The sequence below is a fragment of the Kutzneria buriramensis genome (assembly GCF_003387475.1).
GTDB lineage: Bacteria > Actinomycetota > Actinomycetes > Mycobacteriales > Pseudonocardiaceae > Kutzneria > Kutzneria buriramensis.
Map to the genome: position 1 here is coordinate 169,861 of NZ_QUNO01000021.1, position 57,671 is coordinate 227,531.

At 70.5% G+C, this 57,671-nt stretch carries 48 protein-coding genes; 20 read left to right on the forward strand and 28 right to left on the reverse strand.

Annotated features, from left to right (window positions below; all coding sequences use genetic code 11):
• Positions 1–145: 145 nt before the first annotated feature.
• The 3 genes from BCF44_RS45345 to BCF44_RS45355 all read left to right on the forward strand — a co-directional run bounded on the left by BCF44_RS45345 (position 146) and on the right by BCF44_RS45355 (position 4,405).
• Positions 146–1,108 carry a VWA domain-containing protein gene (locus tag BCF44_RS45345; RefSeq protein WP_116180730.1) on the forward strand — a complete coding sequence of 321 codons (963 nt, stop codon included), beginning with the start codon at positions 146–148 and terminating at the stop codon, positions 1,106–1,108.
• 62 nt (positions 1,109–1,170) lie between these two features.
• Positions 1,171–2,112 carry an LCP family protein gene (locus BCF44_RS45350; RefSeq protein WP_246016192.1) on the forward strand — a complete coding sequence of 314 codons (942 nt, stop codon included), beginning with the start codon at positions 1,171–1,173 and terminating at the stop codon, positions 2,110–2,112.
• Positions 2,113–2,122: 10 nt separating this feature from the next.
• Positions 2,123–4,405, forward strand: a complete 2,283-nt coding sequence (locus BCF44_RS45355; protein WP_116180732.1) for a tetratricopeptide repeat protein — start codon at positions 2,123–2,125, stop codon at positions 4,403–4,405.
• Here the strand turns inward: BCF44_RS45355 and BCF44_RS45360 are convergent.
• Positions 4,402–5,262, reverse strand: coding sequence for an SDR family NAD(P)-dependent oxidoreductase (locus tag BCF44_RS45360; protein WP_116180733.1), 861 nt, complete (start codon positions 5,260–5,262; stop codon positions 4,402–4,404). The two genes, BCF44_RS45355 and BCF44_RS45360, sit on opposite strands and share 4 nt — an antisense overlap.
• A 71-nt stretch (positions 5,263–5,333) precedes the next feature.
• On the opposite strand from BCF44_RS45360, the gene BCF44_RS45365 reads away from it, so the two are divergent.
• A complete protein-coding gene (locus tag BCF44_RS45365; protein WP_116180734.1) occupies positions 5,334–6,236 on the forward strand; it encodes a LysR family transcriptional regulator in 903 nt (300 codons plus the stop codon).
• A 79-nt stretch (positions 6,237–6,315) separates the two neighbouring features.
• Complete coding sequence (locus BCF44_RS45370; RefSeq protein WP_116180735.1) at positions 6,316–7,986, forward strand: substrate-binding domain-containing protein; 1,671 nt, start codon at positions 6,316–6,318, stop codon at positions 7,984–7,986.
• Here the strand turns inward: BCF44_RS45370 and BCF44_RS45375 are convergent.
• Genes BCF44_RS45375 through BCF44_RS57045 form a run of 3 tightly spaced genes read right to left on the reverse strand, consistent with a single transcriptional unit; the run spans position 7,983 to position 9,987 of the window.
• Positions 7,983–9,050 (reverse strand): DJ-1/PfpI family protein, encoded by a 1,068-nt coding sequence (locus tag BCF44_RS45375; protein WP_116180736.1) that lies wholly within the window; start codon positions 9,048–9,050, stop codon positions 7,983–7,985. The genes BCF44_RS45370 and BCF44_RS45375 overlap by 4 nt on opposite strands.
• Before the next feature lie 14 nt (positions 9,051–9,064).
• Positions 9,065–9,811: a GlxA family transcriptional regulator gene (locus BCF44_RS45380; RefSeq protein ID WP_211353531.1), complete on the reverse strand. Its 747-nt coding sequence runs from the start codon at positions 9,809–9,811 to the stop codon at positions 9,065–9,067.
• Positions 9,808–9,987, reverse strand: coding sequence for a type 1 glutamine amidotransferase family protein (locus tag BCF44_RS57045; protein ID WP_211353532.1), 180 nt, complete (start codon positions 9,985–9,987; stop codon positions 9,808–9,810). Before BCF44_RS57045 ends, BCF44_RS45380 begins: the two co-directional genes overlap by 4 nt.
• Positions 9,988–10,162: 175 nt before the next feature.
• Between BCF44_RS57045 and BCF44_RS45385 the strand changes: the two genes are divergently transcribed.
• Together BCF44_RS45385 and BCF44_RS45390 are read left to right on the forward strand one after the other, a co-directional pair.
• A complete protein-coding gene (locus BCF44_RS45385) occupies positions 10,163–11,848 on the forward strand; it encodes a sulfatase-like hydrolase/transferase (RefSeq protein WP_246016193.1) in 1,686 nt (561 codons plus the stop codon).
• A 24-nt stretch (positions 11,849–11,872) separates the two neighbouring features.
• Positions 11,873–12,865 carry an alcohol dehydrogenase catalytic domain-containing protein gene (locus BCF44_RS45390; RefSeq protein ID WP_116180797.1) on the forward strand — a complete coding sequence of 331 codons (993 nt, stop codon included), beginning with the start codon at positions 11,873–11,875 and terminating at the stop codon, positions 12,863–12,865.
• Between the two features lie 2 nt (positions 12,866–12,867).
• On the opposite strand, the gene BCF44_RS45395 is transcribed toward BCF44_RS45390, so the two are convergent.
• The 5 genes from BCF44_RS45395 to BCF44_RS45415 form a co-directional block, all read right to left on the reverse strand.
• The gene (locus BCF44_RS45395; protein WP_116180737.1) at positions 12,868–14,403 is read right to left on the reverse strand and encodes a copper resistance CopC/CopD family protein; all 1,536 of its coding nucleotides are present in this window, start codon (positions 14,401–14,403) and stop codon (positions 12,868–12,870) included.
• Complete coding sequence (locus tag BCF44_RS45400) at positions 14,400–15,011, reverse strand: YcnI family protein (protein WP_116180738.1); 612 nt, start codon at positions 15,009–15,011, stop codon at positions 14,400–14,402. Before BCF44_RS45400 ends, BCF44_RS45395 begins: the two co-directional genes overlap by 4 nt.
• 2 nt (positions 15,012–15,013) lie before the next feature.
• Complete coding sequence (locus tag BCF44_RS57050) at positions 15,014–17,176, reverse strand: multicopper oxidase family protein (protein ID WP_211353533.1); 2,163 nt, start codon at positions 17,174–17,176, stop codon at positions 15,014–15,016.
• Positions 17,177–17,636: 460 nt separating this feature from the next.
• Positions 17,637–18,908, reverse strand: a complete 1,272-nt coding sequence (locus tag BCF44_RS45410; RefSeq protein WP_116180739.1) for a L,D-transpeptidase — start codon at positions 18,906–18,908, stop codon at positions 17,637–17,639.
• 134 nt (positions 18,909–19,042) lie between these two features.
• The gene (locus BCF44_RS45415) at positions 19,043–20,473 is read right to left on the reverse strand and encodes a glycoside hydrolase family 30 protein (protein ID WP_116180740.1); all 1,431 of its coding nucleotides are present in this window, start codon (positions 20,471–20,473) and stop codon (positions 19,043–19,045) included.
• 268 nt (positions 20,474–20,741) lie between these two features.
• Between BCF44_RS45415 and BCF44_RS45420 the strand changes: the two genes are divergently transcribed.
• Positions 20,742–21,782, forward strand: coding sequence for a LacI family DNA-binding transcriptional regulator (locus BCF44_RS45420; RefSeq protein ID WP_116180741.1), 1,041 nt, complete (start codon positions 20,742–20,744; stop codon positions 21,780–21,782).
• 99 nt (positions 21,783–21,881) lie between these two features.
• Here the strand turns inward: BCF44_RS45420 and BCF44_RS45425 are convergent, their stop codons facing one another.
• Positions 21,882–22,610, reverse strand: a complete 729-nt coding sequence (locus BCF44_RS45425) for a ThuA domain-containing protein (RefSeq protein ID WP_211353534.1) — start codon at positions 22,608–22,610, stop codon at positions 21,882–21,884.
• An 85-nt stretch (positions 22,611–22,695) separates the two neighbouring features.
• On the opposite strand from BCF44_RS45425, the gene BCF44_RS45430 reads away from it, so the two are divergent.
• Positions 22,696–24,384 carry a glycoside hydrolase family 9 protein gene (locus BCF44_RS45430; RefSeq protein ID WP_211353535.1) on the forward strand — a complete coding sequence of 563 codons (1,689 nt, stop codon included), beginning with the start codon at positions 22,696–22,698 and terminating at the stop codon, positions 24,382–24,384.
• A 24-nt stretch (positions 24,385–24,408) separates the two neighbouring features.
• Here BCF44_RS45430 and BCF44_RS45435 read toward each other — a convergent pair whose 3' ends face one another.
• From BCF44_RS45435 to BCF44_RS45475, 9 genes are read right to left on the reverse strand one after another with little or no spacing between them, the layout of a single operon-like run.
• The gene (locus BCF44_RS45435) at positions 24,409–25,305 is read right to left on the reverse strand and encodes a BadF/BadG/BcrA/BcrD ATPase family protein (RefSeq protein WP_116180743.1); all 897 of its coding nucleotides are present in this window, start codon (positions 25,303–25,305) and stop codon (positions 24,409–24,411) included.
• Entirely contained in the window at positions 25,302–26,312 is a 1,011-nt protein-coding gene (locus tag BCF44_RS45440; protein ID WP_211353536.1) for an SIS domain-containing protein, read from the reverse strand. The genes BCF44_RS45435 and BCF44_RS45440 overlap by 4 nt, the downstream gene beginning before the upstream one ends.
• Positions 26,309–27,070 carry a GntR family transcriptional regulator gene (locus tag BCF44_RS45445; protein WP_211353537.1) on the reverse strand — a complete coding sequence of 254 codons (762 nt, stop codon included), beginning with the start codon at positions 27,068–27,070 and terminating at the stop codon, positions 26,309–26,311. The genes BCF44_RS45440 and BCF44_RS45445 overlap by 4 nt, the downstream gene beginning before the upstream one ends.
• Positions 27,071–27,126: 56 nt before the next feature.
• Positions 27,127–28,116 carry an NAD-dependent epimerase/dehydratase family protein gene (locus BCF44_RS45450; protein WP_116180745.1) on the reverse strand — a complete coding sequence of 330 codons (990 nt, stop codon included), beginning with the start codon at positions 28,114–28,116 and terminating at the stop codon, positions 27,127–27,129.
• The gene (locus BCF44_RS45455) at positions 28,113–28,877 is read right to left on the reverse strand and encodes a sugar phosphate isomerase/epimerase family protein (RefSeq protein ID WP_211353538.1); all 765 of its coding nucleotides are present in this window, start codon (positions 28,875–28,877) and stop codon (positions 28,113–28,115) included. Before BCF44_RS45455 ends, BCF44_RS45450 begins: the two co-directional genes overlap by 4 nt.
• Positions 28,874–30,478, reverse strand: coding sequence for an ABC transporter substrate-binding protein (locus tag BCF44_RS45460; protein WP_211353539.1), 1,605 nt, complete (start codon positions 30,476–30,478; stop codon positions 28,874–28,876). Before BCF44_RS45460 ends, BCF44_RS45455 begins: the two co-directional genes overlap by 4 nt.
• 35 nt (positions 30,479–30,513) lie before the next feature.
• Positions 30,514–31,530, reverse strand: a complete 1,017-nt coding sequence (locus BCF44_RS45465; protein WP_116180746.1) for an ABC transporter ATP-binding protein — start codon at positions 31,528–31,530, stop codon at positions 30,514–30,516.
• Complete coding sequence (locus BCF44_RS45470; RefSeq protein WP_116180747.1) at positions 31,527–33,518, reverse strand: dipeptide/oligopeptide/nickel ABC transporter permease/ATP-binding protein; 1,992 nt, start codon at positions 33,516–33,518, stop codon at positions 31,527–31,529. Before BCF44_RS45470 ends, BCF44_RS45465 begins: the two co-directional genes overlap by 4 nt.
• Positions 33,518–34,492, reverse strand: a complete 975-nt coding sequence (locus tag BCF44_RS45475) for an ABC transporter permease (protein WP_116180748.1) — start codon at positions 34,490–34,492, stop codon at positions 33,518–33,520. Before BCF44_RS45475 ends, BCF44_RS45470 begins: the two co-directional genes overlap by 1 nt.
• A 204-nt stretch (positions 34,493–34,696) precedes the next feature.
• On the opposite strand from BCF44_RS45475, the gene BCF44_RS45480 reads away from it, so the two are divergent.
• Entirely contained in the window at positions 34,697–35,605 is a 909-nt protein-coding gene (locus tag BCF44_RS45480) for a zinc-dependent alcohol dehydrogenase (protein ID WP_116180749.1), read from the forward strand.
• 4 nt (positions 35,606–35,609) lie between these two features.
• Here BCF44_RS45480 and BCF44_RS45485 read toward each other — a convergent pair whose 3' ends face one another.
• Complete coding sequence (locus tag BCF44_RS45485) at positions 35,610–36,362, reverse strand: GntR family transcriptional regulator (protein ID WP_116180750.1); 753 nt, start codon at positions 36,360–36,362, stop codon at positions 35,610–35,612.
• Positions 36,363–36,462: 100 nt separating this feature from the next.
• Between BCF44_RS45485 and BCF44_RS45490 the strand changes: the two genes are divergently transcribed.
• The 4 genes from BCF44_RS45490 to mgrA are packed head-to-tail and all read left to right on the forward strand — an operon-like array spanning position 36,463 to position 41,438.
• Positions 36,463–38,784, forward strand: coding sequence for an ATP-binding protein (locus BCF44_RS45490; RefSeq protein ID WP_116180751.1), 2,322 nt, complete (start codon positions 36,463–36,465; stop codon positions 38,782–38,784).
• The gene (locus tag BCF44_RS45495) at positions 38,781–39,710 is read left to right on the forward strand and encodes an aldo/keto reductase (protein ID WP_246016194.1); all 930 of its coding nucleotides are present in this window, start codon (positions 38,781–38,783) and stop codon (positions 39,708–39,710) included. Before BCF44_RS45490 ends, BCF44_RS45495 begins: the two co-directional genes overlap by 4 nt.
• 39 nt (positions 39,711–39,749) lie before the next feature.
• A complete protein-coding gene (locus tag BCF44_RS45500) occupies positions 39,750–40,409 on the forward strand; it encodes a Crp/Fnr family transcriptional regulator (RefSeq protein WP_116180752.1) in 660 nt (219 codons plus the stop codon).
• Positions 40,410–40,451: 42 nt separating this feature from the next.
• Positions 40,452–41,438 carry an L-glyceraldehyde 3-phosphate reductase gene (gene mgrA, locus BCF44_RS45505; protein WP_116180753.1) on the forward strand — a complete coding sequence of 329 codons (987 nt, stop codon included), beginning with the start codon at positions 40,452–40,454 and terminating at the stop codon, positions 41,436–41,438.
• 1 nt (position 41,439) lies between these two features.
• On the opposite strand, the gene BCF44_RS45510 is transcribed toward mgrA, so the two are convergent.
• The 4 genes from BCF44_RS45510 to BCF44_RS45525 form a co-directional block, all read right to left on the reverse strand.
• The gene (locus BCF44_RS45510; RefSeq protein WP_246016195.1) at positions 41,440–41,829 is read right to left on the reverse strand and encodes a PaaI family thioesterase; all 390 of its coding nucleotides are present in this window, start codon (positions 41,827–41,829) and stop codon (positions 41,440–41,442) included.
• A 725-nt stretch (positions 41,830–42,554) separates the two neighbouring features.
• Positions 42,555–43,721, reverse strand: a complete 1,167-nt coding sequence (locus BCF44_RS45515; RefSeq protein ID WP_147328878.1) for an HNH endonuclease signature motif containing protein — start codon at positions 43,719–43,721, stop codon at positions 42,555–42,557.
• Between the two features lie 266 nt (positions 43,722–43,987).
• Positions 43,988–44,320: a VOC family protein gene (locus BCF44_RS45520; RefSeq protein ID WP_246016196.1), complete on the reverse strand. Its 333-nt coding sequence runs from the start codon at positions 44,318–44,320 to the stop codon at positions 43,988–43,990.
• A gap of 9 nt (positions 44,321–44,329) precedes the next feature.
• Positions 44,330–47,773 (reverse strand): ATP-binding protein, encoded by a 3,444-nt coding sequence (locus BCF44_RS45525; RefSeq protein ID WP_116180755.1) that lies wholly within the window; start codon positions 47,771–47,773, stop codon positions 44,330–44,332.
• 158 nt (positions 47,774–47,931) lie between these two features.
• On the opposite strand from BCF44_RS45525, the gene BCF44_RS45530 reads away from it, so the two are divergent.
• Positions 47,932–48,627 (forward strand): hypothetical protein, encoded by a 696-nt coding sequence (locus tag BCF44_RS45530; RefSeq protein ID WP_147328879.1) that lies wholly within the window; start codon positions 47,932–47,934, stop codon positions 48,625–48,627.
• A gap of 29 nt (positions 48,628–48,656) precedes the next feature.
• Here the strand turns inward: BCF44_RS45530 and BCF44_RS45535 are convergent, their stop codons facing one another.
• Both BCF44_RS45535 and BCF44_RS45540 read right to left on the reverse strand, forming a co-directional pair.
• Positions 48,657–50,327 carry a methyltransferase gene (locus BCF44_RS45535; RefSeq protein ID WP_116180806.1) on the reverse strand — a complete coding sequence of 557 codons (1,671 nt, stop codon included), beginning with the start codon at positions 50,325–50,327 and terminating at the stop codon, positions 48,657–48,659.
• Positions 50,328–50,345: 18 nt separating this feature from the next.
• The gene (locus tag BCF44_RS45540; protein ID WP_116180757.1) at positions 50,346–51,506 is read right to left on the reverse strand and encodes a 4-hydroxybenzoate 3-monooxygenase; all 1,161 of its coding nucleotides are present in this window, start codon (positions 51,504–51,506) and stop codon (positions 50,346–50,348) included.
• A gap of 253 nt (positions 51,507–51,759) precedes the next feature.
• Between BCF44_RS45540 and BCF44_RS45545 the strand changes: the two genes are divergently transcribed.
• The 3 genes from BCF44_RS45545 (at position 51,760) to BCF44_RS45555 (ending at position 54,102) form a co-directional block, all read left to right on the forward strand.
• Positions 51,760–53,121, forward strand: a complete 1,362-nt coding sequence (locus tag BCF44_RS45545; protein ID WP_116180758.1) for an NAD-dependent succinate-semialdehyde dehydrogenase — start codon at positions 51,760–51,762, stop codon at positions 53,119–53,121.
• A gap of 95 nt (positions 53,122–53,216) precedes the next feature.
• Positions 53,217–53,762 carry a hemerythrin domain-containing protein gene (locus BCF44_RS45550; protein WP_116180759.1) on the forward strand — a complete coding sequence of 182 codons (546 nt, stop codon included), beginning with the start codon at positions 53,217–53,219 and terminating at the stop codon, positions 53,760–53,762.
• 106 nt (positions 53,763–53,868) lie between these two features.
• Positions 53,869–54,102 carry a hypothetical protein gene (locus BCF44_RS45555; protein WP_116180760.1) on the forward strand — a complete coding sequence of 78 codons (234 nt, stop codon included), beginning with the start codon at positions 53,869–53,871 and terminating at the stop codon, positions 54,100–54,102.
• On the opposite strand, the gene BCF44_RS45560 is transcribed toward BCF44_RS45555, so the two are convergent.
• Together BCF44_RS45560 and cei are read right to left on the reverse strand one after the other, a co-directional pair.
• A complete protein-coding gene (locus BCF44_RS45560; RefSeq protein WP_116180761.1) occupies positions 54,081–54,659 on the reverse strand; it encodes an HAD family acid phosphatase in 579 nt (192 codons plus the stop codon). The genes BCF44_RS45555 and BCF44_RS45560 overlap by 22 nt on opposite strands.
• A 66-nt stretch (positions 54,660–54,725) precedes the next feature.
• Positions 54,726–55,367 (reverse strand): envelope integrity protein Cei, encoded by a 642-nt coding sequence (gene cei, locus BCF44_RS45565; protein ID WP_147328880.1) that lies wholly within the window; start codon positions 55,365–55,367, stop codon positions 54,726–54,728.
• A 318-nt stretch (positions 55,368–55,685) separates the two neighbouring features.
• Between cei and BCF44_RS45570 the strand changes: the two genes are divergently transcribed.
• Entirely contained in the window at positions 55,686–56,423 is a 738-nt protein-coding gene (locus BCF44_RS45570) for a G1 family glutamic endopeptidase (protein ID WP_116180763.1), read from the forward strand.
• Between the two features lie 143 nt (positions 56,424–56,566).
• Complete coding sequence (locus tag BCF44_RS45575; protein WP_211353540.1) at positions 56,567–57,616, forward strand: glycoside hydrolase family 18 protein; 1,050 nt, start codon at positions 56,567–56,569, stop codon at positions 57,614–57,616.
• Positions 57,617–57,671 lie beyond the last annotated feature (55 nt).

The following is a 57,671-nucleotide window of genomic DNA, read 5'->3' on the forward strand; positions in this document are numbered from 1 at the left end:
CCCGCGAGTCCCGCTCACCGTCGTACCGCATGTCGGTTTCGTGCAGAATTGAGCCTTGGGTCTCTGATCTGCCGGAAACCGACATTCGGTGTGTCCGTGAGCGCGACTCGCGGGGGTTTTACCTGGGGTGCGGTTGACTGGGGGCGTGGGGATTGACGGGTTCGCGTCGCCGGTGTGGTTCGCGCTGCTGCTCGGCGTGGGGGCGGTGTTCGGCGCGTACTTCTGGGTGTCGCGACGCCGCCGCCGGCACGTGGTGCGGTTCGCCAACATGGCGGTGCTGGACAAGGTCGCGCCGCGCAAGCCCAGCCGCTGGAGGGCCGTCCCGCCGATCCTGTTCCTGATCGCCTTCGTCGCCCTGACGGCCGCGCTCGCCGGCCCGATGGCCGAGGCTAAGGTGCCCCGCAACCGGGCCACCGTGATGCTGGTGATCGACGTCTCGCCGTCGATGGACGCCACGGACATCCAGCCGTCCCGGATCAAGGCGGCGCAGATCGCGGCGAAGTCCTTCGTGGAGAAGATGACCGGCGGCGTCAACCTCGGCCTGGTCACGTACGGCGGCTCGGCGACGGTCGACGTCAGCCCCACCACCGCCCGCAAGCCGGTGACGGACGCGATCGACAACATCACGCTCCAGCCGGCCACCGCCACCGGCGAGGCGATCGCCGCCGCGCTCCAGTCGATCCAGCAGTTCGAACGCGGCCTCGGCGGCCCGGCCGGCGCGCCGCCGGCGCAGATCGTGCTGATGTCCGACGGCAAGCAGACCGCCGGCCGGGACGAGTTCGCGATGGCCAAGGAGGCCAAGGACGCGAAGATCCCGATCAACACGATCTCCTACGGCACCAGCGACGGCGTGGTGATGCTCCAGAACCAGGAGGTGCCGGTGCCGGTCGACGACGACTCGCTGCACCAGCTCGCCGACATCTCCGGCGGCCAGTTCTTCAAGGCCGACACCAGCGACAAGCTGAACCAGATCTACGCCTCGCTCGGCCAGCAGATCGGCTACGAGACGCAGGAGACCGACGTCAGCAAGCCGTTCGTGGCCCTGGGCGCGGTGCTCACCGTGCTCGGCGCGGCCGGCGCGCTCGTGCTGTCCCAGCGCGTTCCGTAGCAACCAGCGGGATGGGCCGAACGTCCCTATTGTGGAATGCTCGGTCGACCTGGAGGTGGTCTGTGCGCATCGGGCGCGTCATCGGGATCGTGTTCGTGGTCCTGATCCTGCTCGTGGTGGGTCTGTTCGTGTACGCGGATTTCTCGCTGAAGCGAACCGACGCCCTGCAGGACTACTCGGGCCGGCCCGCCGCCGGCTCGGGCACGAACTGGCTGATGGTGGGCTCGGACAGCCGCGACGGCCTCACCGACGAGCAGAAGCAGCAGCTGGCCACCGGCGACGACAGCGGTTCCCGCACCGACACCATCCTGTTGCTGCACGTGCCCGGCAGCGGCAAGCCGACCCTGGTCAGCCTGCTTCGTGACTCCTATGTGGACATTCCCGGGCACGGCAAGAACAAGCTCAACGCCGCCTTCGCCTTCGGCGGCGCGCCGCTGCTCCAGCAGACGGTGGAGGGCGCGACCGGCCTGCACATCGACCACTACATGGAGATCGGCTTCGCCGGCTTCGCGGGCGTGGTGGACGACATCGGCGGGGTCAACATGTGCATCGACACGCCGATGGTGGATCCCAAGGCCGGCCTGAACCTCCAGCCGGGCTGCCAGGACCTCACCGGCGCGCAGGCGCTCGGCTACGTCCGCACCCGCGCCACCCCGCGCGCCGACCTGGACCGCGTGGTGCACCAGCGGCAGTTCCTGTCCGCGGTGGTCAGCAAGGTGACCAGCCCCGGCGTGATGTTCAACCCGTTCAAGATCATCCCGCTGATGTCGAGCGTGCCCGCGGCGCTGACCGTCAACAACGGCGACCACGTCTGGCACCTCGCCAGCCTCGCGTTCACGCTGGCCAGCAAGGATCTCGTCACCACCACGGTGCCCATCGCCGGCACGCCGACCATCGCCGGCGCCGGCTCCGTCGTGCTGTGGGACAAGGACAAGGCCGGACGGCTGTTCAACGCCCTGCGCACCGACGCCGAAGTGCCCCCGGACGTGCTCACCGGCCACTAGGCTCGACCGGGTGTCGTCCGAGCGCCCGTTGTCCTTGCAGGACCTGATCCGCAGCCGCCAGGCCGGCGTCTTCGTCGGCCGGGAGCGGCAGCTGGCGCAGTTCTCGGAGAACCTGCGGCTGCCGGTGACGGATCCCCGCCGCCGGTTCCTGTTCAGCGTGCACGGCGCCGCCGGCATCGGGAAGTCCTTCCTGGTACGGCAGTTCCGGCGGATCGCCGCGGATCATGGCTTCGCCACCGGCCAGGTCGACGAGTCCGCCTACGACGTGCCCGGCGCCCTGGCCGCGCTCGCCGCGGATCTGGGCCCGTGCAAGGAGTTCGGCAAGCGGCTCGCCGCCTACCGCCAGCACCGCCAGGACCTCGACTCGGATCCGACCGCGCCCGAGGGCCTGTCGTCGCTGCTCACCCGCTCCACCGTCCGCGCCGGCCTGGCCGCCGCCGGCGAGGTCCCCGTGGTCGGCGCGTTCACCAAGGCCATCGACGCCAAGTCCACGGCCGAGGACGTCGACAAGCTGCGGGTCTTCCTGTCTCGCAAGCTCCGCAGCCGAGACGACGTCGAGCTGATGCTGTCCCCGGCCCGCGTCCTCACGCCGGCGCTGGTCAGCGACCTCAACGCCCTCAAGCAGCCGCCGGTCCTGTTCTTCGACACGTACGAACGCACCTCGCCCTTCCTGGACCAGTGGCTCCGCGACCTCCTGGCCGGCGAGTACGGCGCCCTGCGGCCCGACGTCGTGTTCGTGCTGGCCGGCCAGCGCCCCCTGGACCTGAACCTGTGGGGCGACTACCTCAGCATCCGCGCGGACCTCCCGCTGGACGTCTTCACCGAGCAGGAGGCGGGCAGCTTCCTCGCCGCCCGCGGCGTCACGGATCCCCGGGTCGCGGAGGTCGTTCTCGGCCTGTCCGGCCGGCTGCCGGTGCTGGTCGCGATGCTGGCGGAAGCCCAGCCGACCAGCGTCGACGAGGTCGGCGATCCCAGTGGCAGTGCCGTGGAACGGTTCCTCAAGTGGGAGCCCGATCCCCGACGCCGAAATGCCGCGCTGCTGGGCGCGCTGCCGCGCAGGTTCTCCGCCGAGGTGTTCGCGGTCGCCGCCGGCTCCGACGAACATCTGCCCTGGTTGCTCCAGCAGCCGTTCGTGACCGAACAGTCCGACGGCTTCCAGTACCACGACGTCGTGCGCTCCCAGATGCTCCGTGCCCTGCAACGCCGATCACCCGCCGAGTGGCGCGCACGCCACCACGCCCTGGCCGAACACCACGGCGCGGCCACCTTGGAGCGGGCATACCACCGCCTCTGCGCCGATCGGGCCGCCGCGCTGCCGGAAGCGTTGCAGGGCTTGGTCCTGGCCTTCTCGGTACGGCGATCCCTGGCGCCGTCGTGGGCCCGGATGATCGTCCAGGCCGGTCGCGAGACCGACACCGCTGAGGTCGTGCAACGCGGCAGCGAACTGGTCGACGCCGACTACACAGTCATGATCGGCCTGCTCGTCGACGACCGATCCCTGCCCGCTGCGACCCGCGCGCTCGCCCATGCCGAACGGGGCGTCCTGCTCCGCGCGGCACGCGTCTTCGACGCCGCCCTCGCCGACTTCGAGGCAGCGGTTTCATTGGCTCCCGACGAACTTCGCTACGTCGCCGAGCGCGGCGAGACGCTCCGGAGAATGGGCCACCCCGCCGACGCCATCCCTGACCTCGACCGCGTCCTTACCGAAGAACCGAACAACGATTGGGCGCTCGGCTGCCGCGGAGCCGCCCATCATGCACTCGGCGACCTCGACAGGTCCCTCGCCGATCTCGTCAAAGCGATCGAACTACGGCCCAAATACACCTGGGCCCTGGGTACCCGCGCTGAGACGCTGCGCCAGATGGAGCGGCTCCCCGAAGCCCTGGCCGATGCCGACCTCGCCATCGAACTGGAGCCCGACTACGCGTACGGCCTGCTGTGCCGGGGCAGCATCCTCGCGTCCATGGGCGAGCTGGATCGTGCCGCCGCCGATCTCGAGCGGGCTGCCGAGCTCGGGTATCGCCCTGGCCACGCACGCTACCTGCTGGCGTTGATCAGCTTCAGGCGCGGGCAAGACCACGTGGCGATGGTCGAGTCCGTTCTGGCCGATGTCTCGGGCCGCTCGGATCGCGGGCTGTGCCTGCTGGTGCTCGGTCGCGAGGACGACGCCATCGCCGAGATCCGGTTGGCCCTGACCGCAGGCTTTCCCCCCAAGCTGCTGGCCGCCGATCTCCGGCAACTTCGCGCGATCATCGGTCTGGACGTCGACCCCGCGCTCGCGCTGCTGGACTAGCTGGCCGCCGCTTCGGTCCTGGGGATCGGGGTGTGGCCGTGCCAGTCCAGAACCTCCCCGTCACGGACCAGTTCCCCGTACATCTCCGGCTTCATCGGCGACGCCAGGATGAAGTCGAGCAGGTCCCGGGCCGCCTGCTCCGGCGACTTGGCCCGGCTGAAGTCGGTGAACCAGGGGCGCGACGTGGCGGTGTCCACCAACCCCGGGCAGACTGCCGCGATCAGGCGGTCCGCGGCCAGGTCCTCGGCACGACGCTCCCGCGCGACGGCCCGCACCGCCGCGACCTGGGCGACCTTGGACGGGACGTTGAGCCACGCGGGCCAGCCGAGGGACTGGTCCATGCCGGCGTGGATGGCGGCGAGCCACTCCGCGACGACGGTCTCGACCTCGGCCAGGGAGGCGTCCTCGAACAGGTGGTGCAGCTGGGAACCCAGGTTCCCCAGCGCGCCGAGGGAGCTGGCGACGATGATCAGCCGGCCGCCGGGGCGCATGATCGGGGCGAAGGACCGCAGCACGGCGTGGGTGGCGCCGTTGGCGACGGCGAGGAACTCGTCGGCCTGGTCCGCCTGGGAGCGGTCGGGGGTGAGTCGCATGGTGGCGTTGGAGATCATGACGTCGACCGCGCCCAGGGACTCCGCGAGCGAGGCGATGGCGGCGGCGTCGCTGACGTCGAGGACCCGACCCTCGACCCGGGCCACGCCGCTGATCGACGACACGGCCGCCGACACCCGATCGGGGTCCCGGCCGGTGAGCAGCACAAGATCGCCAGCGGTCCAGCGGAGAGCGATTTCCGACACGAGAGCGCGACCGATGCCCTGATTGGCCCCGGTCACCAGCGCGATGCGTCCAGCAGTCATGACACCAACGCTAGGAACCGCCGGGCCATGAGTCCAACGAAAGTATGGCAACCATGGTATGCGTAAACGTCATGGAGTTCACGCTGACGGGCCTGCGGGTCGTACGGGCGGTGGCCGAGTGCGGCACGTTCAGTGCCGCGGCGGAGTCGTTGGGCTACACGCAATCGGCGGTGTCCCGGCAGATCGCGGCGGTGGAGAAGGCCGCGGGCGCGGCGGTGTTCGAGCGCAAGCGCGAAGGCGCGGCGCCGACGGCGCAGGGCAGGGTGATCCTCAGGCACGCGGCACGAGTCCTCGACGAGATGGACGCGGTGGAACGCGAACTCCGCGGCCTGCCAACGGAAACGGGCCACGTGCGGCTGGGGGTGATCCCCAGCGCAGGTGCCGTCACGGTTCCCCGGGCGCTGACGATCCTGCGCCGCACCTATCCGGGCATCACCGTCACCACCCGCGAGGGTTCGACGCCGGCGCTGACCCGATCGCTGCGGGCCGGCACGATCGACCTGGCGCTGCTCGCGGCGGTGCCGCCGTTCCGCGCGCCCGACACGGAGAAGCCCGCGCTGGTGGTGGAAACCCTGATCGAGCGGCCGCTCCGGGTGGCGGTTCCCGTCACCGATCCGTTGGCCGACAACGACTCCGTCGACATCAAGGAGCTCGCCGGCCGGCGCTGGATCGCCAGCCGCAGCTCGGGCGACGAGCCGCTGCTGGGCGTCTGGCCGGGCCTGCCGGAACGGCCGGAGATCGCCCACCTGACCCGGGACTGGCTGGCGAAGTTGCAGTTGGTGGCGGCGGGCTTCGGCTTCACGACGGTGCCGGCGTCGATGGCCGAGGCGGTGCCGGTCGGTGTCCGCCTTCTGACGGTCCGTGGCGGCCCGGCGGAACTGCGCCGCCTTACCGTCGCCCACCTGCCGAAACACCGCACGGAGCCGGTCACCCGAGTGCTGGAGGCGCTGCGCGCGGCCACTCGGCAGTCGTGAGACACGCCGTCCGGCGGTGTCGATCGGCCCCGAACCGTCGAAGAATCCTGGGGACGTCCTCCGGAGGTGGTTCGCAGCCATGCGCCCGCATCGGCACGCACGGGCACCACGGCGCAGGCTGCTTCACTTCCTGCTGCCGGTTGTCGTCGCGCTCCTCGCGGTCGGCGCGGTCGTCGCCGGCACTCTGACCAACGCCGCGCACACCTGTGGGGGAGAGCTGCCGCTGCGCGTCACGGTGACGCCGGCGATCGACCAGATCGTGCAGCAGACGGCGGACGCCTTCGAGCGGGACCGCGCCTCGGTGAACGGCGTGTGCATCAAGGTCACGGTCGTCTCGGAGCAGGCCGCGGACGTGGTGGCGGAGCTGCCGACCAAGCCGATCGACCCGCCGGCGCTGTGGATCCCGGACTCCTCGCTGTGGGCGTCGACGGCCGGCCAGAAGGACTCCGGGGTGCCGGGCGTGACGCCGAAGGTCGCCGTGCACGGCTCGCTGGCGTCCTCGCCGCTGGTGGTGGTCGGCGGTCGCGACGAGGTGGCGAAGCTGGACTGGCCGCAGTCGAGCGTCAGCTGGCAGCGGCTGGTCGATCCGGGCGTGCCCGTGGACATCGCGGATCCGTTGACCAACACCGAGGGCATCGCCACGCTCGGCCTCGCCGAGGGCATGGCGCCGGCGCAGGACGGCGCCCCGCCGCCGCAGCTGATCGCGGCCCTGCTCCGCCTGCGCGACTCGACGCAGCAGAGCATCGACGCCTGCTACCAGCTGATGGCGAAGAACCCGGCGACCGCGCCGCTGTTCACCGCCACCGAGCAGTCGGTGATCGCGCACAACAGCAGCTCGGCGGTGCCGGCCACGGCGCTGTACCCGAGCGAGGGTTCCGTGCTCTTCGACTACCCGGTGGTGCGGGTGACCTCCGGCACGGAGGTGTCCGGCACGGCCGCCGCGGCGGACGAGTTCGAGCGCCGGCTGCGGTCGGACGAGACGGCGAAGTGGCTGAGCGACGCCGGTTTCCGCGAGCCGGGCGGCCGCGCGGCGTGGCCGATGCAGCAAGGTGTCCGGATCGACACGCCGAACCGGCTGCCCTCGCCCACGACGGCGCAGGTGGCGACGGTGCTGCGCGCGTGGGACGTGATCCACCTGGACGGCCGGACGCTGGCCGTGATCGACACGTCCGGCTCGATGAACGACCCGATGCCGGACGGCCAGAAACGCGTCGAGGTGGCCCGGGACGGCGCGCTGGCCGGCATGGCGCTGATGCCCGACAGCACGTCTGTCGGCCTGTGGACGTTCTCCGACCAGTGGCACGAGCTCGTGCCACTGGGGCCGCTGGGCGGCAAGAGCGCCGGGGCGTCGCAGCGGCAGGCGTTGCAGCAGGCGGCGGCCTCGCTGCCGAGCCTGGTCGGCGGCAGCACCGCCTTGTACGACACGGTGTTGCAGGCGTACCAGGCGCTGCGCGACGGCTTCGACGCGTCCAAGGTCAACTCGCTGGTGCTGATCACCGACGGCCGCAACGAGATCAACGGCGGCACCGACCTGGACACCATGCTGGCCCGGCTGCACGCCGAGGTGGACGCGACCAAGCCGGTCCAGATCATCGGCATCGGACTCGGCCCGGACGCCGACATCGGCGTGCTCCAGCAGCTGGCCGGCGCCACCGGCGGCAAGGCGTACCAGGCGCTGAACGGGGCCGACTTCCGCAGCGTCCTGTTCGACGCGCTGAGCCGCCGCCCCTGCGTCACCTCCAACTGCTAGCACATCGGGTACTCCATGAACTTGGCTGCGACTCGCGCGATGGTCGTGCCCTGCAACGCCGCGAGCTGCGACAACGCCCCGTCGTAGCCGTGCGGCAGGTCCAGCGTTCTGTCCACAGTGGAGTTGGCGATGACGAGAACCAGGCCGTGTCTCGTTGTCACGGTGGGATGCGGGCCGAGTGGGATCAGGCGGGCGGCGAAGGACGCCCCGCCGTAGGTCTCGAACGCGGCGGCGACGTCGATCTCGTCCGCCCGGTCGGCGAGTCGGATGCCCCAGGTCGGTTGGAACCAGGGGAAAGCGACGTTCCAGGCGTAGGGCAGATCGTCGAACGACATCTGTCGCACCGGGATCGCCGTCGAACCGTGCAGCGACCAGCCCGGGTAGTTGATCATCGCGCCGACCCGGGAAGCCTCCTCGTCGCCGGCGAGCTGCGCCAGCACATGCAGCGCGCCGGCGATACCGGACGTCACGCCGGCGGTCGTCGTGATCAGGCCCCGGGCCACGTACCGCTGGCCGCTCACCCAGTGCACGGCCGGATAGGCGTCGGCGAATCCGCCGATGTCCGACCAGAAAGTCGTCGCCGACAGGCCGTCGAGCAGGCCGGTCTTGGCCAGCAGTTCGGCGCCCGCGCACACGCCGAGGATGTGCGCCCCGCGGGCCGCCTGCCGCTTGATCCAGTCCCGCAGCGGCTGCTCGTCGGTGTCCACAACCGCCGGCACCACAACGACATCCGGTGTCAACGCCTCGTCGAAGGTGTGGTCCGGGATCGCGTGCAGGCCGCCGGACAGTGCCACCGGATCACGGCGCGAGGATACCGTGTAGGCGAAGAACCTGGGAGAGGAGGCGAAGACGTCGAACGGTGCCAAGGCATCGCTCGTGACGGATCCCTGCGATCCCAGCGCGACCGCCACGGTCAACCGTCCACTGGGGATCGTCCTAAGTGGCGGAATGGGGGCGCTCGAGGAGGAGAAGCTGCGGCCCATCGACACGGCCACGCCGGCGAAGCCGAGCCCGACGAGCAGGCCGATTCCGAGCACGACGAAGAGAGCTCTGCGCAAGAGCATGGGGGAACTCCCGGTCAGCGGTGGGCGGAGGGCGGAGCGCCGTGCGTGGTGGCGAACAGCCGGCGCAGGTGGCGGGCATCGTGGAACCCGCAGCGGGCGGCGATCGCCTCGACCGTGAGATCCGTGCCGGACAACAACGTCCGGGCCAATTCCACCCGCAACTGCTGCCGGTACTTCAACGGCGTGATGCCGATGGTCGTCACGAAGGCTCGGCTCAGGCCGCGCGGCGACAGGTGCGCGACCCCGGCGAGGTCGGTCAGCGTCAACGGATCGGCGAGGTGCTGGGCGACGTGATCCTGGACGCGATGTACCGCCGAGTTCAGGTGATCGCGGTGCGCCAGGAACGCGCTGACCTGCTCGGACGTGCCGCTGCGCCGCAGGTACACCACCAGCTGCCGGGCGACCGCGGCGGTCAGCTCCGGCCCCTGGTCGCGTTCCACCAGCGACAACGCGAGGTCGATGCCGGCCGAGATGCCGGCGCTGGTGCTGATCGGCCCGTCGTGGACGTACAGCACCGCGTCCTGCACCCGCGCCGCCGGATACCGGGCCCGCATCGGCTCCAGCAGCTCCCAGTGCGTCGTGCAGCGGCGGCCGTCCAGCAGCCCGGCCTCACCAAGCGCAGCCGCGCCGCTACACACGGCGGCGATCCGTGTGCCGGCCGCGAGCGCCCGCCGGAGCCAGTCGATCACCGCCGCCGACACCTGCGGCGGCCCTGTCAACCGAGGTCCCGGCACCAGGATCAGGTCGTCGGGGCCGGTCACGGGCAGCGGCTCGAGCCCGCCAGCAGCAGCCCCTGCGCCGACGACCGCTCTGGCGCGTCGGCGACGTACCGGATGCGGTAGTCCGCGCCGAGGTGCGCGGCGGCGTCGAACACCTGCACGGGACCGCCGAGGTCCAGCAGGTTGACGTATCGAAGCACCAGGACGAGCACTCGCATGGCATGACGCTAACCGGCAGGTCAGGGCCCGCGACAGGGACGAACGCGCCGGCGGCCGGACGGATCCGGCACCGGCATTTCGGTCATGCGGGCATAAACAACCGACGTTTGAACCGAAGGTGAACGCGAGCCGTGTGGTGAAGTGGCAGCACCACCGCAAGGAAGGACGCTCGGCTTGTCGATCCTCACGCGCCTGCGCCGGACCCCGGAACCGGATACGGAAACCCGGACCGCGCCGTCGGGCACCCGCCGAGTCCTGGCCGTCGTGGCCTCCCTGCTGGCATTCCTGCTGGTCCTGTTCGCGCTGGTCGCGCCGGACGACCTGACCCAGCTGACGCCGCTGGCCTTCGTGCGCATCCCGGTGGAGGGCCTGGTCGGCGTGCTCGTGGTGCTGCTGCTGCCGAACGGCTGGCGCAAGCCCGTGGCGCTGATCGGCGGCGGCGCGCTGGGCGTGCTGACCATTCTCAAGCTCGCGAACATGGGCTTCTACGCCTCGCTGAACCGCCCGTTCGACCCGATCAACGACTGGAGCTTCCTCAGCCCGGGCCTGGAGTTCCTCCAGGGCGAGGTCGGCGACTTCCTCGGCTGGGTCGCGGTGGGCGTGGCGATCGTCGTCGCGACGGCCCTGATCGTGCTGATGGCGCTCGCGGCGGCACGGCTGAGCGGCCTGGCCGCACGGCACCGCACCGGCGCCTTCCGCGGCGTCGCGCTGCTCGCGGTGATCTGGATGGTGCTCGCCCCGACCGGCGCGCAACTCGCGGCCGGCCAGCCACTGGCCGCCAGCAACGCCGCCGCGCTCGCCGCCAGCGACGTGCGGCAGGTCAGCGCGGACCTCAAGGACCGGCAGGAATTCGCGCACGAGATCGACACCGACGCCTACGTCGACACCGCGCACGACAAGCTGCTCAGCGGCCTGCGCGGCAAGAACGTGCTGCTGGTGTTCGTGGAGAGCTACGGCCGCTCCGCGGTGATGAACTCCAGCTTCTCGCCCGCCGTCGACGGCGTCCTCGACGACGGCACGCAGAAGCTGAACCAGGCCGGTTTCGCCGCGAAGTCCGGCTTCCTGACCTCGCCCACGTTCGGCGGCGGCAGCTGGCTGGCCCACTCCACGCTGGAGTCCGGTGTGGACGTCAACAGCCAGTTCCGGTACACGAACCTGGTCAACGGCAACCGCTTCACGCTGGCGCGGGCGTTCAAGGACGCCGGCTGGCGCACCTTCGCCGACGACCCGGCCAACACCCGCGACTGGGTGCCGGAGACCCAGTTCTACGGCTACAACAGCGTCTACGACTCCCGCAACGTCGGCTACAAGGGCCCCAACTTCTCCTACGCCCCCGTGCCCGACCAGTACACGATGAACTTCATCCGCCAGCACGAGCTGTCCAGGCCCGGGCCGGCCTTCGGCGAGATCGACCTGGTCTCCAGCCACGTGCCGTGGGCGCCGTGGCCGCAGGTGGTGGACTGGAACACCATCGGCGACGGCACGGTGTTCGCGCCGCAGGCGGCGAACGGCACGCAGGTCAAGGACGTCTGGCCGGACCCGGCCAAGGTGCAGCACGCGTACAGCGAGTCCATCCAGTACTCGCTGAGCACGCTGATCTCGTACCTCCAGAACTACGGCGACGACAACACCGTGATGGTGTTCCTCGGCGACCACCAGGCGCAGACCGTGGCCAGCGGCGTCGACGCCGACCACGACGTGCCGATCACCATCGTGGCCAAGGACAAGTCGGTGCTGGACCGGGTCGCCGGCTGGGGCTGGACCGACGGCCTGCGGCCCAGCCCGCACGCCCCGGTGTGGCCGATGAGCTCGTTCCGGGACAAGTTCCTGGCGGCGTTCGGCGACCAGGTGACCAAGTAGGCGCCCGCCGCTACGGTGATCGTCATGCGCGCATTTCGGATCACCGAGTGGGGACGGCCGCCGCAGGTGGCGGAGGTGCCGAGGCCGTCGGCCGGTCCGGGGCAGGTGCTGGTCCGGGTGGCCGGCTGCGGGCTGTGCCACACGGACGTCACCCTGCCGCACATGCCCGCCGCGGTGGGGGAGCGGCTCGGCTGGCAGCTGCCGTTCACGCTGGGGCACGAGATCGCCGGCTGGGTCGCCGAGTCGCGCGTTCCCGGCTTCGCCGAGGGCGATGCCGTGGCGGTGGTGACGCAGAATTCGTGTGGGCGGTGTTGGCACTGCCTCCATGGCCTGGATTCCTCCTGCCCCAACGCTTTGGCCGGTCGGGGCTATGGCCGTGACGGCGGGCTCGCGCCGTACGTGGTGGTCTCGGGAGAGCGTTCCCTGATCCGGTTGGACTCGCTGGATCCGGTGACCGCCGGGCCGTTGACGGACGCCGGGGCCACCGCGTACCACGCCGTCCGGCGGGTGCTGCCTCGGGTCTATCCCGGCGGTACCGTCGCCGTGATCGGCGTCGGTGGTCTCGGCTCCTTCGCCGTGCAGTTCCTCGGCCTGTTGACGGGCTGCCGGGTGGTTGCCGTCGACACCAATCCCTTGCGGCTCAAGGTGGCTGCTGAGCTCGGTGCCCACGACACCGCCGAGTCGTTGGGCCGGCTCGGCGCGGACGCCGTCCTCGACTTCGTCGGCACCGATGACACCATCGCCGCCGGCCTTCGCGCGCTGCGGGCCGGCGGGTCGTACGGGCTGATCGGGGCCGCCGGCGGCAAGCTGGCCGGCCCGTGGTTCGGCGCGCTTCCCAAGGACGGCGAGGTCTTCACCTTCCAGGGCTCGTCCGTCGCCGACCTGCACGACGTCATCGCGCTCGCCGGTTCGCTGCGCAACGACGTGCGGCGCTTCCCGTTCGACGACATCGAGGACGCCTACGCCCGCCTGGTCGCCGGTTCCCTCGACGGCGGCCGCGGGCTCATCGTGTTCTGAGTTCAGGTCACCTCGATCTGCCGCACCACCGTCGTCTCGTCGAAGTCGGAGGTGCGCACCGTGATCGCCAGCCGCCACCGGCCGGCGAACGGCAGCTCCGTGCTGCCCGCGCGGTAGCCGCCCATGCCCATGCCGGTGTGCCGGATCGGCACCGTCATCGGGGCGATTCCCTTGTCCGGCAACGACAGCTGGGCGTTCAGCTCGGCGACGTCGATGCGCGTGCCGGCGCCGTTGGTGACCGTGACGGAGATGATGTTCGGGCCGACGGTGCTCGGTAGGACGCCGATCTGGAGCTTTCCCTTGCCGCCCGGGCCACCTGTGTCGAACGCCAGCGGTCCTTGGTCCGTTGTGGACGGTGCAGTCGGGTTGGTGGTGACGAGTGCCGCCGTCAGCGCGAGTACTGTCAGCGCACCGAGGCTCTCGACGAGCACCGAGCGCCGGACCCTTTCGGTTTTCAGCCACCGGCGGGAGAACCAGGCCGCGCCCAGGATCGCCAGCACCACACCGACCTTGACCGCCAGCAGCCTCGCGTAATCGGTGTCGAGGGCGCCAAGTTGTTGCCAGCTCTGATAAATCCCGGTCGCGATGAGGACGCCGACGGTTGCCAGTGCGAGCCGGCTGAACCGGGCGATCGCCTCCGCCGGCGGCTTGGCCAGCAGGATCACGGCGAGGCCGCCCACCCACAGCGCCATCGCGTCGAGGTGCAGGATATCGGCGGGCAGCCTGGCGGCGCCGGCGTCGTGGCCGGAGATCGACCAGGTCGCCGCCAGGCCGTTCAGCAGCACCGCCGCGATCGTGCGCCGCCCGAACGGATAGGCGTCGGCGATCACCGGCGCGGTGAGCGCCAGCAACGACATTCGGACGGCGAGGCCGGTGCCGATCGGGATGCCCATGGTCACCGCGAGCAGGCCGCCGTCGAACGCGTGGTCCAGGCCGACTCCGGCGCCGTACGGGCCTTGCAGCACCGCGTCCGCGGCCGTGGCGACCGCCAGTGTCGCCCAGCTGCCCCAGATCAGCCTCTTCCTGATGGAACCGTTGGGCCAGCAGAGGAAGAGGAAGCCGAGCGAGCCCGCCAGGCCGGCGAACGCGACGTAGCCGAGCACGCGGAAGATCCAGTACAGCACGGCCACCGCTGGGCTGCCGACGGTTGCCGTGGCGGCGGCAACCGTCGCGTGGCCGACGGAGAAGGTGAACGCGCCCGACACCGGGTGCGAATCCGCCGAGACCACGTGCCAGGACACCGTGTACGTGCCCTGCCCCTGCGCCTTGATCGCCACGCCGACCGTGTCGGAGCGGCCGCCCACCTGCCCGGCCTTCTGGTCGTCCACTGTGGACCCGTCGGGACCGAGCACGTGGATGCCCTGTGGCGTCACCTGAACCGGCTCGCCGAAGTTCAGCGTGACACTCGTCGGCGGCGTGGCCAGCGTCGACGACGGCGCCGGCTGCGTGCCCAGCAGCGACGCGTGCGCGGCGGCCTGGCCGGCGCCCGCGAGCAATGCCGCGAGGACGCCGGCCAGCACCAACAGCACGGACCTCATCGGGCTAGGCGATTCCGCCGCCAGGCCAGGGTCGCGATGGCCCCGGCGATCACCCCGATCGCCGTGCCGGTGACGCCGAACAGATCCGGCGCCTGCCGCGCCGGCTCCGCCAGCGACACAGTCGGGGCCGGGTGGTCGGACCCGGGCGCGGTGTCGATCCAGCGCACCACGTCGCCGTTGTCGTAGGTCTGGACCGCCTTGAACACCAACGAGTCCGCGTCGGCCGGCACCGGGTCGAGCAGCACGACGAAGTCGTCGTAGCTGCCCGGCGCGATGCTCCCTCCGTGCCAGGTGATCACCGAGACCGCGTCCGTGACCGGCCCGTCGTCCGAGCTCAGCGGCGTCGCCAGGCGGGTGGTCGTCATGTCGGCGGTCCAGCCGGGCATCGCTTTCGGTCGCACCGACGCGATCGGGTGGTCGGCCGGGAGGCTCAGCTGCACTTCCGTCGTGGCGGCCGACTTCTCCTCGTTCGGCACCCGGAAGGCGACCTCGGCCGTCGTGCCCTTGGTCGCCGTCGAGGGCTGGGCGGCGACGTGGGCCGAGGCGGCCCCGGCGCTGGCCAGCAGCGCCAGGGCCGTGGCGGCCAGGACCGTGATCGTGCGGCGCATGGCTACTTGACCGGGATGTACGGACGCATCATCTCGTTGTCCTCGTGGTCGAGGATGTGGCAGTGCCAGACGTACCCCGGCCCGGCGGTCGGGTCGAACGCGAACCGGTTCAGGCCCGGCTGCGCGTCGGCGATCGCCGTTTCCGTCGGCGCCCAGCGGATCAGCACCCGGTTCACCATGCCCGGGTTGATCTTGAACGTGTCCTTCCAGCCCGCCTCGGCCGGGTCCGGCGGCAGCACCGGTCCCGTCAGGAACGGGCCGATCCCCGGATTCCCACCCAGCGCGCCGTCCGCGTTCGGCGTCAGGTAGTCCCGCGGCGGGCCGTAGCCCGGGATGATCTGACCCGCCGGATACGTTGTGTGGCCGAAGGTTCCGTCGCACTGCTGGCCCGCGAAGGTCCCGCCCGGGAACGCCGCCGCCCACGCCGCTCGATAGCCGTCCACGTCCACGTTCTGGCGGTTGAGGACCTGGAACTGGATGAGGTGGATGTGGATCGGGTGCGCGTCGTCCGTGATGTCCAGCAGTTCCCACAGTTCCGTGGCGCCGACCCGAGGCAGCTCCGTGATGTACAGGCCGGTGTTGGCCTTCCCGCCCGCGATCGGCGTCGTGGTGCCGTCCCGCAGGCCGTTCCACTTGCTGTTGTTGAGGAACGCCTCCAGCGGGCCGTCATTGGTGTCCGACACCGCGCAGTCCACAGTCTCCTGCTCGAAGACGACCAGCTGCCGCTTCACCGTCGGCCGCACGCCCGCGGCCACCGCACCCGTCGTCGGATTCGCCAGCCGCACGATCGCTGCCGGCTGGTTCTGACCGCCGCGCAGCGCGGCGCCGGTCGCGGGATTGTAGGTGGTGTCCGTGCTCGAAAGCCGTTGTGTCACGTCGAAACGCATCAGCTGGCCGTCGAGGTTCGGGTCCGGCGGGCCGCCGCTCGGGTACGGGAACAGGCCGTCGTTGGTCAGGATCAGCGACCGGCCGCGCAGGCCGCTGAAGTCGATGATCACGTCCGCCCGCTCCGACGGCGCCAGGAACAGCTTCGGCGCGTTCGGGTCCGCCGGGTCGTTCAGCCTCACCGGCCGGTCCAGCAGGCCGCCGTCGGTGCCGATCTGCCAGCACGCCACCGCCGACGGCGGCGTCGTCGAGGACGCGTTCGCCGGGTCCGTCAGGTTCATCCGCAGGAAGCGCGCGTTGCAGGCGTTGACGATCCTGAACCGGTAGCGCCTCGGCTCCACCGCCAGCGTCGGCCAGGTGCGGCCGTTGACCACCATCGCGTCGCCGAAGAACTCCGGGATCCAGAACGGGTGCGAGCTCGGGTTCGACGGCGGGCCGTTCAGGTCCGCGTCCGGGTTGCTGCCGTCCGGGAAGCGCAGCTGGCCGTTCGTGTCGAACAGCCGGTCCTGGAGCATCAGCTCGATCTCGAATGCGCCCGCCGGCAGTCGCAGCGGGTTGTCCGGCCGGCCCGTGTCGAACTTGTCGCGGACCAGGTAGAACGCCGCCATGCCGCTCAGGACGTTGATCCTCGTGATGCCCAGCGCGTGGTCGTGGTACCAGAGCGTCGTCGCCGGCTGAGTGTTCGGGTAGCAGTACACCGTCGCGTTCTGCGCTGTCGCCGAACCCGTCGTGTAGGCCGGGCCGTGCCGGCCGTCCGCCGTGAACCACGCCTCCGGCAACCCGTCGGCCGCCGACTGGACCTCCGCTCCGTGCAGGTGCACCACCGTCGGCACCGGTCCCGTGTAGGGCTGCGACGGCTTGCTCGCGTTCAGCGGGTCCGCCCAGTGGATCGTCTGGTCCACCGTCAGCAGCGGCTGCACCCTCGAGCTCCTCGGCAGCGCGTTCACGTACGTCACCGTCGTCGGCGTGCCCCTCGTCGCCTCCACCGACACCCCCGGCCAGCTCGGCGGCCGACCGTCCACCTGGTACGCCCACACCCAGGTGCCGTCCGTGTGGTCCGGCGGGTACATCCCGCTCGGCAGCACCAGCTGCGGCGCCTCCACCAGCCGCGTCGTGAAGCTCGCCCCCGACACGCGGCTCGGGAAGGTTCGCAGCGCCGTCACGTACTTCGGGATCCTCGCGCTGGGCAACGGCGTCTGTGCCTGCGTCACCGCTTCCGGCGCCGCCGTTCCGCTTCCCGCCGCCAGCACCCGCGCCGCCGGGAACCCCACAGCCCCCACCGCCGCTCCCGCGACGAGCAATTGCCTTCTGCTGATCCTCGCCATCATCGGCCTCCGGCCATCGCTTTCCCCGGCCGGCAACGCTAATCCTGTCACCGGTTTCCAGGTATGGCCGGAAATCCCTAGGAGTGAGCTGAATTTCCTAGGGACAGGGCGTTCCACTAGGTAATTGAATCGGTATCACCTAGGCATTTCCGTCTGACTAGGTAATCCCCACGATTTCCGATTTACCGTGGTCACGGCCTCGGTGTACCCACCGCCGCCTGGCGCGGGACAACGGCCTCGGCTACGACGACCGGGGCTGTGGGCGTGCTTACTGCATTCGCCGCGATCGGCGACCAGAAGGTGACCGCGTCGAGGCTCCGGAGAAGTGTGACGGATCCTCGCCGACCTCGGGGAATTCGAGGCGGCGAGGATCCTGCGGAGTTGGCCCTCGCGGAGGGTGAAACCCGCCTGACTTTTACGCCGCGGCGGCGTTGTTCGCGGCGGGCATCCAGGTGGGGGCGGTGGCGGCGGAGGCGGCGACCGACGCCGGGGCGACGAAGGTGCTGCCGCTGGGCCCGGCCTGCAGGGCCATGTGGGTGGCGCTCTTGCCGAGCAGGTCCTGCCACGAGTCGAACCAGTCGGTCCAGCCGTCGCCACGGGTGCCGGCGAGCGGGCTGCCGTTGATGGTCACCGGATCGCCGGGCAGCTCCTCCTCGTAGTACGCCTGCGCGGCCTCGGGCGGCATGTTGACGCAACCGTGGCTGACGTCGGAGTTGCCCTGATCGCCGACGGACCAGTACGCGTCGTGCAGGTAGTCGCCGCTCCAGGTGAACCGCACGGACCACGGCACCTTCAGGTCGTAGTAGCCGGGACCGCCGGGAGCGATGTCGGCGGGCTTCATCTCGACGGGGTTGCCTTTTTCGATGGTGAGGTAGGTGCCGTTGGGGGTGTCGTGGCCCGGCTTGCCGGTGCTGATGGGCCAGTCGTACTGGAGCGCCCCGTTCTTGTACACCTGCATGTGGTGGCTGGCCGCGCCGGCGACGACGACGATCGAGTCGCCGATGCTGAACGTCTGGGTGAGGTCGGCGGCCCCGTACACGCCGGGCGACACCTGCACGCCGTTGAGGTGACCGGCGAAGCTGACGGTGGTGTTCGCGGGCCAGTAGTCCCGGGGCCGGAAGTCGACGTGCGTGTCGTCGGCCCAGGCCCACGCCCCGACGACGGGCTGCGAGGTGGTCAGCGACAGCGCCTGCTCGACGGCCGCCTTGTTGGCCACGGGCTTGTCGAAGGTGAGCATGATCGGCATGCCGACGCCGTAGGCGGTGTTCTCGGCCTCGAAGATGTGGGTGTGCTCGACGCTGGTCGGCGTGAGCGTGGTGAACGAGCTGGTGGCGGTGGAGCTCTTGCCGGCCGAGTTCACCACGGTCGCGTTGACGGTGTAGGTGGCCGACACGTTCAGGGTGCCGGTGCTGGTCCAGGTCTTCTTGTCGGGACTGAGACTGCCAGAGACCTTGCCCCCGCCGGTGATCTCGACGTCGGTGATGGTGCCGCCGCTCGCGGTGACCGTGATGGGGCTGTCCGTCGCGACGTTCTGCCCGCCGGCGGCCGGCGCGATGGCGGCCTTGGCCGGCGGAGGCGGCGGCGTGGTGGTCGTGGTCAGCGCGCTGCCCACGCCGCCCCCGCCGGGTGAGCACGCCGCGACCAGCAGGCCGCTGGCGGCCATCACGATCGCCGGCCACTTCTTCATCACAACACGCCCTTCCGATGCCACCGCCACTGTTCGATCATGCCGCGCCGCGGGCCGGATCGCACAGTCCTTTCATGGGATCGGACGCGCCCGGGGCCGGGCGGGTTGCTCCGCCCGCCCGGCCCGTCACAATGTCACCGCCAGGTAAAGGTGGCGACCGCCTTCGCGGGCAGGGTGTAGCTGAACGATCGGCCGTGCTCCGACACGGTGAAAGTACGTGCGTTCGAGGCGTCGGCGTTCAACACGATCAGCGCGGTGGAGCCGTCCGGATTGCGGAAAGCGACGTCCTCGACGTCGCCCGGGCCGAACGTGTTCGAGTCGATCCGCACGGCCCCGGGCTTGACGAACTTGCTGGCCTGCCCGAGCACGTAGTACTCGGCGTTGTAGGACACGGTGTTCGCGGCGTCGTCGACGGTGACGGCCCCGGTGCACGTGGTGCAGTGCATGGTGGGCCCGCCCTTCGGGTCCAGCGCGACGTTCCACGTGACGACCGACTTGGCCCAGTTCCGGGTGCCGCCGATGATCAGGTGCTCGGTCTGCCAGTCCAGCGAGTCGGCGAACGTGGTGGCGGGATTGGACGACTGTGACCCGGAGCACTCGGTGAAGTACGCGTCCTTGGCCGGGAAGGCGTCGTGCACGGTGGACTGCGCGTCGGGGTTGCCGCCGTAGCAGTGCCAGGCGACGCCGGACGTGTACTTGGCGGCCTGGGGGTCGCCGAGCACCGCGGACGGGTACTTGGTGTCGTCCCAGTTGTGGTCGTAGGCCAGGATCCCGGTGCGCAGGCCGGCGGCGCGCAGTGCGGGGCCGAGGTAGTCGCCGATGAACCGGGCCTCGTCGGCGGCGCTCATGGTGGCGCCGGGGTAGTCGGCGGGGGAGTACTCGGGCTCGTTCTGCGCGGACAGCAACGACACCGGCACGCCGGCCTTTCGGTACGCCTGAACGAACTTCACCAGATAGTTCGCGTACGTCCGAAGTGTCTGGTCGTCGGTCCTGACCGACCCGCCGATCATCGAGCCGCTGGTCTTCATCCAGCCGGGCATGCTCCACGGCGTGGCCATCACGGTGGTCGCCGGGTTCAGCCGCAGCGCCTCGCGCAGCACCGGCAGGATGTAGTCCCGGTCGTGCGCGACGGAGAACCGCGAGAGCGACGGATCGGCGGCGCCGTCGTCGTAGCTGAACAGCGAGCGGGAGAAGTCCGAGGCGCCGATCGGCTGGCGCAGGAAGTTCAACCCGATGCCGCGCCGCGGGTCGAACAGCTTGGTCATGATCGCGTCGCGCTGCGGCGAGTTCGCCACCAGCCAGGCCGACGAGTCGGTGAACGACGCGCCGAACCCGGTGATGGACTGGTACTTCTTGGTCTGGTCGATGGTGATGGTCGGTCCGCCTGCGGTCTCGCGGCCGAACCTGGCGCCGGGTAACTGGGTCAGCAGTCTGCTCTGGTCGGCGGTGGTCTCCCACACCGACACCGAGGTCCACGGCGTGGCCTGTGCGGCGACGGAACCCGCGGTCGTGCCGAGCACGAGCGTCGCGGCGACGGCCGCGGCGAGGTTGGCACGGGACGTCATCGGCCCCTCCTCAGATTCTGAAACAATTGAAACAGAACTGGAACAATTGCCGGCGCGGACAGCAAAGCAGCCGACGCTCGGCAGTGTCAACGGCGTGCCGGGTGACCGGGCTCGAGCGTCGCGGCGAAACCGTCATCGCTGTTGGGCGGTGTGAAGTGGACCCATTCGGGACCGCGGGGCCGGTCGTGGTGCACATATGTGATCGGATTTGGTTCCGGAAAGCGTATTCCCGGTTACACTCCTTGCGTGAAACAAAGGCCTGTAACAAATGGCTAGGCGGTCGGACGGTCGGGCCACCGTGCGGGACATCGCGGCCAGCGCCGGGGTGTCCATCGCGACCGTGTCGCGCGTCCTCAACGACAGCGAGGACGTGGCGCCGGGCACCCGTGATCTGGTGCTGGCGGCGATCGAGCGGCTCGGCGGCCTCGCCCCGGTGCCGCGCGCCCGTCGCAACCGCGTCGCCGAGGGCGCGGTCTACGTGCACTGCCCGTACGTGCTCTCGGACTACTTCGGTCTGATCGTCTCCTCCGTGGCGGAGACCCTGGACCTGCACGGCCGCCGGCTCGTGCTCAACGCCGGCGAGGCCGCCCAGAACAAGCCGGTGCTGTCGGGCCTGCCGCTGCTCGGCGGCGTCGCCGGCGCGATCATGCTGCTGCCGCCGGAACCGGGCGAGCAGCTGGTGGCCCTGCGCGGCACCGGCTTCCCGTTCGTCGTGATCGACCCCCGTACGACGCTGCCGAGGGACATCGCCGCCGTGTCGGCCGCGCACTTCACCGGCGCCCGCCGCCTGACCCAGCACCTGGTCGAACTCGGCCACCGCCGCATCGGCGTGATCGCCGGCCCGGACAACTGGCTCGCCGCCGACGCCCGTCGAGCCGGGCACGCCGCCGCCCTGACGGAGGTCGGCGTGCTGACGCCGCCGTCGTTGATCCGCAGCGGTGAGCCGACCGCCGACGAGGGCTTCCGTGCCGCCTCCGAGCTGCTCGACCTGCCGGATCGTCCGACCGCGCTGATCGGCTTCAACGACAAGATGGCCGTGGGTGCCATGGCTGCGGCGGCCCGTCGTGGGCTGCGGGTGCCGGAGGACCTGTCCGTCGCCGGCTTCGACGACATCGACCTGGCCCGCGCGACCAAGCCGATGCTCACCACCGTGCGGCAGCCGCTCGGGGAGATGGGGCGGATGGCCGTCACGCTGCTGATGCGCCTGCTCGAGCGCCACCAGTTGGAGGCCCTGCACGTCGAGCTGGCCACCGAGCTCATCGTTCGCGCCTCCACCGGCCCGGTGCCGACTCCCGCGAGTCCCGCCTAACGTCACACCGAAATGCGGTTTCACACAGAAACGGGCCCAGGGTCTCGGAGCTGCGCGAAACCGCATTTCGGTGTGTCTGTGAGCGCGACTCGCGGGGGTTCAGCCGGGGATGGTGCGGCCGTTGCCGAGGGGCCAGCGGGTGGACCAGGACTGGATGTCCTCGTCGGGGACGCCGGCGGCCCAGAGGACGGCCTGCCGCGCCAGTTGCCGGAACCAGGGGTTGCCCCAGGCTCGGGGGTCGTGGCCGAGGGCGGTGTAGAAGACCCGGCCCTGCCCGTGCTGCCGGACGTATGCGATGGGCTGTGGCCCCTCCGGAGTGTCCCGCTCGGCCAGAACCTCGACATCCGGCGCGCAGTCGATGAGGTAGTACTCGTCGTCGATGGCGAAGTCGCCGAGGTGGCGGGTGACGGCGTGCCCGGGGCGCACCCGCACGTCGAACCGCCCCTCGGAGCCGGCGTTGCCGTGCGAGAGATACCGCGAACCGATCAGGTCGATGCCGGCGCGGTCCGCCTCGACGCCGCCGGGGCCGAAGCCGAACAGGTTGCTCGCGTGCACGGCGACCACGCCCTTGCCGGCGGCGACCAGGTCGGAGAGCGCTTTCTGCTCCTCGGGGTCGAACCGCGGTCCGGACAGGTACAGCACGTAGACGTCGGCCTCGGCGGTGGCGGGCATGGGATCGGCGAACCGGTTCACGCCCACGCCCCGTGCGGCCGGCAGCCCGCCCTCGGTGACGATCTCCTGCAACGCCAGGGCGGCGCCGATCAGATCGTGGTGCAGGTCGGTGCCGTCGACGAGGACGAGCGTGGACGGGACGGCGCGCAGCTTCACGAACACCGAAGCTACCGACAATACAAAGGGCAGTCCAGAGCCATACCAGTTGAACCATGGCGGACCGTGGGCTAGCGTCGGACCGGTGCCGACCACGATCCTGACCAGTCACCTCGGCTACGACACCGCCGGCAGCAAGAAGGCCGTGCTGCTGCACCGGAACCCCACCGAAGTCCGCGCCGCGGCGCTGGTGGGGGAGGACGGCGCCCGGGTCGAGCTGACGCCGGGCCCCGAGGTGACCGTGGATCGCTGGTCGCTCGGCGCCTTCCGCCGTCTCGACTTCAGCGATGTCCGCGAGCCGGGCACGTACCAGGTGGAGATCGAGACGGCGGAGGGCACCCAGCGCTCGGAGCCGTTCCCCATCGCGGACAAGCGGATTCCCGCCACCGGGATCTCCGACTGCGTCAACTACTTCCGGGCCGTGCGCTCCACCGGCGAGATCGACCGCAAGGACCGCGCCGCCAGGTTCTACAACGACGACTCGGGCCGCACGGTCGACGCCCGCGGCGGCTGGCTGGACGCGTCCGGCGACTTCAGCAAGTTCCTCAGCCATCTCACGTACACACGGATGATGAGCCCGCAGCAGATCCCGTTGTGCGCGTGGGCTTTCTTCGCCGCCCGCGACAACCTCCGCGCCGACCCGACCCTGGACGGCGCGCTCGGCGCGAAGCTGCGTGACGAAGGTCTGCACGGCGCCGACTTCCTGGTGCGATTCCAGTCGCCCGAGGGCTACTTCTACACCGGCATCTTCGACGCGCTGACCAAGGACCTGAACGAACGCGTGATCAACGCGCCGTTGCAGGACAGTGTGCGCACCCAGCGCTGGCAGGCCGCCTACCGCCACGGCGGCGGCCTCGCCGTCGCCGCACTGGCCCGCGCCTCGCTGGCCGAGGTCAGCGGCGACTTCGCCCAGGCCGAGTACCTGCGCGCCGCCCGCCGCGGCTTCGATCACCTGGAGCACCACAACACCGACTACAGCTTCGACGGCACCGAGAGCGTCATCGACGACTACTGCGCGCTGCTCGCCGCGACCGAGCTGGTCAACGCCGGCGAAGGCGTTGTCGCGCAGGCGGAATCCCGCGCCCTGTCGCTGATCGCCCGCTACACCGGCGGTCCGGGCTTCGGCTACCTCATCGGCGACGTCGAGGGCCGGCCGTTCTTCCACGCCGCCGAGCCCGGCCTGCCGATCATCGCCCTGCTGCGGTTCGCCGAGGTCTGCCCCGGCTCGCCGGTGAGTCCCCAGGCGCGCGTCACCGCACTCGCGCTCGCCCGCGACGCCGTGCACCTCAACGAGGAAGTGGCCAATCCTTTCGGCCTCAACCGGCAGTACGCGCAGCCCAAGGGCGAGGAGCCTCGTACCACCTTCTTCTTCCCGCACGGCAACGAGACCGGCTACTGGTGGCAGGGCGAGAACGCCGGCATCTGCTCCGCCGCCTACGCCGCGCTGGTCACCGCCGGCCAGCCCGAGTGCGACGACGAGCTCCGGCAACGGCTCCAGGTGCTGGCCGACGACCAGGTGCACTGGGTGCTCGGCCTCAACCCGTTCGACAGCTGCCTGCTGCAAGGTCGCGGCCGCAACACCCCCGAATACCACGCGATCTTCAAGAACGTGCCCGGCGGCATCCTCAACGGCATCACCGCCGGCTTCGAGGACGAGCACGACATCGACTTCATGCCGGCAGGTCCGGTCGCCGCGGGCAACGCGTGGCGGTGGGCCGAGCAGTGGATCCCGCACTCGGCCTGGTTCCTGCTGGCGGCCTCGCTGATGCGTTGACCGGGTCCAGCGCCGGCGGCGGAGTCAGCGTTGAGGAGATAAGCGCCGTAGCGCCAGGATCACGCCGCCGGCCACTGGCGGCACCTCCAGCAGGCGCAGCTTGAGCGACGGATAGAAGTCCGCGAGCTTGGAGCGGAAACGGTCGGCCAGGCGGGGCTGGTGGACGATCACGCTGCCGGCCGCAACCACGGTGTCGCCGATGGCGCCGCGGGCGATGAGCTGGCTCACCAGCAACTTGAGGCCGCGGGCGGCCTCGTCGATGACGCGGGCTGCGAGGGTGGAGCCGGCGTCGGCGGCCTCGAACACCGCGACGGCGGCGGGGCCCCAATTCTCGGGCGTGGGGGTGTCGTTGACAGCGCGGGCCAGGGCGGGCGGGTCGGGAACGGCGTAGTGCTGGAGCAACGCCCGCATCAGGCCGTCGTCCGGACGGCGGTCGTCGTACGCAGCGAGGGCGGCCTTGGTGGCCTCACGCAGGATGGCGGGCGCACTCGCTTCGTCGCCGAGCACCCAGCCCCACCCGCCGGCGAACAGCACCTCTCCGGCGGCGTCCGTGCCGACGGCGATCGAGCCGGTGCCGGCGATGACGCCGATGCCCGCGTCGAGACCGGCGGCCGGCACCAGCAGGGCAGCATCGTTGACGACGGTCGCGTGCACCCCCAGTGCCGCGACCGCCGCCGCCAACGCCTCGCAGTGCTCCTGTGTGTCGCACCCCTGCGCGCCCACGCCCACCGCGACGATCTCGTGGTCGGCCGGCACCGCCAGCGACAACAGCGACCGCAGCCACCGCGCGGCCTTCGCCGCCGGCGTCGCCGACCAGCCGTCCGCCGGCCACTGGTGGTCGCTGACCACCTCGCCGTCCAGCGTCGCGATCCGCACCGCGACCTTCGTGCCTCCGACGTCGACCCCGACCACAACTCTCATAGCCCCGGCACCTTGATGTCGTTGTTGTGGAACACGAATTCCTCGATCGCCACGTCCCGCACGGCCGCGACTGCCTCGACCAGGATCTGCACGGCGACGATCTGCGCGATGGCGGCCTGCGCGGGCGGCAGGTCCGGGATGCGCACGGGGTGCACGAGCGGCCCGGCGTCCACGTCGTCGCTGGTGATCAGGATGGCCGGATGCCCTGCCCCGGCAAGGGTTTCGGCGATGACGAGCTCCCGGTCGGAGCCGAACAGCACGTGCACGCCACCGCCGGCGGACTCCATGGCGCCGTGCAGGAACTGCCGCGTGCTCATACCGGTGGCGGGTATGCGGGCCACCTCGCGGAACAGCAGCGCGCCGGCCTCGGCGGAGCCGACGGACGGCCCGGCGCCGACGAAGTCGGCGGACGTCGCGGCGGCGAAGAGCGGGGCCAGTGCACGGATCCGCGGCCCCAGGTCCCGGTCGACGAGATCGACGACATCGCCGACGCGCGACCAGCCGTCGTCGATCCGGCCGCCGTGCCAGGCGTCCGCGATCAGGCCGAGGGCGGCGATGGTCGCGGTGAAGCCGATGGTGGACGCGTAGCTGTCGGCGATGTTGCCGAGGTCGACCAGGCCGGACGCGAGGTCGGCGATCGGCGACGGCACGACGTTGACCACGGCGAACCGCCGCGGCTCGGGAATGGTCTCCAGCACGGCCAGCGTCTCGGCGCTGCGGCCGCTCTGCGACACCGCGAAGATCGGGTGGCTGCTCGGCGGGAACGGCAGCGGATGGTCGCCCGCCCCCAGCCGCCACGAGTGGATGCCGCGCGAGCGCAGCGCCCACACCGGCGCGCACGCGGCGGCCAGGCTCGCGCCGATGCCGACGAAAACCGGTCCAGGACCGGAAAAACGACCCCCAGCGGCCAGCTCGGTCACCGAGCCGGCCAGACGGTCGACCGCCGCCGCGAGGTCCGCCGCCTGGGTGGCGCGGGCCCGCGTGTAGGCGATGAAGCCGTCGATCATGTCTGCTCCGTTCCCGCATTTCTGGTGAAGGACGTGCGCAGTCGGTAGCGATCGCCCGCGTACCGGATGGTCGAGGACAGCAGCGGGCGCTGGACGCGGTCCCGCACCACCTGCCGCATCTGGAGAATCGGCGTCGCCTCCGGGATGGCCAGGTGCCCGGCGACCGCTGCGGTCGCCGGCCGCGCCTCGATGGTGGTGTCCGCCTGCGCCAGCTGGAAACCGCGGCCGGTGACGATCTCGTAAAGCGACGCGGTGGTGAAGTCGACGCTCTCGAAGCCCTCGGCCACGTCCGCGGGCAGCAGCGACTCGTCCACCGCGATCGGCACGCCGTCGAGCAGCCGCACCCGGTCCAGCCGGAACAACGGCGTGCCCGGCGCGATCTGGAACGTCTCCGCCTCGTCGAAGCTGGCCGGCGCGGCCTCGGCCCGCAGCACCATGGAGGTGGAGGCCAGCCCCATCCGCCGGGCCGTCTCGGAGAACGACTCCAGCGTGTTGGGCCAGTCGCCGCGTTCCGGCGCGGTGACGTACCAGCCGCGGCCGTGGGCCGAGCGCAGCACGCCCTCGTCGACCAGCGCGGACAGCGCCTTGCGCAGCGTCACCCGGGAGATCTCCAGCTGCTGGCACAGGTCCCGCTCCGGCGGCAGCCGTGTGCCCGGGCGCAGCTCGCCGTCCGAGATGCGGGTGCGCAGCAGCGTCGCGGCCTGCGTCCACAGCGGCTCGGGATAGGCGGCGGGCAGCACCGGCTGTTCGGCGGTCACACGGGCCCCTGCATCGGCTTTACCTCCTGTCGGCATGACCAGAATACCAAGTGGTATTACTTTGGTCTTGCATCGGTCTGCTCGATGAGGCGATCGAACGCGGAGTTCAGCTCGGCGTCGACGGCGCGCAACCGGGGTTCCTTGTCGTGGTGCGCGACGAGCTCCCGGGCGCCCTCGGCGAACGACACCGTCGGCGCGAAGCCCGGCACCAGGGCGCGCAGCTTGCCGGGGTCGAAGAGCATCGAGTGCCGGAAGTCGTGTTCCAGCACGTCCCGCCAGCCGGGCAGCACCTCGGCGATGGACTCGCTGGACCGGTGCCGCAGCACCGGTTCCCGCACGCCGGCCGCCTCGGCCAGGGTGAGGTGGATCTGGTCCCAGGTCAGGATGTCGCCGGACACGACGTTGACGGACTCGCCGACCGCGTGCCCGTTGCCGAGCAGCGGCACGAACGCCCGGGCGAAGTCCCGGGAGTGCATCAAGGTCCACAGCGAGGTGCCGTCGCCGTGCACGACCACCGGTCTACCGGCGCGCATCCGGTCGATGGCGGTCCAGCCGGCCAGCACCGGCACCACGGTCCGGTCGTACACGTGCGCCGGCCGCACGATGGTCAGCGGGAAACCGCCCTCCCGGTAAGCGTTCTCCAGGAACACCTCGCAGGCGATCTTGTTGCGCGGGTAGTCGAACACCGGCTGCCGGCGTGGCGTCGACTCGGTGACCGGCAGCTGTGGCACCGGTCGCGCGAACACCGAACAGGTGCTGATGAAGACGTACTGCCCGGTCCGCCCGGCGAACACCTCGGGATGGGCCCGCACGTCGTCCGGGGTGAAGCCGACCCAGTTCACGACCGCGTCGAACTCCGCGCCGCCCAACGCCTCCCGCAGCTGGTCGCCGTCACGGACGTCGGCCCGCAGCTCGCGGACGCCCGGCGGCGGCTGCCGGCGAGGCTCGGTGCGCGTGACGATGGTGACGTCCAGGCCGGACGCCACCGCCTCGTCCGCGCAGGCGGAGCCGATCATGCCGGCCCCGCCCAGGAACAGCACCTTCATCGCGCCCCCAGCGAGAGTCCGTTGCCGACCAGATGGTCATAGCTGCGTCGCAGCGCCTCGAACGTGTCGATGTGCAGGCGCTCCAGCTCGACGATGTGCCAGCGCAGCCCGGACGGCACGGAAAGCGTTCGCCGCCAGTCGATCCGCCCCTCGCCGATCGGCACCATCACGTCGTCGGAGTAGCTCACCGCCGGGCCGTCCTTGACGTGCACGAACCGGGCCCGCTCGCCCAGCCGGGCGAGGATCTCCGCCGGATCCGCGCCGCCCAGCACGGCCCAGTACGCGTCCAGCTCCACCAGCACCCGGTCGTCCAGCTCCGCGAGCAGCAGGTCGTAGGCCTGCACGCCGTCGAAGAACTGCGAGAACTCGGCGAAGTGGTTGTGGTAAGCGATTTCCATGCCCCGCGCCGCCGCGTGCTCGGCGGCCACGTTCACCCGCTCCACGCCGCGCTTGACCGCGTCGGGGGAGTCGAACTCCTTCCGTTCCATGCTCCACACCAGGACCTCGGCGCCCAGCTCCTGGTTCTGGTCGAGGATGGCCTCCGCGTCCGGGCCGGCCGGGAACGGCGCGTGCGCGCTCGTCACGGCCAGCCCGGACGCGGCCAGCGCGTCCCGCACGCGCGCCGGTCCGAAGTGCTCGACCAGGCCGTAGGTCTCGACGCCCCGATAGCCGATCTCGGCCAGCCGGGCGAACGTGCCGTCGAGATCGGCGCGGGCCTGGTCGAGCACGGTGTACGCCATCACGGCGATGTCCGCGGTCACGCCGGCTTCAACCTCAGCGCCACCACGACGTTGGGCACCGCGGTGAAGTAGGGGTTGTCCGGGTCGGGAAAGCCGGTCACCCGCTTGGTGCTCCAGCTGCTGTAGGAGCCCCAGTAGAACATCGGGATCCACGGCAGCTTCTCGACGAACACCGTCTCGATCTTGTCCAGGATCTGCTGCCGCTGCTCGTCGGTGGTGGCGAGCGGGTACTGCTTGAACAGCGCGGCCGCCTCGTCGTCCTTGAACCGCTCGATGTTCTGGAACGACGGCGTGGCCTGCCCGATCGGGTAGTACAGGTTCGGGTTCATCGTGTCGTTGTAGAAGGAGAACGCACGCGGCGGCGAGCTCACCGGATAGCCCATCGTCGAGTCGAAGTCGCCCTTGGCCGTGCGCGGGTTGATGTCGTCGACGGTGGTCGTGTCGATGTTCAGCTTGATGCCGATGTCCTTGAGCTGCGACACCAGCACCTGCACGCGTGCGGCGATCTCCGTGTAGGAGGCCGGGAAGCTGCAGCTGAACTCGACCCGCTTGCCGTCCTTGGCGTAGTAGCCGTCGCTGCCCTTGGCGTAGCCGGCGGCCTGGAGCGTCTGCTCCGCCTTCGCCTTGTCCTCCACGAAACCCACGCTCTTGTACTGCGCGGACACCGCCGACTGGTAGGTCGGCAGCGGCAGGCCGGTGATGCTCGTCGCGGGCTGCTCACCGCTGGCCGCGGCCACCTGCTTCCGGTTCACGCCGAGGCTGATCGCCTTGCGCACCGCGATGTCCGACAGCGGCCACCGCTCCAGGTTCGGGATCAGACCGTCGGTGCCGGCCCGCGGCGCCCAGAAGTGGTAGTTCGGGCTCTTGGACGTGAAGGTCTTGTCCGCGTTGGCGATGTAGGCGCCGGCCCAGTCGGCCTGGCCCTGCACCATCGCGTTGGTGATGGTGGAGTTGTCCTTGTACGGCACGAACCGAATGGCCGAGATCTGCGCCTTGTCCTGCCAGTAGTCGTCGTTGCGCACCAGCAGCAGGCTCTGCGGGGAGAACTGGCCGACCTTGAACGCGCCGGTGCCGACCGGATTCGGGTCCTGGTAGGTGGTCGGGTCCTTGACCGACTCCCACAGGTGCTTGGCCACGATCGGCGCGGACACGATGCTCGGGAACAGCTGCTCGGACGGGTCCTTGAAGGTGAACACGACCTTGTTCGGGGCCGGCGAGCTGACGTCGCCGGCCGGCACGCCCTGGAGGTTCAGCGCCGGGTACTTGGCCAGCAGCTGGTAGGAGAACACCACGTCGTCGGCGGAGAACTCCTTGCCGTCGGTCCACTTCACCTTGTCCTGCAAGGTGACCGTGAGCGTCTTGTTGTCGTCGGACCACGCCCACGACCTGGCCAGCCAGGGGATGTCCTTGCCGATGTCGGCGGTGTTGATCTGCACCAGCGGCTCGTAGATGAAGGAGCCGTTGTAGGTGACGCCGAGCGCGGTGTTCTCCAGGAACGGGTTGAACACCTGGGTGAGGTTGTCGGACTGGCCGGCGACGGTGATCGTCGAAGTGCCGCCGGACGACGAGCCGCCGCCCGACGAGCAGGAGGCCAGCGCGAGACCGCCCGCGGTGGCGATCATCCCCGCCAGCAGGCTCCTTCTGGTGATCTGGGTGTTCACGAGGCATCAGGCCTTTCTGACGCGGCGGGCTCAGGCTTGTCCGCGTACAGCCAGCACCGCGTGGTGTGGCCGTCGGCGAGTTCGAAGGTCGGCGGCGTTTCCTGCTTGCAGCGATCCAGGGCGAACGGGCAGCGCGGGTGGAACCGGCAGCCGCTCGGCGGCGTGATCAGGCTCGGCGGCTGGCCGATGTCCCGGATCCGCTCGGTGTCCACACGGGACGGGTCCGGCGCGGAGGAGATCAGCAGCTTGGTGTACGGGTGCGCGGCCTGCTGGGTGACGGTCTCCGACGGGCCGGTCTCCACGATCTCGCCGGCGTACATCACGGCGGTGTCGGTGGCGAAGTACCGGGCGGAGGCGATGTCGTGGGTGACGTAGAGCATCGCCACCTCGCGCTCCTCGGTGAGACGCCGCAACAGGTTCAGGATCCCCAGCCGGATGGAGACGTCCAAACTGGACACCGGCTCGTCGGCGAGGAACACCTCCGGGCTGGCGGCCAGGGCACGGGCGATGGACACCCGCTGGAGCTGTCCGCCGGACAGCTCGTGCGGGAACTTCTCGGTGAACTGCCGTGGCGGCACCAGATTGGTCTGCGTCAGCAGGTCGTCGATCACCGCGAGCTGCGCGTCGCCGCGCTTGTCGGCGTGGTGGATCGACACCGCCCGCTTGAGCGTGCTGGCGATGGAGGCGACCGGGTTGAAGGAGGCGAACGGGTCCTGAAGGATCAGCTGCACCTTGCTGACGTGGTCACGGAACGCCTTGCCGCTGGTGGCGCGCACCGGCTGGCCGTGCAGCCGGATCTCGCCGCTGGTCACCGGGTACAGCTGGGCCAGCAGCCTGGCCAAAGTGGACTTTCCGGAGCCGGATTCACCCACCAGCGCGGTGATCCGGCCGGCGTACAGCTTCAGCGACACGTTGTCCACGGCGTGCACGACCCGCCCGGCGCCGCGCTTGAGCAGGCCACGGACCGGGAAGTGCTTCGTGACGTCGACGGCCTCCAGCACCGGGGCGCTCATGCGGTCTCACCAATCGTGACGGCGTGCTCCTCGTCGTACCGCAGGCAGGCCGCCGACGAGGAGCCGATCTGGTACAGGCTCGGCGAACGCTCGGCGCAGGCGTCGAACGCGACCGGGCAACGCGGCCGGAACGAGCAGCCGCTGGGCAGTCGCCGCAGGTCCGGCGGCGAGCCGGGAATGCCGGTGAGCTCCTTCTTGGGGCCGCTGAGCGTGGGGAAGGAGGCCAGCAGGCCGCGGCTGTACGGGTGCTGCGGGCGCTCGTGGAAGTCCTGCGCGGGAGCCAGCTCGACGATCCGGCCGCCGTACATCACGGCGATGGTGTCGGACATCTCGATCAGCAGCGACAGGTCGTGGGTGATGAACACGACGGAGAAGCCGAGCCGATCCTTCAGCTCCATGATCTTGTCGATGATCTGCCGCTGGATCACCACGTCCAGCGCGGTGGTCGGCTCGTCCATGACGATGATCTCCGGGTCGAGGGCCAGCCCGACCGCGATCATCGCCCGCTGCCGCATGCCGCCGGACAGCTCGTGCGGGTAGGAATTGGCGCGGTCGGCCGGAATTCCCACGATGCCCAGCAGCTCGACCACGCGGGCGGCCCGCTCCGGGGCGGTGCTGCCCGGCCGGTGCGCGACGAGTGCGTCCTCGATCTGGGCGCCGATCCGCATCACCGGGTTCAGGGCGTGCATCGCGGACTGGAAGACGATGGACAGTTCCTCCCAGCGGAAGGAGCGCAGCTCGTCGGAGTCCATCGCGAGCACGTCCACAGTGGACCCGTCCGGCTGCGTGTACCGGATCTCGCCCTGCGGGATCTCCGCCGGCGGCTTGTGCAGCCGGGTGATCGCGTAGGCCAGCGTGGACTTGCCGGAGCCGGACTCGCCGGCGATGCCGAGGACTTCCCCCCGCCTCAAGGTGAACGAGACATCGTCGACGGCGGTGACGACGCCGTAGTTCACCTTGAGGTGGCGGACGTCCAGGATCACGTCCGTGCTGCCGGCCGGACGAAGTCGACGATCCTGGACGCCGCGCCTGACCCGCTTGCCGCGACCAGCGCGTTTGCGGGACACCTGGGCACGCTGCGCCTTCAACGTGGCGATGCCGGCCTGGCGCAGTCGGGGGTTGATGAACTCGTCGATGCCGAAGTTGACCAGCGACAGGGCGGTGCCGATCAGCGCGATCGCCAGCCCGGCCGGGCCGAACCACCACCAGGAGCCGGTCAGCAGCGCGCTGTCGGCCTGCGCCCAGTAGAGGATCGTGCCCCAGGACCACTGGGTGACGTCGGTCAGGCCGAGGAACGCGAGGCTGGCCTGGGTGAGGATGGCGGCGGTCACCGTGCCCAGGAACGACGCCGCGATCACCGCGAGCTGGTTGGGCAGGATGTCCCGCAGGATGATCTTCGACGTGCGCTCGCCGGTGGCCCGCGCCGCCTCCACGAAGTCCCGCTTGCGCAACGACAACGTCTGGGCGCGCAGCACCCGCGCGCCCCAGGCCCAGCCGGTCAGCGAGATCACCAGGATGATGCCGAGCGACCCGCTGTGCGGCAGGTAGGCGGCGAGGATGATGGTCAGCGGCAGGCCCGGCAGCACCAGGAACACGTTGGCCAGCAAGGAAAGGAGCTCGTCGCTGACGCCGCCGAGGTAGCCGGCGGTGACGCCGACCAGCACGGACAGCACGGTCGTGACCACCGCCGAGCCGAGGCCGACGAACATGGACGCCTGCGCCCCGTAGAGCATCTGGGACAGGATGTCCTGGCCGTTCTGGGTGGTGCCCAGCCAGTGGTCGAACGACGGGGGAGCGGTGGCCGCGTCGGTGACCGCGGACGGGTCGTACGGCGCGATCCACGGCCCGATCACCGCCAGCACGCAGAAGATCAGGGTGATGACCACGCCGGTCAGGGTCAGCGGCGAGCGCAGGGCGCGCAGCCACAGCCGGCCGGCCCGCGGCTCGACCTGGTCGGCCTCGGCGAGGACCGCGGGTTGCATGGCCATCAGCCCTCCCTCGTCCTCGGGTCGAGGAACACGTAGACGACGTCGGCGATCAGGTTGGCGATCAGCACCATCACCGTGATCAGCAGGAAGATGGCCGACATCAGCGGGTAGTCCGCGGCCTGCGCGGCTTTGAACAGGGTCGTGCCGAGACCCGGGTAGTTGAAGACGACCTCGGTGACGATGGAGCCGCCGATCACGAAGCCCAGCGACATCGCGAAGCCCGACAGCGACGGCAGCATGGCGTTGCGGGCGGCGTAGGAGTACATGATCCGGCGCCGCGACAGGCCCTTGGCCTCGGCCAGCCGGACGTAGTCCTCGGACAGCGTGGTCACCATCATGTTCCGCATGCCGATCAGCCAGCCGCCGACCGAGGTGATCACGATGGTGGCCGCCGGCAGCACCGCGTAATACAGCACGCTGGCGACGAAGTCGCCGGAGAAGCCGATGGTGGTGTCCACGGAGTAGCCGCCGGACAGCGGGAACCAGTTCAGCGTGATGGCGAAGACCAGCACGATGATGATGGCGAACCAGAAGTAGGGGATGGACGACAGGAAGGTCGTCGCCGGGATCAGCGAGTCCAGCCAGCTGCCGCGCCTCCAGCCGGCGAGGATGCCCAGGCCGGTGCCGATCACGAAGCCGAGCACGGTGCAGGCGGTGATCAGGCCCAGCGTCCAGAACATGCTCTGGCCCAGGACGGTGCCGACGTCGGCCGGGTAGTAGGCGTAGGAGATGCCGAAGTCGCCGGTCAGGATGCTGTGCCAGTAGCTGAGGTACTGGCTCCACAGGCTGGCGTCGGGCTGGCCGAACAGCACGCGCAGCGCCTGGATGGCGGCCGGGTTGAGCTTGCCGTGGAACTGGTTGATCAGGTGTTCGGCCGGGTCGCCGGGCATGATCCGCGGGATCAGGAAGTTCAGGCTGATCGCGACCCACGCCGTGAGCACGTAGAAGCCGAGCTTCCTGAGCACCGTGCGCATGGCTCGGCTCCCTTCCCGCCCGGACGGACGACGTACCAGATGCATACCACGGCATACCAGACTGGCCAGGCGGCAGGCCGGTGTCTAGCGGCCGAACAGAGTAGTGACGCTCCGAAAACGCGGTGCGAGGATCGTCGGCGGCGCTCGGGCGTGCGACAGGTCACCAATCCACCGCATACCACTTCAAACCACTCGGAGACGAGCATGAGACTCAGCCAGCTGGTCGGCCCGCGCACGTCGAAGGTCGTGGAGTTGCCGGATCCGGCGCCGGCGGCGGACCAGGTGCTGGTCGAGGTGCTGGCGTGCGGCGTGTGCACCTCGGACCTGTCGGCCTGGCAGGACCACGACTCGGGCTCACCCCCGACGCGGCTCGGGCACGAGATCGCCGGCCGGATCGCCGCCGTCGGATCCGATGCCACGCGATGGTCCGTCGGCGATTTGGTCACCGGCCTGGGCGGCGAGGGCTTCGCGTCGCGGGCCGTGATGGATGCCCACACGGTCCTGCCGATTCCCGTCGGCATCGAGCCCGCGCACGCGCTGGGCGAACCCGTCGCCGTGCTGGAGGAAGCGCTCTCCCGGTCGCCCATCACCGCTGGTAGTCGCGTTGCGGTGGTCGGCCTCGGCTTCATGGGGCTCGGCCTGGTGCAGCTGGCCAAGCGGCACGCCCCGGGCCTGCTCGTCGGCGTCGACCCCGATCCGGCTCGCCGTGGGAGGGCACTCTCCCTGGGCGCGGACGCCACCTACGGCCTGGACGACCTGCCCGCCGACTTCGACGTGGTGCTGGAGGCCACCGGCGTGACCCCGGGCCTGACCACCGCCGGCAGCCTGGTCCGGTCGTTCGGCACCCTCAACGTGATCGGCTACCACCACAGCGGCGACGCCAAGATGGACATGAACCTCTGGTACAAGGCCGTCACCGTGGTCAACGGGTTCTGCCCGGACCGGACCCGGACCATCGCCGCCATGGCCACCGCGCTGGACCTGATCGCCCAGCGGCGGTTCAGCTACGCCCCGCTGGTGACCCACCGATACCGCCTGGACCAGGTGGACGAGGCCTTCGCCGCGATGGAGGCGGCCGGTCCGGGCTTCGTGAAGGCTGTGGTGGGGGCCTGAAACCTCACTGCGGCGCCCGGCTGAACGAGGTGCGCAGCCGGTAGCGCTCGCCGGCGTACCGGATGCTCGACATGAACAGCGGTTCCTGGTCCGCGTCGAGGGCGAGCTGGTGCATGACCAGCAGCGGCTCGCCCGGGGCGACCTCCAGGTGCCGGGCGGTCCGGTCGTCGGCCTTGGTGGCCTCGATGGTGGAGTCCGCGCGCACCGGCTCGACGCCCGCCTCGGCCAGCGTGGCGTACAGCGACCGTTCGGTGAAGTCGAGCTCGCCGAGCTCCGGCACCAGACCGAGCGGCAGCCGGGTGAGGTCCAGCCCGATCGGCACGTCGTTGAGCAGCCGGACCCGTTCGAGGCTGAACAGCGGCGTGCCGGGGGCGATGCCGAGCCGCTCGGCCTGGTCGATCGTCGCCGGGTCGATGCGGTTCTGCAGCACCCGCGAGTGCGGGGTGAGGCCCATCCGGGCGGCGGTCTCGGTGAAGGACTCGAGGGTGTTGGGCCATTCCTTCTTGGGCTGCGCGGTCTGGCTGACGTACCAGCCGCGGCCACGGGACGCGCTCAGCACGCCCTCCTCGACCAGGTGGCCGAGCGCGCGGCGCAGCGTCACCCGGCTGATGCCGAGCTGCTGGCAGAGCTCGCGTTCGGGGGCCAGCCGCATGCCGGGCTTGAGCACCCCGCGCTCGATCTCGCCCCGCACCAGCGCGACCGCCTGAATCCACAGCGGATCCGGATAGCCCGGCAGGACGGCGGAGGAGTCGCTCATGCTTCGGGAACCCCAAGTTCGGCGGCAGGTGTGGCGGGCGCTCCAGGATAGCGGCGGCGCAGGGCGCGTTCCAGCAGGCGCGCGGCCGGTCAACTAGGGTGTGACTCGTGCCGTCCTTCGCCTCTCCCCGTTCGTGACCGGCGCGCTGCCCGCGTCGCTGACGAGCTTCGTCGGCCGGGACTCGGTGCTGACGGACATCGCCGACCTGCTGGCCACCGCCCGCCTGGTCACCCTGTACGGCCCGAGCGGCATGGGCAAGACCCGCCTGGCCGAGGAGGCCGCGCGCCGGCTGCGTCCCGCGTACGGGCACGGCGTCGCCCTGATCGACCTCACCCAGCTGGAACAGCGCGACCGGCTGGCGCGGTTCGTCGCCGAGTCGCTGCCGCGCCCGCTGCACGACCAGTCCGCGCGCCCGGGCCGGGAGGCGCTGCTGGCGACGTTGGCGGAGCTGCCCGAGGACGAGCGCGTGCTGCTGGTGCTGGACAACTGCGAGGACATCGTCGAGGACGTGGCGGCCCTGTGTGTGGACGTGCTGCGGGCCGCCCCGGCGGTGCGGATCCTCGCCACCAGCCGGATTCCGCTGCGGGTGCCGGGCGAGCGGTGGCTTCGGGTGCCGCCGCTGAGCATGCCGTCGTCGGAGGACGACCCGGACGGCGAGGCGTTGCAGCTGCTGGTCGAGCGGACCCGCGAGCAGATGCCGGACTTCGCCGTGACGCCGACGAACCGGGCCGACCTCATCCGGCTGTGCCGGACGCTGGACGGCATTCCGCTGGCGATCGAGATGGCCGCGCCGTGGCTGCGCATGGTGAAGGCCGCCGACCTGCCGCAGCACCTGGACCTGTTGGGGCAGGCCGGTTCTCAGGTCGGCCGGCGGGAGAGCCACCGGTCGCTTGCGGCGATGGTCGGCGCCACCTGGAAGGACTGCACGCCGGCGCAGCGCGCCGTATGGATGCGGCTGTGGGTGCTGGTCGGCGAGTGGGATCTCGACGCGGCGCGGGCGGTCGGCGCGTGCGAGGAGGTGTCCGCCGCCGGCGTGCTGGAAGTGTTGGAACAGTTGGAGTTCCGCAGTGTCGTGGTGGCCGACCTGACCGGCGGCTCGCCCCGGTTCCGCATGCGCGAGACGTTCCGCCAGGAAGGTCGCCGGGCGGCGGAGCAGGCGGGTCTGGTCGACGACGTGCGCCGCCAGCACACTCAACACTTCGGTTACGGCGTAAGGGAAACGACCCAGCTCTACTACACCGCCGGGGAACTCGACGGCATGCGGTGGTTCGGCACGCATCTGCCGAACATCCGCGCGGCCCTGACAGCGTCCTGCGAGGTGTCGGGCCTGGCGCCGATCGGGCTGGAGATGGCCACCGGCCTGGGCGCCTACCTGGCGTGGTGGTTCCACGGCAGCCTGAACGAGGGCAAGACCTGGCTGGCCCGCACGGCCGCGCTCAACGAGCCGGGCCCGGGGCTGGCGGTCGCGTTGGCGCAGCAGGGTTTCTTCACGACCTGCCAGGGCGACCACGCGCAGGCGCGTGTCCTGCTGACGCAGGCGGCCGAGGTCCCCGTGGCCGACGACGATCCGCAGGCCCCGTACGTCGCTGCGGTCCTGGCCGGGATCGAGGGCGCGCACCGTTGGCTGAGCGGCCATGCGGACAGCGTCGACATGCTGCTGCGCGCCGCCGACCGCTGGGAGGAACTGGGCCAGCGCGGGCCGTGTTACTTCGTGCGCAACCTGGCGGTGTTCGCCGGCGCGACGTACTCCGCCGACTCGGCGGGGATGCTGCGCCTGGCGAACTGGCTCCTCACCGACACGGCCGATGCCGGCTATCCGGCGTGGAACCGGAGTTGGGCGCTGGCCACCGCCGGTCTCACCGAGCTGCGGCACGGCGATCCGCCCAAGGCCGTCGAGTTGCTGCGCAACGGTTTGCAGCAGCAGTTGGCCGCCGGCGACAAGTGGGGACCGGGTCTGGTCGGGCTGGAACTGGCGGAGGCACTGGCCGTGGTCGGCCAGCAGGAGAGCGCGGCGACCGTGCTGCACGCCTCGCTGGTGCTGGTCGAACGGTCCGGCATGCGGCTGGCGGCGATGGTCCCGCTGGCCGAGGGGGCCGCCCGCGCCGCCCGCATCCTGGGCGACCAGCGGGCCGACGACGTCGGCGCGGATCCGGAGGCGACGCTGCTGGCCTTCGTCAGCCTAGGTGACGACAACCGCGGGGCGCCGGCCGTCGAGGCGGAGCGGGGAGCGCTCTCCGATCGTGAGGCGACGGTCGCCGAGCTGGTGGCCGAGGGGCTGACCTACCGGGAGATCGCCGAGAAGCTGTTCATCTCGACGCGGACGGTGGAGAGCCATTCGGCGAACATCATGAGCAAGCTGGGCCTGCGCAACCGCGCCGAGGTCGCCCGGTGGTGGCACCGGCGGCTAGCGTCGAGCCCGTGACCTTGATCTACGGCTGCATGGGCCTCGGCGGCTCGTGGGACGACGCGTCCTTCACCGACGCCGACGTCGACCACGCGGAACGGGCCGTGCACGCGGCGCTGGACATCGGCATCACCTGGTTCGACCACGCCGACATCTACACCAACGGCAAGGCCGAGCAGGTGTTCGGCGAGGTGCTGCGCCGTGATCCGGCGCTGCGCGACCGGGTGAAGATCCAGACCAAGTGTGGCATCAGGCTGGGGGAGAACGGTCTCCGGGCGTACTACGACCTGTCCCGGGCGGCGATCCTGGAGCGGGTGGACGCCAGCCTGCGCCGGCTCGGCGTGGACAGCGTGGACGTCCTGTTGCTGCACCGGCCCGACCCGCTGATGGATCCCGCCGAGGTCGCCGACGCGTACGGGGAGCTGCGCGCCGCCGGCAAGGTGCGGGCGCTGGGCGTGTCGAACATGTCGGCGGCGCAGATGGCCCTGCTCCAGCGGCACCTCGACGAGCCGCTGGTCGCCAACCAGCTGGAGATGAGCCTGCACCGGCGGGACTGGCTGGAGGCCGGCGTGCTGGTCAACCACCCCGAGGGCAGCGGCCTGTCCTTCCCGGAGGGCACGATCGAGTACTGCCGGGCCAATGATGTGCGGATCCAGGCGTGGGGCTCGCTGGCCCAGGGCATCTACAGCGGCGCCCGTCGGTCGCAGGCCGACGACGCGGCGTACGAGCTGGTCAACGCCATTGCGGCGGAGAAGGGCACCACCGCCGAGGCGATCGTGCTGGGCTGGCTGCTGCGCCACCCGGCCCGCATCGAGCCGGTGGTCGGCACGGCCAACCCGGACCGGATCCGGGCCTGCGCGGACGCCGAGGCGCAGGCGGCGGCCATGACCAACGTCGAGTGGTACGCCCTCTACACCGCCGCTCGGGGGAAGGCGGTGCCATAACGTTCCGCTGGAACCGTCGGACCTGGTAGCACAGGTGGTGTGGACTTCGAGACCGTGCGGGCCAAGCTCCGCACGCACGGGCGCGCGGTGCCCTTCCGCAACGGGGACCTGCTCTGCGTGGCCGGCGACGACAGCGACGAGGTGCTGTTGATCGAGGCCGGGTCGGTGAAGGTGGTGCTGCCGGGTCAGAACGGCGTCGACTCGATCCTCGGCTTCTACGGGCCCGGCGACGTGCTGGGGGAGATGGGCGTGCTGTGGGACCGGCAGCGGTCGGCCAGCATCGTCGCCCGCACCCACGGCCGCGCCGTGCACGTGGACGGCGCGCGGTTCCTGGCGCTGGCCGCCGAGGATCCCGAGGTGCTGCGGTTCGTCACGGATCTGTTGCGGGAAAGGCTGTGGCGGGCCGACAAGCGGCTGGAGTACCGGGCGTCGATGGACGTACAGGCGCGGCTGGCGCGGGTGCTGCTCGACCTGGCCCGCGAGTTCGGCGAGCCGGTCGGGCCGGGATTCGGCGTGCGCGGGGTGACGCAGGCGGAGCTGGCGCAGTTGGTGACGGCCTCGCAGAAGTCCATCGAGCACGCGGTGCACCTGCTGCGGCAGGACGGCGTGCTGATCACCGACCGGCGCTATTACCAGATCGTGGACGCCGATGCGTTGGAGCGCAAGCTCGCCGACCCCGGCTGGCGGCCCGGCGGTTAGGATCCGGTCGGGTGTTTTTCCAGTACTGACGGGGAGAGTCGAATGCCGTACGTCGCCGATGGCGCGCGCTACACCACGATGCCCTACCGCCGCACCGGTCGCAGCGGCCTGAAGCTGCCGGCCGTGTCGCTGGGGCTGTGGCACAACTTCGGCGACGTGAACCGGATCGACACCCAGCGGGCGATCCTGCGGCGCGCCTTCGACCTGGGCGTCACGCACTTCGACCTGGCCAACAACTACGGCCCGCCGCCCGGTTCCGCCGAGGAGAACTTCGGCCGGCTGTTCGCCGAGGACCTCAGGCCGTACCGGGACGAGATCCTGGTGTCCACCAAGGCCGGCTACCTGATGTGGGACGGCCCGTACGGCGAGTGGGGCTCCCGCAAGTACCTGGTGTCCAGTTTGGACGCCAGTCTGCGGCGGATGGGCCTGGACTACGTGGACGTGTTCTACCATCACCGGCCGGACCCGGAGACGCCGCTCGACGAGACCATGGGAGCGCTGCATTCCATTGTGCAGCAGGGAAAGGCGCTCTACGTCGGCGTCTCGAACTATTCCGCCGAGCAGACCCGTGAGGCCGCGGCGGTGCTGGAGCGGCTGGGCACGCCGCTGCTGATCCACCAGCCGTCGTACTCGATGGTGAACCGCTGGGTGGAGGAGGGCCTGCTGGACGTGCTCGACGAGGTGGGCGCCGGCGCGATCGCGTTTTCCCCGCTGGCACAGGGTTTGCTGACGAATCGGTACCTCAACGGCATTCCCGAGGACTCGCGGGCGGCCAGCGACAGCCCCTTCCTGACGGGCGAAGGCGTTGCGGCGCAACTGGATCGTATTCGCGCGTTGAACGAGGTCGCCCAGGGGCGGGGGCAGACGTTGGCGCAGATGGCGATCGCGTGGATCCTGCGCGGCGGCCGGGTGACGTCGGCGTTGGTCGGCGCGAGCAGTGTGCGTCAGATCGAGGACAGCGTCGGCGCCGCGGCCAACCTCGACTTCAGCGACGAGGAGCTCGCGCTGATCGAGAAGCTGCTGGCGTGAACTAGGCGAGGACGGACTGCGTCTGGGTGATGGTCGCGACCGTGCGCAGTTCGTCGTCGTGCAGGTCGGTCCGGATGACGATGGTGGAGCGGCCGACGTGCAGGGGTTGGCTGACGGCGGTGACGGTGCCGGAGCGGACCGCGCGGAAGAAGTTGGTGCCGGACTGGATCGTCGAGGTCGTCGCGCCAGGTGGCAGGTTGAGGAAGGCGTTGACGGCGGCGACGGTGTCCGCGAAGGCCATCAGCGCGCCGCCGTGCATGATGTTGGCGGCCGTGCAGCGTTGCGGTGCCCAGGTCATGCGGCCGCGGGCTTCTTCGGGGCTTGCCGCGTCGAGGGTGATGCCGAGCTGGGTTGCGAACGGCATGAGTTTGATCAGTTCGTCGAGGTTCACGGTCGCCGAGCGTAGTCGCCGCTTCACGGGACGCCTATGATCTGGTGTCGTGGCAGCGGATCCGATGTGCGAGTGCGGTCATGTGCTCGCTGCGCATGAGCACTACCGGCCCGGCAACGACTGCGCTTTGTGCTCGTGTGAGCGGTTTCGTGCCGCCGGCGGCTGGTGGGCGCGGCTGCGGAAACTCTTCCGGCGCTGAGGCGTTTCGGGGTCGTTCTTGGGGGCGGGGTTTAGTGGGGCGGGGTCGTTGGGATTTTCGGCTGTGTGGTTCTGGGCCGTTTGGTGTGGGGGTGGTTTGGTTCGGGGTCGTTTGAGGTGCGGGTGATGCGGTTTTTGGGCGGGGGTGCTGCGTGGTTTCGGGGTGGGCGGCGTGGGTTTTAGGGCGGCGCGGTTCGGGTTCGTTTGAGGCTGGTGGTGGCCCGGTTTTTGGGCGGCGGTGTTCGGGTCGATTTGGTGTGGAGCCTCTGGACGATGGCCTTCGAGGAGCCTTTCCGGGGCAGGTTACGCCTGCCCCTCGCGCGGAAAGCTTAGGCCATCGTCCACCTCCACACAAAATCGACCCGAGGCGGTGGTTGCAGGTGGTGTGTTGGCGAATTTTCGGTCGCTGTGGAATTGTCAAGGAACATGGCGCGTGGTGAGGCGGTTGGGAATGGAGTCGGTGCGGTGATCGGTAGTGCGGCGGGATGGATGGCCGGCGGGGCGGAGCCATGTGGCCGGTTGGCCGGTCAGTATTGGTGGGGTGTGGTGGTGTAGGTGCGGCCGTGTGGGGTGGTCCAGTGCAGGGTGCCGTCGTCGTCGACGGTGACCTTGTGGGTGTCGTGCTTCAAGTGGTGGTGGCGGGTGCAGAGGCCTTTGACGTTGGCGAGTGTGGTGTGGCCTTTGGGCCACGGCGTGACGTGGTCGCCTTCCTGAACCGACCGGGTGCAGCCGGGGGCCGAGCAGACGTTGCCGGCGCGGACGCCGACGAGTTCTTTGAGGCGGCGGCCTGGTCGGTAGGTGTGTTTGCCGATCGCTTCGGCTTGGTCGTGTTCGTCGAGCAGGATCGCCCGCCAGATGCCGTGCATGGCGAGTTCGCGGGCGGTGTCGGCGGAGATGGGGCCGTAGCCCTCGAGTAGGGCGGGGTCTTCGGTCAACCCCATGAGGGTTTCCATGGAGATGGTGACGTGGACCTGGACATCGCGCTTCCGGACGTTGCCCAGGAAGCGGTCGAGGAAGGCGTCGGCGCGTTTCTGGTCGGTGGTGCGCTCGTCTGTGGGGAGGTCTTTGGCGTCGGCGCAGAGCAGGTCGTGGACCATGCGGGCGTCGACTGCGGGCAGGATGGCGGTGAGGTGGGCCATGCCGTCCGGGCGCGGCCGGATCTCCACGCGACGCTCGGTTTTGGCTTTCTGGTGGCGTTGTTCGTAGCCGGTGGGGTCGGCTTGCGCGACCAGGGCGGTGGTCCGCCGGCCCAACTGCGAGTGGGTGAGTCCTGGGGCGATGTCGAGCAGGGCGTCTTCGACCTCGGCGATGAGCGCCACGGACGGCAGATTGCAGACCCGATCACGGACCGCTTCCAGCCGCCGCAGGTCCAGGCGCCCCTCCCGCAACTGGTCCATCAGGCGGGGCAGGGTCCGCAGATCCTCGGTCAACACCTTACGCCGGGCCACGGTCTGCTCGGGTTCGGTGATGGCCATCGCCAACTCGGCGGTGTCCTCGACACCCCGCAGCACAGTCAACTCCACGTAGTCGGCGAAGGCCCGGATCTTGCGGGCGAGAATGGTGACGGTGACCCGCTCGTCGGCGGAAAGGGCGTCCAGATCGAGGCCCGCGAGAAGATCGAGCAGGGCCCCGCTGGGCTCCGCTCTCTCCAACTCCCGGGTGAGTTCCATACCTCTAAGAATACCGACCTGCAAGATCCAAATCGAATCCCTAACGGGTGAACTGTTTCATGCATAATCGAGCGATCGGTCGCACAGAACCGCCAACAACACGATAAGCGTGGATTTTGCGTGGAGGGGGACGATGGCCTAAGCTTTACTGCGTGAGGGGCAGGCGTAGCCTGCCCCGGAGATGCCCCTCATGGCCATCGTCCAGAGGCTCCACGCAAAATCCACGCGACATACACACGATAAAACCCGGCAACCGGTCCCAAAGGTTCCATCCCGGGCAACACAACCACTCAAACCGCCGCGATCTGGAAAACGTTCCCGTAAGGATCCCGCACCATCGCACGCCGCTGCCCGTACGGCGTCTGCGTCGGCTCCTCCAGCACCTCGGCCCCAGCACCCACCGCCCGACCGAACGCCGCATCCGTGTCACCCACGTACACATACAGAAACACCGGGAACCGCCCACGGTCAGCAGTCCCGGACACCAGCACCACGCTGTCCCCGATCACCATCTCCGCCGGCCGGTCGCCAACAAACGCCCCCTCAGCGCCGAAAACCTCACGCAGGAACCGAACCGCGCCAGCAGGATCGTCCACGAACATCCGAGGCAGCACCGTCGCCATGGCGACACCCTAGCCCCGCACTGCCGCCTCAGCCCGGCGAATGTCCCACACCGCCCCAAACCCCCGGTACAGCTCCAGACATTCCCCCAACACAGCCTCGGCCTCCCCAGCACGGCCCATCGAAGCCAGCAACCCCGCCCGTTCCTCCAACGTCTGGGCCAGCTCGAACACCCGTCCCACGGCCCGGTAATGCGTAGCCACCGACACCAACGCATCAGTGTCACGCTCGAAAACCGCCCGACACCGCTCCGCCGCCGCAGCCGCCCGAGCCGGCGTCGTCTCCCGGTGCGCCTCCGCCGAACACGCGGCAACCGCCTCCCGCGCGGTCGCCATGTCCCCGACACCAATCGCCATCCGAACCAACTCCGGCAACCACTGGTGCCGCAGCATCATCCCCTCGAACCGCGGATCGAGAATGACACCCAATTCCGCCACAGCGTCCCCAGCCCGGCCCTCCCGCGCGGCAGCCATCGACTTCGCCGCCACCAGGAAATCGCTGTTCTCACGGTCGGACTCGCTGAGCACGGGCAGCGTAAGCCCGGCCTCCAGGTGCTTACGGATGCGCTCCTCGTCATCCCGGTGCGCGGCGATCAACGCCCCACACCCGTGCAGCAGCAGCACCGGACCGCCCTCGCGCAGCCCGTACCCGGTGAAGTCAGGCGAATCCCCGAGTGCCCGCGAAAGATCGCTGAGGGCGTCATCCCACTGCCCCAGCCAATACCGGTGCACCGCCCCGGCGACGTGCAGGCTGGCCAGCGGCGTGTTGTGGGCGGCGATCTCGAACGCCATGCGCAGGTCCTCGCCGGCCTCGGCGAGGCGGTCCAGGCATTGCAGCGTGAACATGCGGTTGTCCAGCAGCACCAGCCTCAGGTCGGTGAGACTGATGTCGGTGCCGACAATGTCCATCGCACGGTTGAGGTACTCGACGCCACGGGCGTAGTCGCGCCGCACGGCCTCCACCTGCCACAGCACTTCCAGCGACTGTCCCACGGTGAAGGCGTCGCCGACCTGTTCACCAAGCGCCACCGCGCGGTGCGCCGTCTCCTGCGACACCTCCAGCTCGCCCGCGCTGGCCCGTTGCACCAGCGCTTGCAGCGACAGCAGCCGCGCGCGCCACAATTGCGGCAGGTCGGAGTCGGCGAGCGCTTCGTCCAACATGGCCAGCGCCTTCTCCGCGTGCGACGCCCGGTACGGCACATACGCCAGCACCCACCGCACCTCGGCGGCCAGGTTCGCGTCATGGAGGTGCGCCAACGCCTTGCGGCCCCACTGCTCGGCCTCGGCGTCACGGCCGATACGGAACAGCACGCTGGTGAGGTGCGCCATCAGCGCCGCCCGCGCGGAGTCGGCGATGTGCACGGTCTCCAGCACACGTTGCAGCAACTCCACGACCACCAGCGGCGCACGGTGGTGCAGCACCGACGCGGCCTGCGCCAACCACTCCGCCGCCCACGGCCCCATGCCGGACTCGGCCGCCAGCAACTGCTCCGCCACGTGCTCCTCGGGCCCGCCGGCTGCCGCGAGTGCCTGCGCCGCCTGGTAGTGCAGCCCCACGCGCAGCGCCGCCGGCATGCCCTCGTACAGCGACTGCCTGATCAGCGGGTGCCGGAACGCGAGCCGCAGGCCGGCGTCGCGCAGCACACCAGCGGCGATCGCCTCCTCGAACGGCTGCACCAGCGCCGACACCGACTTGCCCACGACCACCGACAGGTCGACCACGCCGAACTCGCCGCCGAGCAGCGCCGCCCATCGCAGCACCTCGCGGGTCGCCTCCGACAGGAAGCCGAGACGCCCGGTCACCGCCGACACCAGCGACACCGGCACGCGCTCGAACGCCTCCGCCGTCACCTCCGCGGTGTCGTCGTCGACGTGCACGATCCGCTCGCGGACCAACGCGTCGGCCATCTCCCGCACGTACAGGGGATTGCCGCCGGACCGGCCCGCGATCTCACGTAGTCGCGGCCCCGGCGGGGCGCCCACCAGCTCGCCGACCATGCCGGCGACGTCGTCGATGGTCAGCGGCGCCAAGCGCAGCACCGCGCCGCCCAGGCTCTCGGTGTCGCGGCGCAGCTGGTCCACCTCGGGCCGCTGGTGTGCCGGCCGCGTCGCGCCGATCAGCAGCAGCGGCAGCTTCGCGGTGAGCAGGCACAGCCGGTGCCACACCTCGAGGCTGGACTCGTCGGCCCACTGCACGTCGTCGAGGCCGACCGCGAGCGGGCCGTCCGCGCACAGCTCCTCGACCAGCGCCACGAGGCGGTCGATGGTGCTGAAGATGCTGTTGCCGCCGCCGACGATCGACTGATTGGCCTCGCTGTCGCGCAGCGCGTGCGCCAGCGCCACGCGGCGCGGGTCCGTCGACTGCGGCGTCACGTCCAGGCAGTCCAGCATCGCCCGCAGCGGGAACCGTTGCCCCAGGGTGTCCGCCACTGCGTGCGCCACCTGGCAGCCGGCCCACTCGGCATGCGCGAGACCGGCCATGAGCAGGGCGGACTTGCCGATGCCCATCTCGCCCTCGATCCACACCGTCTGCCCGCGGCCGGCGCTGACCTCCGTGACGGCGGCGCGCAGCGCGTCCATCTCGGTCTCACGGCCGACGAGCGCGGCGGCAGGTGGGGGAGTGGTCGGAGCCGGTGCACGCGTCGTCGTCTGCACGGGGACAGTCGGCGTGAGCAGCAGCGTGGGGTCGTTGGCGAGGATCCGCTCGTGCAGTTCTTGCAGCTGCCGGCTCGGATCCACGCCCAGCTCGTCGATCAGCACCTGTCTGGCCTCGCGGAACGCCGTCAGCGCCTCCGCCTGCCGGCCGCACCGGTAGAGCGCCAGCATCAGCAGCCAGCGCGGGCGTTCACGGATCGGGTGCTCGTGCACCAGCGCCGCGATGTCGGCCACCGCCGTCGCGTGCTGACCGTTCGCGAGCGCCGCCTCCGCGCTCAGCTCGCGGGCCACTAAACGCAGCTCGCCCAGGCGGTAGCGCTGCGCCTGTGCGTACGGGCCGGTGACGCCCGACAGCGCCTCGCCCTGCCACAGCCCCAGCGCGTCGTCGAGGGAGCGCTGCGCGCCCACGGCGTCGCCGTCGGCGAGTTGGTGCTGGCCGTGTTCCCGCAGGCGTTCGAACTCCACCACGTCCAGGTTCGCCGCCGGCAGCAGCAGCCGGTAGCCGGCGCCCTCCGACACGAGCAGCCCCGACGACTCGCGGCGCCCCCGGTCCGGCTCCAGCGCCTTGCGCAGCGAGGAGATGTACGTGTACAGGCTGCCCTCGACCGTCGCCGGCGGGTTCTCGCCCCACACGCCGTCGATCAGTTCCTCACGGGACACCACATTCGTCGACCGCATGGCCAGCATCGCGATGACGGCGCGGGGGAGCGGCGAGCCGAGCGTCACCTCGCGGGGCCCCACCCAGACGCGCACCGGCCCGAGCAGCTTGGCCCGCAGCTCGGGTGTCGGTTGACTCGTCATCAGGAATCACTCCGCCGGTCGTCGTCACGATCACCGAACAGTCTCACGTATCAGGCGCCGCCTCGGCCACAGCCGCGCTGAGCGGGTCTGGAGACGGCGTCTAGATCATTTGGAGATCGGGCGACGACCCTGTTGTGGTGGGTGGATGTGGATTGTGCGTGGGGGTGGGCGGCGCGGTGGAGTGGCCCGGGGACGGCCGGCAGTACGGGCACGGTTTTCTGACCGGTCGGACGACGCTCGGGGATGTCGTCGGCTTCTCCACCGCCTGCTTCACGTCGGGAGACTTCCCGGTCGCGGCCCTGGCCTGCAAGGCCTACGGCGGCAACGCCGTGGAGCTCGCCTGCGCCGGCTCCACCCGCACCGAGGTCCTGGCCCACGCTGTCGAGCAGCTGCGCGCCCACGGCCTGCGGCCCTCCGTCCTCCTCCGTGACGGCTGCACGCGCCCGATCGACGTCGACGCGCCGCTGATCGTGCCGGCCGACCAGCCACTGCTGGACATCCCCAAGCTGCTGACGTTCCGCAACACGGCCGAACCTGAGCTGCTCGACCAGGCGCTGGCGGCCCACCCCGCCGCGTCGCTCTGCCTGGACGCCTCGCTGGCCTTCGCCACCGGCGGCCACCTCCTGCTGCGGGCCCTGGCCGGCGACCACGCCGACCGCCTCAGCCAGGTCAACGTCGGCACCGTCGACACCGAGCCGTCGCTGGTAGAGCTGGTCTCCGCCGCCTTCGACGCGGCCGGGCGGGCGGTGCCGGTGATCATCGAACGGCCGGGTCCGGTGTGGGAGGAGGGCCTCGCCGAGGAGGTCGCCCGCCTGCGCGCGCTGGCCCGCCGCTTCCTCACGCCGTACCGGTGAGCCCCGGGCCGAGGGCTCACCGGTTGCAGTCATCGCGCGGCCGGGATCAGTGGCTTGCGCGCCCGCAGGACGTAGGTGTCCAGCGGGAGCCCGACCGTCGCCGTGAGCTCGAAGCCCGCCTCCGCCAGCAGCGCGCGGTAGTGGGACTCGGTCCGTTCCCGCCCGCCGACGTTGCACAGCATGTGCACGTCCCACGCCACGGCCAGCGACTCGCCACCCTCGACGTCCGGCAGCAGGCGCTCGATCACCAGCAGCTCGGCGTGGTCGGGCATCGCGTCGGCGATGGTCGCCAGGATGGACCGGCACTGGGCGTCGTCCCAGTCGTGCAGGACCCGCGACAGCAGGTAGACGTCGCCGGTGGACGGCACGCTCTCGGTGAAGTCGCCGGCGACGAGCGTGCAGCGGTCGGCGACCGGCGCCAGCGTGGTCTCGGCGACGGCCAGCGCGTGCGGGCGTTCCAGCAGCACGCCGTGCAGGGGCGGGTTGGCGGCGAGCACCCGTGACAGCAGCGCGCCGTTGCCGCCGGCGATGTCGACGACGGTCTTCGCCCGACCGAAGTCGATCATCCGGGCCAGGTCGGTGAAGACGGCGTTGCTGGCCGCCATCGAGGCGTGGAACAGCTCGGCCAGCTCGGGGTCGGCGGCCATGTGCGCGAAGTGGTGCTCGCCGAAGACCTTCGCGTACGACTCCTCGCCCGTCCGGACGGCGGCGGTGAGCTCGGCGAACGACCGGTAGAACGGCCCGCCGTACATCAGGGCCAGCGGCCGCAGCGATCCGTCCACATCGGACCGCAGCAGTGAGCCGAGTTCGGTCAGCGCGTGGCCGCCCTCCGACGCGCGGACCAGGCCGAGGGTGGCCAGGTAGCGCAGCAGGCGGCCGAGGCTGTCGCCGTCGGTGCCGGTCGCGGCGGCCAGGCTCGGCAGGTCGGACATGGTCACCAGGTGGTCCGGCAGGCACAGCTCCGCGGCGGCGGCGATGGCCTGCGTGGCCCATGCGCCGGTCATCAGCCGCAGCACGTGCGTGCCGGCGGCGGACTCCCGCCGGTGCAGGTCCAGCAGCTGGGGGAACTTGCCGGCGCTGATCAGCTCGAGCCGGCGGAACGCCGGCTGCGGGTGCTGGGCGTCGCGGAAGTACAGGATCGTGTTGTCCTCGTGGCCGTTGTAGCCGCCGCCGTCCGGCCGCATCCGGCCGGCCACGATCTCCCGCAGTCCACACAGGACGATCGCGTCGGCGCGCGGCACGGCCAGCGCGAAGTGGTTCTCCCGGCCGTGCCGCCGCTCGTCCTCGGCCACGTGCACCAGCGCCGGCGGCGTGGCCATGGCGAAGATCTCGAGCTCACAGGGGTTCCCCAGGCGGTCGGTGACCGCGGCGCGCAGGATGCCCACCGTCAGCTCCTCGACCGGCAGGCCGTACCGGCCGCTGAGCCGGTCGCGCACCACCACGCTCGGGATCGTCTGTCCGACCTGGATGCCCCGGCGGGCGAGCTCCGCACCCAGGCCGTCCAATGTTCGGGGAAACACCAGCACGGCGGCGTGTGTGAAGCGCGTGTGCGCGGCCAGCGCCGCGCGCTCGGCCTCGTCCAGCGACGGCATGGCCGCAGCCAGCACGGAAGCGGTGTCGTTGGCTCGGATGAGCGTGGTCACCGCGGTGAGGCGAGCGAGGTCCTCCGGGGCGAGCGCGGGCGCGATCGTCACGGTCATGGTGTGCACTCCAACTTGTCAGATGCCGACGTAGTTCTCAGCGAAGAAGTCCTGGTGGGAGCGGCTGTCCCGGAGGCTCGAGAGCCGGGCGCGCCGCAGCACGCGCTGGAAGCCGGCGTCCGGCTCGGCGGCGGCCGGGCCGTGCAGCAGGGTGATCATCCAGTGCGAGAACTCCTGGGCCCGCCAGATGCGGGGCAGGCAGGTCCGCGAGTAGGCGCGCAGCGCGGCTTCGTCCTCGCGGGTCACCGCGTCGGTGAGGGCGCGGGCGAGCACCTCCGCCTGCATGATCGCCAGGTTGGCTCCCTTGGCCGCGGACGGGCTGATCAGGCTGGCGGCGTCGCCGGCCAGGAACAGGCGGCCGTGCTGCATCGGGTCGACGACGTCGGAGCGCAGCCGCACCATCCGGCGCTCGGTGACCGGTCCCTCGCGCAGCGGCCCGAACCTGTCCACCCGCATCCGGATGGCCAGCTCGGACCAGATCCGCTCGTCGGGCCAGGCCGCCGGGTCGTCGTCGGCGCAGACCTGGAGGTAGTAGCGGGTGACCTGCGGGCTGCGGGCCATGTGGCCGGCGAATCCGTTGTCGTGCAAGGCATAGGTCACCGCGGTCATGCTCTGCGGGGCCTCCGTGAGCACGGCCAGCCAGGCGATGCCGTGGTCGCGGGCGTGGCGGGTGGCCAGGTCCGCCGGCAGGGCCCGGCGGGAGACGCCGTTGCTGCCGTCGCAGCCGACCACGAACCGCCCGCGGGACTCGCCGCCGTTGTGACGGACCGTGGCCGTTGCCGCGTCTATTTCCGTGACGGTCACGTCGAACCGGATCCGGCCGCCACGGTGCAGGTACTCGGCGATGAGGTCGGTGACGAGGTGCTGCTGCGGGTAGACGGTGTGCACCTCGCCGCGGCCCAGCTCGCCGTAGTTGAGCTCGAATTCGCCTTCGGCGTCGCGGAAGGCGCACGTGTCGTGCGACTGTCCACTTCGGAGCATGCCGGCGGCCAGGCCGTGCTCGGTGAGCACGCGGGCGCTGTTCGCGCCGAGAAAGCCCGCCCTGGCCCGGGTCTGCACCCGCTCGCGGCTGCCCCGCTCCAGAATGAGTGTGTCGATTCCGTTGGCTCGCAACAGATTGCCCAGCACGAGCCCGGCTGGCCCCGCGCCCACGATGAGCACGGTCGCCCGATCGGCCATGATCGCCCTAGTCCTAACGCTGCGTCACGACCGTCGCCGACAGTGTTTGCGCGGACAACTGTCGGGAGGTCTGGAGATGATCTTCCGGGCGCAGAGATAACAACGCGGACGGGAGCCAGTCCAGTCGAGGGGGCCGGTGGCGCACTTAATCACCTGACCGGGTGCTTTAGCGGACGGGAGCAGCCGCTGACAGTCGGCTGCATACGGTATACAGTAGGCGCAGGCAGGTGAGTGAACGGAGGCGCGCGTCCCCATGTACACAGTCACCAACCCGGCCACGGGCGAGCTCGTGGAGGAGATCCCGAACGCGACCGATGCCGAGGTCCGGGCGGCCGTCGGCCGGGTCCACGCCGGCTTCGCCGACTGGCGCCGCCGGCCGGCCACCGAGCGGGCGAAGATCGTGCTGCGGGCCGCCGAGCTGTTCGCCGAGCGCGCCGACGAACTGGCCGCGATCATGACCCTGGAGATGGGCAAGCGGATCAACGAGGGCCGCGGCGAGATCGGCATCGTGGTCGACATCTTCCGCTACTACGGCGAGCACGGCCCCGACCTGATCGCCGACCAGCCGCTGGCCATCCGCGGCGGCGAGGCCGTCATCCAGAAGACGCCGCTGGGCGCGCTGCTGGGCGTCATGCCGTGGAACTTCCCGTGCTACCAGGTGGCCCGCTTCGTCGCGCCGAACCTGGTGCTGGGCAACACCATCCTGCTCAAGCACGCGTCGATCTGCCCGCGCTCGGCGCTGGCCATCGAGCGGCTGCTGCACGACGCCGGAGTGCCGGAGGACGTGTACGTCAACACCTTCGCGTCCAGCCGCCAGGTCCCGGCGATCCTCGCCGATCCCCGCATCCAGGGCGTGTCCCTGACCGGCAGCGAGCAGGCCGGCATCGCGGTCGCCGCCGACGCCGGGCGCAACCTCAAGAAGGCCGTGCTCGAACTCGGCGGCTCGGACCCGCTGATCGTGCTCGACACCGCCGACATGGACGAGACCGTCAGCCGGACGGCGACCGCGCGCATGCGCAACTGCGGCCAGTCCTGCAACGCGCCCAAGCGCATGATCGTCATGGCCGACCTCTACGACGAGTTCGTGGACAAGCTGACCAAGCGCGTCGGCGACTACTACCAGCCCGGCGACCCTTCCGACCCCGCCACCAAGCTGCCGCCGCTCGCCTCGACCGCGGCCCGCGACGAGGTCGCCGGGCAGGTGGCCAAGGCGATCGAGCAGGGCGCGACGCTGCGCACCGGCGGCCACCCCATCGACCGGCCCGGCGCCTACCTGGAGGCCACCGTCCTCACCGACGTCACGCCGGACATGGACGCGTACCACGAGGAGATCTTCGGGCCGGTCGTGCTGGTGTTCCGCGCCGAGACCGAGGAACAGGCGATCGCCATCGCCAACGATTCGCCGTTCGGGCTGGGCGCGAGCGTCTGGGGCACGGATCCGGACCGAATGCGCCGGGTGGCCGAGCGGATCGAGTCCGGAATGGTCTACCTCAACAGCGCCGGCGGTTCGCAGGCCGATCTGCCGTTCGGCGGCATCAAGCGGTCCGGCATGGGCCGTGAGCTGGGCCCTGCCGGTATCGAGGAATTCATGAACCAGAAAAGCATCCGGCTTTAGGCCGTTCGGGTAACACTTGCGGGACCTTCGCACCCTCGGGTCGGCCGGTTCGCCGAAAATTGCGTGTGTCAGGACATCCGAACGAGGAGGGTGTCATGACAGCCGCCACCGACCGTCGCGCTTTCGACGGCCGCCGAGTGTTCCGCCTGCACGCGATTTTCCGCCGCGAGCTCGCCCGCAATGTCGAATTGACGCGCGCGGTCGCCGACGACGACAGCGTCGCCGCACAACTCGTCGCCGACCGGATCCGGCTGGTCGACAACGCCATCTACCGGCACAACTGCGCCGAGGACGCCGTGCTGTGGCCGCGCCTGGTCGGGGACCGGCCCAGCGAGGCCGACATCATGGTCGACGTCATGCACAAGCAGCACCGCGCCCTCGACGCGATGTCGCTCGGCGTGCAGGCCGCGATCCTCGCCTGGGAGGACGAGCCGACCCGGCACCGGCGGGAGATGCTCGCCGACGCGCTGGAACGCTTCGAGCAGGCCCACGGCGAGCACGTCTGCGCCACCGAGCTGTTCGTCGTGCCGCTGCTGGAGCGGCACCTGAGCACGGCCGACTGGACCGACGTGCTGCGGGGCGGCATCGAGGACTGCGACTCGGACACGGTCGCCGCCCTGTCGGCGCTGCTGCGGAAGTGATGCCGCGCGGAGGTCCGGTCACCTTGATCGACGACCGTGGCATCGATCAAGGTGAGCCGGCCGGCGCGGCCTACCGGCGGTCGTGGTGTCCGCGCATACTGCCGGCATGGCCACGCTCAGCTGGTCGCTACCCGTCCTGATCTGGTGCCTCGCGCTCGCCACCGACCTGTGGGTCTACGTGGACGCCAAGGCCCGCGCCGACCAGGGTGACCCGGTGGTGGTGACGATCGGCGCGTGGCGGATCGACAACCCGGTCACCTGGTTCCTGTGCTGTCTGGTGCTGTGGATCCTGTTCCTACCGCTCTACCTGCGCAGCCGTCAGGACAAGGCGCCGTTGTAGTCGGGCAGCTTGAAGGTGCGCTCTGCGTGCCCGCCGTCCAGGTCGGTGGTGTTGTTGCCGATGTTGGCGACGATCGTGTAGCCCTGCGCCTCGATCGCGGCCCGGGCCTTGGTCTTGTTGACCTGCGCCGGGTCGAAGTTGAACAGCGGCCGCATGGACAGGCCGTCCACCGGATAGCCGACGTCGGTCAGGTTGTCCGCGGTGACCGAGCGGATCAGCTCGGTGCGGTCGGTGACGAAGAAGACCGCCGCGCCGTCGGCCTTGGCCAGCTTGGCCAGCTCCAGCACGGGCGGCGTCGCCGGCGTCGTCCACTGCGGGTGGTAGTAGGTCTCCAGCGACGTGTTGTCGATGTCGAGCACGATCGCGTTGCGGCCGGGGTTGGCCAGGCGCTGCTGGAGGTAGGCCGTCGCCTGGTCGGTCACGGTGGTGACGTCGGCGATCCAGACGGACTCGCTGGGTGCGGCGGCGGCCGCGGGGGCGGCTTCGGCGGTGCCGGCCCCCAGGACCAGCATGCCGGCGGCGAGCCCGACGGCGGCGAAACGAAGGGTGATCGTCATGCCCGGCAGTCCAGCAGCTCGCCGCCCGCCGACACGAGGGCCGATAGGTGAATTTTCTTCGTATCTTCAGCCGCAGTGGCCGGGACGGGCCGCGGCCAGCAGCGGCGCGGCCAGCTTGGGCAGGGCCTGGCTCTGGGTGAGCAGGCCGCCCGGGGCCGGCGGGTGATCGTGCGCCCAGTCCGACAGCTGGGACACCACCTGCTGCGCGTACCGGTTCACCAGCAGGCCGTTGAAGTTCGTGCCGATCGCGAAGTCGACGCTCGTGTCCTGCCGGTTGTCCCGCACGAGCTGCGCGCACGGCACCAGCATGCTCATCAGCCGGGCGCCCGCCGCGCCCTGCGCGCCGAACCTGATCTGACCGACACACGTCATGTTGCCCAGCGGATAGGCCGGGTCGTCACCCGCCGGGGCGGCGGTCGGGAAGCCCAGTCTGGCCAGCTCGGCGGTCATCAGGGTGGCCGCCCCGCGTAAGTCGCTGGCGTTGAGCACGCGCACCGGCACCTGCGACGGCGGCAGCGGGCCGACCGCGTCCAGATCGTGGTAGCCGACGGCGGTGGCGCCCTTGATCTTGGCGGCCGGCGTGCAGCCCACGGTCTGGTCGATCGTGGGCACCTCCTGGAACACCCGCACCCAGACCACCACCGAGGCGAGCATCAGCAGGCTCAGCAGCACCAGCGACCGAGTCCGCCGCCATCGTTTCGACCGCACGTCACCACCCTCGCCCGCCAGAGGAGATCACCGACGCGTGCGCCGCCGAATCGTAGCGACTGTTGATCACACTCAGGTGACGATCCGGCATGTGACGACAGGTTCGCACGCGTCGACGCGTCATCGCGGGCGGAATCCGACAATACCTCACGAACGTGACAACCGGACCTGCGGAAATCAACAGTCAAAGGGGGTACCCACCGGCGATAACCGAGAAACCCTCCGATCGCAGGGTGCCCGGGGACTGCCCGTTCGGTCAGAGTTCGGGACACCGGCGGGGCCACCCGGCCCCAACCCTGCCTCCGGAGGTTTCCCATCATGCGAGCACGCCCCGGTTTACTCGCGTTCGCGGCGGTCGGCGCCGCCACCCTGCTCGCCGGCGCCGCACCCGCCGCCGCGACCGCGTCGGCCGGCTTCGCTCCCCAGCACGCCACCCATCCAGGCCACGCCCACCCCAGGGTCGGCGGCACCTTCAACCAGGACGGCGGCAACTGGTCCGGCTGGGTGTCCACCGGCAGCGGCTTCAGCTCCGTCAGCGCGAGCTGGACCGAGCCCGAGGTCACCTGCAACTCGTCCAACGACCTGTACGCGCCGTGGGTCGGCATCGACGGCTACGGCAGCCAGTCCGTCGAGCAGACCGGCGTGGCCACCGACTGCTCGTCCGGCTCGCCGAACTACCAGGCGTGGTACGAGATGTACCCGGACTCCCCGGTCTACTACAACGACCCGGTGTCGGCCGGCGACAACTTCACCGGCACCGTCCAGCGCAGCGGCACCAACTACACGCTGACCATCACCGACAACACCCAGGGCTGGACCGAGCACGTCACCAAGTCCTACAACGGCGCCAACTCCTCGGCCGAGTTCATCCTGGAGTCGCCGACCGGCGCCTACCCGAACTTCGGCACCGTGCACTTCAGCGGCGCCACCGTGGACGGCTCCACGTACAACGGGGAGGGCGGCGTCGCCCTGGACGCCAGCAACAACTCCGGTTTCGAGGACCACACCAGCGAGGTCTCCAACGGTTCCTTCGACGTGAACTACGTCCAGGAGTGACCGCCTGACCGAGCGGACCGTTCGCGACAGCGTTGTCGGGAACGGTCCGCTCACCGGCAATTCGGACAGGAATCGGGTTCCGCCGCCGACCATTTCGAGGGTCGCGGCTTTTTCCGGCGACCGCCTTACGGGACGCTTTCGGCGTGCGAAACCTGTCCACATTCCGTCGGTGTGGCGTGATCGCGGCGGCCGTGCTGGCCGCTTCGTCCACACTCGCCGGCGCGGCGGAAGCCACGACCGCCCATTACGGCCCCGCGCCGATTCCGCCCCATGTGTTCGCCCCCTATTTCCAGGCGTACCTGCCGGGTGATCCGGCGGAGATGGCCGCGCAGTCGGGCGCGCGTTTCCAGAACCTCGCGTTCTTGGAGACGGACAAGCCCGGATCGTGCCAGGTGTATCCCAATGGCGTGGCGAACGGCCCCGATTACGCGGACGCCGCCGCGAAGCTGCGCGCGACCGGCGGCCAGTTGATCCCGTCCTTCGGCGGGGCCTGGGCCGGCGACAACGGGATCGAGATCGCCGACAGCTGCGCCGACGTGCACGCCATCGCGCTGGCCTACGAGCAGGCGCTGGTCAGGTACGGCGCCACCCAGCTCGACATGGACATCGAGGACAACTCCCTGACCAACGCGGTCGGCATCGACCGCCGCAACAAGGCGCTGCTGGAGACCGAGCGGTGGGCGGCGGCGCAGGGCCGGCCGCTGAAGGTCGTCTACACGATCGGGACCGGGCCGACCGCGCCCAACGGCGACGCGGTCAAGATGCTCCAGAACGCGGTGGCCAACGGCACCCGGGTCGACGTCGTCAACGTCATGACCTTCGACTACTACGACGACAAGCAGCACGAGATGGCCGCCGACGCGAAGTCGGCCGCGGCGGCGCTCGTGACCACCCTGCACGGCCTGTGGCCGGACAGGACGCCGTCGCAGCTCTGGGCCATGGTCGGCATCACCGCGATGATCGGGCTGGACGACTACGGCTCCGGCGGCGAGGCCGGGCCGGTGGAGGAGTTCACCCCCGACGACGCCTTCACGCTGACGTTCTGGGCCTGGCAGCACGGCATCGCGCTGCTGTCGTTCTGGGGGCTCAACCGCGACAACGGCACCTGCGTGGGGCGGCACACCGACGGCTGCTCCGGCATCGAGCAGCTGCCGTGGGAGTTCTCGAAGATCATGGGGACCTTCACCCGCTGACCGTTCCACCGGGACGGACAGCGGGTGACCGAGACCGGTTCCGAGGTCTACAGGG

Excerpts from the sequence above, each read along its gene's own strand:
- BCF44_RS45375 (WP_116180736.1), bottom strand. The coding sequence starts at position 9,050 with ATGCTCTTGCGCAGAGCTCTCTTCGTCGTGCTCGGAATCGGCCTGCTC.
- BCF44_RS45540 (WP_116180757.1), bottom strand. The coding sequence starts at position 51,506 with ATGGCCGATCGGGCGACCGTGCTCATCGTGGGCGCGGGGCCAGCCGGG.
- BCF44_RS45390 (WP_116180797.1), top strand. The coding sequence starts at position 11,873 with ATGCGCGCATTTCGGATCACCGAGTGGGGACGGCCGCCGCAGGTGGCG.
- BCF44_RS45470 (WP_116180747.1), bottom strand. The coding sequence starts at position 33,518 with ATGGCCATGCAACCCGCGGTCCTCGCCGAGGCCGACCAGGTCGAGCCG.
- BCF44_RS45475 (WP_116180748.1), bottom strand. The coding sequence starts at position 34,492 with ATGCGCACGGTGCTCAGGAAGCTCGGCTTCTACGTGCTCACGGCGTGG.
- BCF44_RS45410 (WP_116180739.1), bottom strand. The coding sequence starts at position 18,908 with ATGAAGAAGTGGCCGGCGATCGTGATGGCCGCCAGCGGCCTGCTGGTC.
- BCF44_RS45460 (WP_211353539.1), bottom strand. The coding sequence starts at position 30,478 with ATGATCGCCACCGCGGGCGGTCTCGCGCTGGCCTCCTGCTCGTCGGGC.
- BCF44_RS45545 (WP_116180758.1), top strand. The coding sequence starts at position 51,760 with ATGTACACAGTCACCAACCCGGCCACGGGCGAGCTCGTGGAGGAGATC.
- BCF44_RS45535 (WP_116180806.1), bottom strand. The coding sequence starts at position 50,327 with ATGACCGTGACGATCGCGCCCGCGCTCGCCCCGGAGGACCTCGCTCGC.
- BCF44_RS45480 (WP_116180749.1), top strand. The coding sequence starts at position 34,697 with ATGAGACTCAGCCAGCTGGTCGGCCCGCGCACGTCGAAGGTCGTGGAG.
- BCF44_RS45560 (WP_116180761.1), bottom strand. The coding sequence starts at position 54,659 with ATGACGATCACCCTTCGTTTCGCCGCCGTCGGGCTCGCCGCCGGCATG.
- BCF44_RS57045 (WP_211353532.1), bottom strand. The coding sequence starts at position 9,987 with ATGCGAGTGCTCGTCCTGGTGCTTCGATACGTCAACCTGCTGGACCTC.
- BCF44_RS45570 (WP_116180763.1), top strand. The coding sequence starts at position 55,686 with ATGCGAGCACGCCCCGGTTTACTCGCGTTCGCGGCGGTCGGCGCCGCC.
- BCF44_RS45360 (WP_116180733.1), bottom strand. The coding sequence starts at position 5,262 with ATGACTGCTGGACGCATCGCGCTGGTGACCGGGGCCAATCAGGGCATC.
- BCF44_RS45370 (WP_116180735.1), top strand. The coding sequence starts at position 6,316 with ATGCGCCCGCATCGGCACGCACGGGCACCACGGCGCAGGCTGCTTCAC.
- BCF44_RS45440 (WP_211353536.1), bottom strand. The coding sequence starts at position 26,312 with ATGATCGACGGCTTCATCGCCTACACGCGGGCCCGCGCCACCCAGGCG.
- BCF44_RS45365 (WP_116180734.1), top strand. The coding sequence starts at position 5,334 with ATGGAGTTCACGCTGACGGGCCTGCGGGTCGTACGGGCGGTGGCCGAG.
- BCF44_RS45525 (WP_116180755.1), bottom strand. The coding sequence starts at position 47,773 with ATGACGAGTCAACCGACACCCGAGCTGCGGGCCAAGCTGCTCGGGCCG.
- BCF44_RS45415 (WP_116180740.1), bottom strand. The coding sequence starts at position 20,473 with ATGACGTCCCGTGCCAACCTCGCCGCGGCCGTCGCCGCGACGCTCGTG.
- BCF44_RS45465 (WP_116180746.1), bottom strand. The coding sequence starts at position 31,530 with ATGAGCGCCCCGGTGCTGGAGGCCGTCGACGTCACGAAGCACTTCCCG.
- BCF44_RS45395 (WP_116180737.1), bottom strand. The coding sequence starts at position 14,403 with ATGAGGTCCGTGCTGTTGGTGCTGGCCGGCGTCCTCGCGGCATTGCTC.
- BCF44_RS45450 (WP_116180745.1), bottom strand. The coding sequence starts at position 28,116 with ATGAAGGTGCTGTTCCTGGGCGGGGCCGGCATGATCGGCTCCGCCTGC.
- BCF44_RS45420 (WP_116180741.1), top strand. The coding sequence starts at position 20,742 with ATGGCTAGGCGGTCGGACGGTCGGGCCACCGTGCGGGACATCGCGGCC.
- BCF44_RS45485 (WP_116180750.1), bottom strand. The coding sequence starts at position 36,362 with ATGAGCGACTCCTCCGCCGTCCTGCCGGGCTATCCGGATCCGCTGTGG.
- BCF44_RS45400 (WP_116180738.1), bottom strand. The coding sequence starts at position 15,011 with ATGCGCCGCACGATCACGGTCCTGGCCGCCACGGCCCTGGCGCTGCTG.
- mgrA (WP_116180753.1), top strand. The coding sequence starts at position 40,452 with ATGCCGTACGTCGCCGATGGCGCGCGCTACACCACGATGCCCTACCGC.
- BCF44_RS45435 (WP_116180743.1), bottom strand. The coding sequence starts at position 25,305 with ATGAGAGTTGTGGTCGGGGTCGACGTCGGAGGCACGAAGGTCGCGGTG.
- BCF44_RS45555 (WP_116180760.1), top strand. The coding sequence starts at position 53,869 with ATGGCCACGCTCAGCTGGTCGCTACCCGTCCTGATCTGGTGCCTCGCG.
- BCF44_RS45520 (WP_246016196.1), bottom strand. The coding sequence starts at position 44,320 with ATGGCGACGGTGCTGCCTCGGATGTTCGTGGACGATCCTGCTGGCGCG.
- BCF44_RS45550 (WP_116180759.1), top strand. The coding sequence starts at position 53,217 with ATGACAGCCGCCACCGACCGTCGCGCTTTCGACGGCCGCCGAGTGTTC.